At 67.6% G+C, this 57,671-nt stretch carries 44 protein-coding genes and 5 pseudogenes (1 of these 49 only partly in view); 18 read left to right on the plus strand and 31 right to left on the minus strand.

The annotated features are described in order from the left end of the window. Positions 1-400: pseudogene (locus OR16_RS15715) on the minus strand (YXWGXW repeat-containing protein) (it extends 4 nt beyond the left edge of the window). Between the two features lie 1,026 nt (positions 401-1,426). On the opposite strand from OR16_RS15715, the gene OR16_RS15720 reads away from it, so the two are divergent. Further along, positions 1,427-3,406: a DEAD/DEAH box helicase gene (locus tag OR16_RS15720; RefSeq protein WP_006158936.1), complete on the plus strand. Its 1,980-nt coding sequence runs from the start codon at positions 1,427-1,429 to the stop codon at positions 3,404-3,406. 135 nt (positions 3,407-3,541) lie between these two features. Here the strand turns inward: OR16_RS15720 and OR16_RS15725 are convergent. Together OR16_RS15725 and egtD are read right to left on the minus strand one after the other, a co-directional pair. Continuing rightward, positions 3,542-4,679, minus strand: a pseudogene (locus OR16_RS15725) (SUMF1/EgtB/PvdO family nonheme iron enzyme). 144 nt (positions 4,680-4,823) lie between these two features. Further along, positions 4,824-5,923, minus strand: a pseudogene (egtD, locus tag OR16_RS15730) (L-histidine N(alpha)-methyltransferase). A 561-nt stretch (positions 5,924-6,484) separates the two neighbouring features. Between egtD and OR16_RS15735 the strand changes: the two are divergent. The 3 genes from OR16_RS15735 (at position 6,485) to OR16_RS15745 (ending at position 8,650) form a co-directional block, all read left to right on the plus strand. Beyond that, positions 6,485-7,183, plus strand: coding sequence for a TerC family protein (locus tag OR16_RS15735; protein WP_006158940.1), 699 nt, complete (start codon positions 6,485-6,487; stop codon positions 7,181-7,183). A gap of 175 nt (positions 7,184-7,358) precedes the next feature. Then, positions 7,359-8,153 carry a thymidylate synthase gene (locus tag OR16_RS15740; RefSeq protein WP_006158941.1) on the plus strand — a complete coding sequence of 265 codons (795 nt, stop codon included), beginning with the start codon at positions 7,359-7,361 and terminating at the stop codon, positions 8,151-8,153. Next, positions 8,150-8,650, plus strand: a complete 501-nt coding sequence (locus OR16_RS15745; RefSeq protein ID WP_006158942.1) for a dihydrofolate reductase — start codon at positions 8,150-8,152, stop codon at positions 8,648-8,650. Before OR16_RS15740 ends, OR16_RS15745 begins: the two co-directional genes overlap by 4 nt. Before the next feature lie 86 nt (positions 8,651-8,736). On the opposite strand, the gene pmbA is transcribed toward OR16_RS15745, so the two are convergent. Continuing rightward, on the minus strand, positions 8,737-10,107 hold the full coding sequence (gene pmbA / locus OR16_RS15750; protein WP_006158943.1) for a metalloprotease PmbA: 1,371 nt from the start codon (positions 10,105-10,107) through the stop codon (positions 8,737-8,739). A gap of 57 nt (positions 10,108-10,164) precedes the next feature. On the opposite strand from pmbA, the gene yjgA reads away from it, so the two are divergent. Next, a complete protein-coding gene (gene yjgA, locus OR16_RS15755; protein ID WP_423739661.1) occupies positions 10,165-10,782 on the plus strand; it encodes a ribosome biogenesis factor YjgA in 618 nt (205 codons plus the stop codon). Positions 10,783-10,823: 41 nt separating this feature from the next. Then, the gene (mog, locus tag OR16_RS15760; protein WP_006158945.1) at positions 10,824-11,477 is read left to right on the plus strand and encodes a molybdopterin adenylyltransferase; all 654 of its coding nucleotides are present in this window, start codon (positions 10,824-10,826) and stop codon (positions 11,475-11,477) included. A 19-nt stretch (positions 11,478-11,496) separates the two neighbouring features. Here mog and OR16_RS15765 read toward each other — a convergent pair whose 3' ends face one another. After that, entirely contained in the window at positions 11,497-12,378 is an 882-nt protein-coding gene (locus OR16_RS15765) for an AEC family transporter (protein WP_006158946.1), read from the minus strand. Between the two features lie 67 nt (positions 12,379-12,445). Beyond that, complete coding sequence (gene orn, locus OR16_RS15770) at positions 12,446-13,096, minus strand: oligoribonuclease (protein WP_006158947.1); 651 nt, start codon at positions 13,094-13,096, stop codon at positions 12,446-12,448. 195 nt (positions 13,097-13,291) lie between these two features. On the opposite strand from orn, the gene OR16_RS15775 reads away from it, so the two are divergent. The 3 genes from OR16_RS15775 to OR16_RS15785 are packed head-to-tail and all read left to right on the plus strand — an operon-like array spanning position 13,292 to position 15,913. After that, complete coding sequence (locus tag OR16_RS15775; RefSeq protein WP_006158948.1) at positions 13,292-14,539, plus strand: M48 family metallopeptidase; 1,248 nt, start codon at positions 13,292-13,294, stop codon at positions 14,537-14,539. Then, positions 14,536-15,558 (plus strand): ribosome small subunit-dependent GTPase A, encoded by a 1,023-nt coding sequence (gene rsgA, locus OR16_RS15780; RefSeq protein WP_006158949.1) that lies wholly within the window; start codon positions 14,536-14,538, stop codon positions 15,556-15,558. Before OR16_RS15775 ends, rsgA begins: the two co-directional genes overlap by 4 nt. 46 nt (positions 15,559-15,604) lie before the next feature. Continuing rightward, positions 15,605-15,913 carry a putative signal transducing protein gene (locus OR16_RS15785; RefSeq protein ID WP_043419930.1) on the plus strand — a complete coding sequence of 103 codons (309 nt, stop codon included), beginning with the start codon at positions 15,605-15,607 and terminating at the stop codon, positions 15,911-15,913. A gap of 50 nt (positions 15,914-15,963) precedes the next feature. On the opposite strand, the gene OR16_RS15790 is transcribed toward OR16_RS15785, so the two are convergent. After that, on the minus strand, positions 15,964-16,956 hold the full coding sequence (locus tag OR16_RS15790; protein ID WP_006158951.1) for a CobD/CbiB family protein: 993 nt from the start codon (positions 16,954-16,956) through the stop codon (positions 15,964-15,966). 159 nt (positions 16,957-17,115) lie between these two features. After that, positions 17,116-17,814 carry a pirin family protein gene (locus OR16_RS15795; protein WP_006158952.1) on the minus strand — a complete coding sequence of 233 codons (699 nt, stop codon included), beginning with the start codon at positions 17,812-17,814 and terminating at the stop codon, positions 17,116-17,118. Between the two features lie 76 nt (positions 17,815-17,890). Between OR16_RS15795 and OR16_RS15800 the strand changes: the two are divergent. Beyond that, a pseudogene (locus OR16_RS15800) lies at positions 17,891-18,929 on the plus strand (LysR family transcriptional regulator). Positions 18,930-18,960: 31 nt separating this feature from the next. After that, positions 18,961-19,893, plus strand: a complete 933-nt coding sequence (gluQRS, locus tag OR16_RS15805) for a tRNA glutamyl-Q(34) synthetase GluQRS (RefSeq protein WP_006158953.1) — start codon at positions 18,961-18,963, stop codon at positions 19,891-19,893. A gap of 118 nt (positions 19,894-20,011) precedes the next feature. Here gluQRS and OR16_RS15810 read toward each other — a convergent pair whose 3' ends face one another. Then, positions 20,012-21,502 (minus strand): DEAD/DEAH box helicase, encoded by a 1,491-nt coding sequence (locus OR16_RS15810; RefSeq protein WP_006158954.1) that lies wholly within the window; start codon positions 21,500-21,502, stop codon positions 20,012-20,014. Between the two features lie 440 nt (positions 21,503-21,942). On the opposite strand from OR16_RS15810, the gene OR16_RS15815 reads away from it, so the two are divergent. From OR16_RS15815 to OR16_RS15830, 4 genes are all read left to right on the plus strand, one after another. Next, on the plus strand, positions 21,943-22,437 hold the full coding sequence (locus tag OR16_RS15815) for a hypothetical protein (RefSeq protein ID WP_006158955.1): 495 nt from the start codon (positions 21,943-21,945) through the stop codon (positions 22,435-22,437). Positions 22,438-22,507: 70 nt separating this feature from the next. Further along, positions 22,508-23,197, plus strand: coding sequence for a PspA/IM30 family protein (locus tag OR16_RS15820; protein WP_006158956.1), 690 nt, complete (start codon positions 22,508-22,510; stop codon positions 23,195-23,197). Positions 23,198-23,260: 63 nt separating this feature from the next. Continuing rightward, positions 23,261-23,920 carry a YqiJ family protein gene (locus OR16_RS15825; protein ID WP_006158957.1) on the plus strand — a complete coding sequence of 220 codons (660 nt, stop codon included), beginning with the start codon at positions 23,261-23,263 and terminating at the stop codon, positions 23,918-23,920. Between the two features lie 66 nt (positions 23,921-23,986). Then, complete coding sequence (locus OR16_RS15830; protein WP_006158958.1) at positions 23,987-25,756, plus strand: flotillin family protein; 1,770 nt, start codon at positions 23,987-23,989, stop codon at positions 25,754-25,756. Positions 25,757-25,900: 144 nt separating this feature from the next. On the opposite strand, the gene OR16_RS15835 is transcribed toward OR16_RS15830, so the two are convergent. Continuing rightward, entirely contained in the window at positions 25,901-26,899 is a 999-nt protein-coding gene (locus OR16_RS15835) for a Bug family tripartite tricarboxylate transporter substrate binding protein (protein ID WP_006158959.1), read from the minus strand. A 185-nt stretch (positions 26,900-27,084) separates the two neighbouring features. After that, positions 27,085-28,722 carry an acyl CoA:acetate/3-ketoacid CoA transferase gene (locus OR16_RS15840; RefSeq protein ID WP_006158960.1) on the minus strand — a complete coding sequence of 546 codons (1,638 nt, stop codon included), beginning with the start codon at positions 28,720-28,722 and terminating at the stop codon, positions 27,085-27,087. 233 nt (positions 28,723-28,955) lie between these two features. Here OR16_RS15840 and OR16_RS15845 point away from each other — a divergent pair, with 233 nt between their 5' ends. Further along, on the plus strand, positions 28,956-29,690 hold the full coding sequence (locus tag OR16_RS15845; protein WP_272942853.1) for an IclR family transcriptional regulator domain-containing protein: 735 nt from the start codon (positions 28,956-28,958) through the stop codon (positions 29,688-29,690). A 96-nt stretch (positions 29,691-29,786) separates the two neighbouring features. After that, entirely contained in the window at positions 29,787-30,329 is a 543-nt protein-coding gene (locus tag OR16_RS15850) for a GNAT family N-acetyltransferase (RefSeq protein ID WP_006158962.1), read from the plus strand. A gap of 20 nt (positions 30,330-30,349) precedes the next feature. Here the strand turns inward: OR16_RS15850 and OR16_RS15855 are convergent, their stop codons facing one another. The 20 genes and pseudogenes from OR16_RS15855 to OR16_RS45830 form a co-directional block, all read right to left on the minus strand. Continuing rightward, positions 30,350-30,796 (minus strand): hypothetical protein, encoded by a 447-nt coding sequence (locus tag OR16_RS15855; RefSeq protein ID WP_141639878.1) that lies wholly within the window; start codon positions 30,794-30,796, stop codon positions 30,350-30,352. Between the two features lie 67 nt (positions 30,797-30,863). Then, a complete protein-coding gene (locus tag OR16_RS47730) occupies positions 30,864-34,742 on the minus strand; it encodes a filamentous haemagglutinin family protein (protein WP_043419937.1) in 3,879 nt (1,292 codons plus the stop codon). A 2,082-nt stretch (positions 34,743-36,824) separates the two neighbouring features. Continuing rightward, entirely contained in the window at positions 36,825-38,744 is a 1,920-nt protein-coding gene (locus tag OR16_RS39755) for a hypothetical protein (protein ID WP_006158965.1), read from the minus strand. After that, a complete protein-coding gene (locus OR16_RS39760; protein WP_006158966.1) occupies positions 38,717-44,209 on the minus strand; it encodes a filamentous hemagglutinin N-terminal domain-containing protein in 5,493 nt (1,830 codons plus the stop codon). Before OR16_RS39760 ends, OR16_RS39755 begins: the two co-directional genes overlap by 28 nt. Positions 44,210-44,402: 193 nt before the next feature. After that, the gene (locus OR16_RS15870) at positions 44,403-45,026 is read right to left on the minus strand and encodes a FecR family protein (protein ID WP_006158967.1); all 624 of its coding nucleotides are present in this window, start codon (positions 45,024-45,026) and stop codon (positions 44,403-44,405) included. Next, positions 44,963-45,331 (minus strand): FecR/PupR family sigma factor regulator, encoded by a 369-nt coding sequence (locus tag OR16_RS41305; protein WP_006158968.1) that lies wholly within the window; start codon positions 45,329-45,331, stop codon positions 44,963-44,965. The genes OR16_RS15870 and OR16_RS41305 overlap by 64 nt, the downstream gene beginning before the upstream one ends. Positions 45,332-45,423: 92 nt before the next feature. Beyond that, on the minus strand, positions 45,424-45,939 hold the full coding sequence (locus tag OR16_RS15880; protein WP_006158969.1) for an RNA polymerase sigma factor: 516 nt from the start codon (positions 45,937-45,939) through the stop codon (positions 45,424-45,426). Next, positions 45,936-46,655, minus strand: coding sequence for an STN domain-containing protein (locus tag OR16_RS15885; protein WP_006158970.1), 720 nt, complete (start codon positions 46,653-46,655; stop codon positions 45,936-45,938). The genes OR16_RS15880 and OR16_RS15885 overlap by 4 nt, the downstream gene beginning before the upstream one ends. Before the next feature lie 133 nt (positions 46,656-46,788). Beyond that, entirely contained in the window at positions 46,789-48,084 is a 1,296-nt protein-coding gene (locus OR16_RS15890; protein ID WP_006158971.1) for a trypsin-like peptidase domain-containing protein, read from the minus strand. 105 nt (positions 48,085-48,189) lie between these two features. After that, positions 48,190-48,666, minus strand: a complete 477-nt coding sequence (locus OR16_RS15895) for a hypothetical protein (protein WP_050982991.1) — start codon at positions 48,664-48,666, stop codon at positions 48,190-48,192. Positions 48,667-48,671: 5 nt separating this feature from the next. After that, a complete protein-coding gene (locus OR16_RS15900) occupies positions 48,672-49,181 on the minus strand; it encodes a YbjN domain-containing protein (RefSeq protein ID WP_100227895.1) in 510 nt (169 codons plus the stop codon). Positions 49,182-49,294: 113 nt separating this feature from the next. Continuing rightward, positions 49,295-50,245, minus strand: a complete 951-nt coding sequence (locus tag OR16_RS15905; protein WP_237717078.1) for a peptidylprolyl isomerase — start codon at positions 50,243-50,245, stop codon at positions 49,295-49,297. A 182-nt stretch (positions 50,246-50,427) separates the two neighbouring features. Next, positions 50,428-51,171 carry a hypothetical protein gene (locus OR16_RS15910; protein ID WP_006158975.1) on the minus strand — a complete coding sequence of 248 codons (744 nt, stop codon included), beginning with the start codon at positions 51,169-51,171 and terminating at the stop codon, positions 50,428-50,430. A 10-nt stretch (positions 51,172-51,181) separates the two neighbouring features. Further along, complete coding sequence (locus tag OR16_RS47290) at positions 51,182-51,598, minus strand: putative porin (RefSeq protein WP_272942852.1); 417 nt, start codon at positions 51,596-51,598, stop codon at positions 51,182-51,184. Positions 51,599-51,711: 113 nt separating this feature from the next. Beyond that, positions 51,712-52,932 (minus strand): annotated as a pseudogene (locus OR16_RS15915) (putative porin); the annotation flags it as partial. A 21-nt stretch (positions 52,933-52,953) separates the two neighbouring features. After that, complete coding sequence (locus OR16_RS15920) at positions 52,954-53,664, minus strand: energy transducer TonB family protein (RefSeq protein WP_063709590.1); 711 nt, start codon at positions 53,662-53,664, stop codon at positions 52,954-52,956. 10 nt (positions 53,665-53,674) lie between these two features. After that, positions 53,675-54,085, minus strand: a complete 411-nt coding sequence (locus tag OR16_RS15925; RefSeq protein WP_006158977.1) for an ExbD/TolR family protein — start codon at positions 54,083-54,085, stop codon at positions 53,675-53,677. 15 nt (positions 54,086-54,100) lie between these two features. Beyond that, positions 54,101-55,894, minus strand: a complete 1,794-nt coding sequence (locus OR16_RS15930) for a DUF2341 domain-containing protein (protein WP_006158978.1) — start codon at positions 55,892-55,894, stop codon at positions 54,101-54,103. 56 nt (positions 55,895-55,950) lie between these two features. Then, positions 55,951-56,562 (minus strand): ShlB/FhaC/HecB family hemolysin secretion/activation protein, encoded by a 612-nt coding sequence (locus tag OR16_RS45825; protein WP_237717082.1) that lies wholly within the window; start codon positions 56,560-56,562, stop codon positions 55,951-55,953. Then, positions 56,462-57,124 carry a POTRA domain-containing protein gene (locus OR16_RS45830; RefSeq protein ID WP_237717079.1) on the minus strand — a complete coding sequence of 221 codons (663 nt, stop codon included), beginning with the start codon at positions 57,122-57,124 and terminating at the stop codon, positions 56,462-56,464. The genes OR16_RS45825 and OR16_RS45830 overlap by 101 nt, the downstream gene beginning before the upstream one ends. 182 nt (positions 57,125-57,306) lie before the next feature. Between OR16_RS45830 and OR16_RS15940 the strand changes: the two genes are divergently transcribed. Next, complete coding sequence (locus OR16_RS15940; RefSeq protein WP_043419940.1) at positions 57,307-57,639, plus strand: hypothetical protein; 333 nt, start codon at positions 57,307-57,309, stop codon at positions 57,637-57,639. The last annotated feature ends 32 nt before the right edge of the window (positions 57,640-57,671 follow it).

The following is a 57,671-nucleotide window of genomic DNA, read 5'->3' on the forward strand; positions in this document are numbered from 1 at the left end:
CACTCGCCTTTCTTGGCGTGCCCCGGGGGGCAGTGATAGCCCTTGTCCTTCTTGCCATACCCGCCATACCCGCCGTCGCCGCGTCCATCCCAGCGCTCGGGTACCAGCACCCATCCGCCGCTGGCCTGCACCCAGCGCGGCGCCTCGTACGCGTAGCCAGCACGCTCGCGCTCCCATCTGCCTTTTTCCATTTGTGCTTGTGACCGCGATCGTCCCAATCCCAGTATCCGGGGGCCCAAACGTAGCCGGGACGCGCAACCGGGACGGCTTCATAGACGGGGACCGGCGGCGGAACGCCGATCGCCACATTGATTGACACCTGGGCCAGCGCCGCCGGCGCCACGCCAAACCCGCCCGCCAAGCCCGTTACTGCCGCTGCGCACAACAGAATCTTTCGCATATCGCTATCTCGTTTGCCTGTGTTGTTCAGGAGCGAGAATAGCCTGCCCCGGGCTTTCAGACTGTTAGTAAAGGTATCTATGGATGGCCTATGCCTGGGTGGCATAGGCCGCGCACAGGAAACGCAGCGGTGTAGCGAGGCGCACCGAGCGGAGCCTCGCGCCCCCACAAACGAGAAGCCCGCCAGGAAACTGGCGGGCTGGTTGCGGACGGTCCGGACCTTCCAGGTCAACGCCGGCGCTATCGCGGCAACAGCCGTTGCAAGCAGCATTTCCCATGATTCCGCCCATGACGCGGACGTCCCTCCGGACCACCCGGAGAGCCGAAGGAAAGCTGGCAGTGACGCCGACTGCCGCGATATCAGCGGCTAGCAGCACTTAAAGCAAAGCGCCAAGGAAGGTCAGCGGGTGTTCCAGGTCCGCTACCTTGCCGGGCAACCGTGTGCCCGACGGCTTCAGTATAGGCAGGCAACCTACGGATGCAACTTTGAATGCGGCAAGGGAAAATCCAACAAAAGTGCGCGATGACACGCAAAATCTCGCATTTCGGCCTCATTCCGGCCTCAAAAAGGAATTCCTATCGCAGTGCAACAAACTTACTTTTGTTTCTGCTATAATTCGCGCCGTGAGTTCGCACTGTGAGTTGTGCAACACGTCAGCCGGGTTCTTCCGGCAGACGATACCGCCCCCGCTCTCAAGCTCTGCTCCCCGGTCCCGCCGACTGGCCTGCTTCATGTTGCTGTGTTGTTGCTGCATCAAGGCCAAGTGGTGATACCCGACAGAACGCATTTCTCACCGACGTCGCCTCGTCTCCGATCCTGTTGAACAGCTCTATAGAGCTGTTTGCCTGCCAGGGACTGTCGCCCGGCCTTGTGCCCGGTGCCACCCTGCCTGCCGCCGTACTGCCAGCTGTGTCTGTCGTAACGGCCTCACCGATTGGCGCCGAAGCCTTTTTAAGACTTTGCACTGCGCCCGCCCCTGTTCGCTAGTTCGGCATGGGGTGCCATGCATTTAAAGAAAATTACGACATGACCCAGCACGACATTCGTGCGGAGCAAGATTTTGCCTCCGCCGCCGACGCATCGATCGAAGCCGCAGCCATCGCCACCCCCGCAATCCAGGAACCGAGCCCGCTCGACAAGCTCGACGCCATCCTCAGCCCGGAAGCCGCCGTGGCACCTGCCGCTGTTGCCATCGATGCCGAAAACGGCTTCGCCAAGCTCGGCCTCGAAGAAGCCATTCTTCGCGCCCTGGTTGAACTGAACTACACCACCCCGACCCCGGTGCAGGCACAAGCGATCCCCGCCTTCCTGGCTGGCCGCGACCTGCTGGTTTCGAGCCAGACCGGCTCGGGCAAGACTGGCGCCTTCATCCTGCCGGCGATCCAGCGCATCAGCGAGAAGGCTTCGCCGAATCGCCCGCGTTCGGACGATCCGGTCAAGCGCATGAAGGGCAAGCGCCCCCGTCCGTCGCCGGCGCAACCCGCGCTGCTGGTGCTGACCCCGACCCGCGAACTGGCCCTGCAAGTTACCGAAGCCACCGCCAAGTACGGCCGCCACCTGCGCCGCATTGTCTGCGCCAGCATCCTGGGCGGCATGCCTTACCCGAAGCAGCTGGCAGCGCTGTCCAAGATGCCTGACATCCTGGTCGCCACGCCGGGCCGCCTGCTCGACCACGTCGAGGCCGGCCGTATCGACCTGTCCCAACTGGACATGCTGGTATTCGACGAAGCCGACCGTATGCTCGACATGGGCTTCGCCGACGACATCGACGCCATCGTTGCCGCAACCCCGGCCAGCCGCCAGACGCTGATGTTCTCGGCCACGCTGGACGGCCGCATCGCCCAGCTGGCTTCGCGTCAGCTGCGCGATCCGCAACGCATCGAGATCGCCGCGACCCGCGCCGACCAAAGCAATATCGAACAGCGCCTGCACTTCACCGACGACATGTCGCACAAGGAAAAGCTGCTTGACCACCTGCTGCGCGACGCCACGCTCAAGCAAGCCATCGTCTTCACCGCGACCAAGCGCGATGCCGATTCGCTGGCTGAACGCCTGTCGGACACCGGCTTCGCAGCCGGCGCGCTGCACGGCGACATGACCCAGGGCGCGCGTAACCGCACCCTGACCTCGCTGCGCCGCGGCAACCTGCGCATCCTGGTGGCAACCGACGTGGCAGCACGCGGCATCGACGTGCCGGACATCACCCACGTGGTCAACTTCGACCTGCCCAAGCAAGCCGAAGACTACGTGCACCGTATCGGCCGTACCGGCCGTGCTGGCCGCTCGGGTGTCGCCATCAACCTGGTGAACCACGGCGACATGTTCCAGTGGAAGCGCATCGAGCGCTTCACCAACAACCGTGTCGACGCATCGGTGATCGAAGGCCTGGAGCCGCGTCGCTCGCCGAAGCCGCGTTCGGGCTTCGCCGGCAAGCCGGGTGGCGACCGCGGTGGCTACCGTGGCAACAGCAATGGCGGCGGCTATCGCGGCGGTGAAAACCGCAGCTTTGGCGACCGCAAGTTCGGCGGCGGCGAAAGCCGTGGCTTCGGCAGCCGTGATGGCGCCGCACGCCCCGCAGGCGACCGCCCGTTCGGCGACCGTGACGGCAACCGTGGCTTCGGCGACCGCAGCAGCCTGGGCAACCCCAATGGCAACAGCACCGGCTATCGTGGCCAGGGCGGCCAGGGCGCGGCCGGCGGCCAGCGCAGCTTCAACAATGAAGGCGGCGGTTACCGTGGCGGCGACAATCGCGGCTTTGGCAATCGTGACGGCGCGGCTCCCCGCAGCTTCGGCGATGGCAACCGTGGCGCCGGCTTCGGCGGCGGTGCTGCCGGCAATGGCGGCAACGGCGGCTACCGCGGCGGCGAAGCCCGCAGCTTCGGCAACCGCGATGGCAACCGTGATGGCGCGCCCCGCAGCTTCGGCGATGGCAACCGCGGCGGCTTCGGCGGCGGTCAGCGCAATGGCAACGGCAACACCGGCGGCCGCTCGCGTTTCGAGCGTTAATCTGCCCGGCGCAATGCGTTCACCGCTTCGGCGGTGAGCACTAGCAAGCAAAAGAGAAAGGCACCTTCGGGTGCCTTTCTCTTTTGCCTGACTGCCTCAACCATCCGCGTCGGCCACGGGCAACCAGCGCCCCCGCTACATAGAACAACTGCGAAAGCCGACGAACGCGAAATCGTCCTCGGGCAGCAGCGCCATGCGCGCACGCGCATGGCGCTGGCGCGCCGGGCTGGCGAAGGAGGCGCCCCGCACCACCTGGTGGCTGGCAAAGCAGTACACGTATTCCATATCGGCGGGGCTCGCCTCGAATCCCGCGTAGGGTTCGTACGGCGTCGTGGCTGACGTGACGCACGGCCTCGTCAGGGTTCAAGGTGCGCAGGCTGCCGAAACGCAAGGCCATCCAGGCCCGCGACTCGGGATGGCGGGCCCAGTAACGCGGCGCCGAACGATCCTGCATCATCAGCCACTGACGTCCCGCGGCCGACCACCATGATGCACGCTCATAGCCACCGTCCTCGACGAAATCGAGGAACTGCGCATTGCTGACGGGCGTGGCATCCATCTCGAAAGCCGGTACATAGGTGGGCTGCGGCGGCCGTTCATCGGGCAGCGCGAAGCCATCCGGCTCGCTCCAGCCCTGGAGGAAACGCCCGCCGGGAAACTGCAACGTGCCGCCATGCGGCACGGATACCGATGGCAGGGCAACCGCAGGCTCCACAGGGGCAACGCCCAGCGCCTGCAGCAGCGCGGCGACGGCCTCGCCCTGGCGGTCCTCGTGAAACAGCGCGCGGCGCCAGGCGTAGAGCGTGGCGTCGCCGTCATCGGGCTGCGCCGCCAGCCGGCGCAGGACGGCATCGAGCACATCGGCGGCGTAGCGCTTGACCACTGCCACGTCAGGCAGCGCCACCTCCCAGCGGGCATCGTGATCGATCCGATCGGGATCGAACCACGCATCCGCGCCCGTCAGCAGCGATGGCTCGCTGGCGACTTGCAGCCAGGCACCATCGCGTTCCAGCATACGCACGTCGCGCAGGCACCACCATTCGGCGTGCCAGGCCACATGCCCGAGAGTCCAGAGCGGCGGATCGGCAAAGTCCTGGTGGGGCACCTCCCAGCCGCGCCGGGTCTGGCCAAAGGCTGCCAGCCAGGCCAGGGTGCGATTGCGCGCTTCCACCAGCGCCTGTGCCAGGCCTTCGCGCGGCAGCCGCCGGGCGTCGGCCCAGACGGCCTTGCCACCGTTGAAATGAAGATCGGGAAGCATGGAGAAGCCGCTCATCGAAAACCCTGCCGGAGAATGGGATTCGCACCCGGTTGCGTGGCCCGGCGAACCGCGTGCGCCATGCGCCACACCCTTGGCCGGAGAGATGCAGGCATTATGACACCAGCCCCACCCGCCCCTCGCGCGGCGGGCCCGCAGGCTTCAGGCCCGGGCGTGGAACACCGCGAACCAGCCGCGCGGATCCGTCCACCAGACCGGATCGTCGAAGCCTGCAGCCTCGAGCAAGGCTGCGAAATCGTCCGGGCGGTACTTGTACGAGTCCTCGGTGTGAATCTGCTCGCCCGCGCGGAAGCCGCGGCTGCCTTGCGCCCAGTGCACGGTGACATCGCGCTCGGCCTGCAGATGCATCTGGATACGGGAACCCTCGCGGTCGAAGCTGGCCGCATGACGCCAGTCTTCAAGCTGGAAGTCACTGCCCACGATGCGGTTGAGGTTGCGCAGCACATTGCGGTTGAAGGCGGCGGTCACGCCCAGCGCGTCGTCATACGCTGCCACCAACGCCTGCTCGTCCTTGAGCAGGTCCACGCCGATCAGCACGCCATCTCCCCTGCCCGCCGCGGCCCGCAGCCGCTCCAGCAAAGCCTGCGCCTGGACTGGCGCGAAATTGCCGATGCTCGAGCCCGGATAGAAAAACAGCCGGCGGCCGCTCCTGACCTCGGGCGGCAGCTCGAGCGGCACGCACAGGTCGGCGCCCAGGCCAAGCATGGGAATCTGCGGGTGCTGCTGCTGCAGGCAGAACAGCGTGCCGCGCAGGAACTCCACCGAAATATCGAGCGCCACGTATTGCGCTGGCTGCAGGTTGCCGAAGAGCCGCGGGCTTTCTGGCAATTGCCCGCACCGAGGTCGATCAATACGCAACCACTGCCGGCGCGCGCGGCCATGGCGGGAGCAAATGCGGAGAAGACCGAAGCCTCGGTGCGCGTGGGGTAGTACTCGGGCAGGTCGGTGATGGCCTCGAACAGTCGCGAGCCGAGCACGTCGTAGAAGAATTTGGGGCTGATGCTGGCGGCGCCGGCCAGCAGGCCGCGGGTGATCTCGCCACGCAGCGCGCCGCTGTCCTCGTGGTACTGCTGGATGAAATCCAGCCGGGGCACCGGGTGCGGCAGTCCATGGCCGTTGGTAACAACGACCGTACTGGCCGGGCTGGCGCCGGGTGTCAGGGCGGAGGTGCCGTTGTGATTGAGTTGGGTGTGGTTGAGGCGTGCGTTCAGTGGGTTCAACGGGGTCGGGACTGCCGGCATGACGTTTCCTTGATGGTCGATGGGCACTGCATAAAACCCCCAGGGGCCCGCACGTCACGGCATGCGCGGGGCTCGCACGGGATCCGCCTCCGGTGACGTCTGGGGCGCATCAGCCGATGCAAGTCTTCTCAGGATAGCTGGCTAGCGCGGAGTGCGCTTGCCGCACCGCACAAAAACCTCGACGCGGTTGATCGTAAAAAGTGCGCCTTATTCAACAACATTCAACAGCATTCAACAACAGCTTGCCGCCGCAACGTCTCCACAAAAAATACGCGGCATCGTTTATAATCCGCCACAGCGTATCTGCTCCGGGCTAGCCCGGATTGGATCGCCCCTCAAAGGGGAGTAGCTCCGGGGCCATGCCCTTAGCACAATCGTCATTCCGGGACTGACCGTCTCCGGTTGTGCTGACCGCGCCAAGCATCAACGGCGGTCGAGCAAGACCTTTGCAACCTGGTTTCATGGTTTGCAAAGGCGCCCCCAAGCACCCACACATCATGTCTCCAGGCCAAACCGGCGCATACGCCCGGCTTTTAGCTATTCGTTGTCCGAGGAGATTTCATGGAATGGTTTACCGATTTGTTCACGATGCAGTTCCTGACGGCACTGCTATCCATCGTCGTCATTGACCTGGTACTGGCCGGCGACAATGCGATCGTGATTGCACTGGCGGCGCGCAACCTGCCGCCCCACCTGCAGAAAAAGGCCATCATCTGGGGGACCGTCGGCGCGGTCGTGGTCCGTTCGGCCATGACGGTCGGCGTGGTGTGGCTGCTGAAGATTCCCGGCCTGCTGCTGATCGGCGGCGCGGCCCTGGTGTGGATCGCCTACAAGCTGCTGTCCGATGACGGCAATGGCGACGAACATGGCGCGGGCGCGACCACCCTGGTGGGCGCGATGAAGACCATCATCATTGCCGACGCGGTGATGGGCGTGGACAACGTGCTGGCTGTGGCCGGCGCGGCACACGGCAGCTTCCTGCTGGTGGTGCTGGGCCTGCTCATCAGCATCCCCATCGTGGTGTGGGGCTCGAGCCTGGTGCTCAAGCTGATGTCGCGCTTCCCCTCGATCATCTTCGTGGGCGCCGGCGTGCTGGCCTTCACGGCAGTCAAGATGATCGTCAGCGAGCCGCTGGTGAAGGCGTTCTTCAACGCCAACGCGCTGGCTTACTACGGCCTGTTCGTGCTGGTCGTCGGCGGGGTGCTGGGTGGTGGCTACCTGGCGCAGAAGCGCCGGGCTCCGGCTACGGCCGCGCAGTAATGCGCGACGGCGCCAGCGCCGGGGGCTAGCTGGAACCTGAAAGCGGGTCGCCGAGAGGCGGCCCGTTTTGCTTTGCGATAAAATGCTTACCCTTTGGCAAGCCGCGCATTCCCGGGCAGATTGCCGCCATACGCGCACACCGCTGTCGCGTCACTTTTCCCCAACACCCGAGCCGATGAAACAGTACCTCGACTTCATGCGCCATGTGCAAGAGCATGGCACCGAAAAGGCCGACCGCACCGGCACCGGCACGCGCTCGGTGTTCGGCTACCAGATGCGCTTTGACCTGCGCGAAGGCTTCCCGGTGGTGACCACCAAGAAGCTGCACATGAAGTCGATCATTCACGAGCTCCTGTGGTTCCTGAAGGGCTCGACCAACATCCAGTACCTGAAGGACAACGGCGTCAGCATCTGGGATGAATGGGCCGACGCAAATGGCGAGCTCGGGCCGGTCTACGGCTCGCAATGGCGCGCGTGGCCGACGCCGGACGGCCGCCACATCGACCAGATCAGCGAGCTGATGGCGCAGATCCGCGCCAATCCGGATTCGCGCCGGCTGATCGTCTCGGCCTGGAACGTGGGCGAGATTGCGCAGATGAAGCTGCCGCCTTGCCATGCCTTCTTCCAGTTCTACGTAGCCGACGGCCGCCTGTCGTGCCAGTTGTACCAGCGCAGCGCCGATATCTTCCTGGGCGTGCCGTTCAATATCGCCAGCTACGCACTGCTGACGCACATGATTGCGCAGCAGACCGGGCTGGACGTGGGCGATTTCATCTGGACCGGCGGCGACTGCCACATCTACAGCAACCATGCCGAGCAGGTGGCAACCCAGCTCGCGCGCGCGCCGATGGCATTGCCGCAACTGAAGATCCTGCGCAAGCCGGATAGCATCTTCGACTACAAGTACGAGGACTTCGAACTGGTGGGCTACGAATCGCATCCGGCCATCAAGGCACCGGTGGCCGTATGACGCTGCTGACCCTGATCGTGGCGAAGGCCCGCAATGGCGTGATCGGCCGCGACAACGCCCTGCCCTGGCGCCTGCCCGAGGACCTGGCGCACTTCAAGCGCATCACCATGGGCGCGCCCATCGTGATGGGCCGCAAGACGTGGGAATCGATCGGCCGGCCGCTGCCGGGCCGGCGCAATATCGTGGTGAGCCGCAACCGCGACCTGCGCATCGAAGGCTGCGACGTGGCGAACTCGCTCGAAGACGCGCAGCGCCTATGCGTGGGCGTCGAGCAGATCTTCCTGATCGGCGGCGCGCAGCTGTATGCCGAGGCCCTGCCCAGCGCGGACCGGCTGGTAGTGACGGAAATCGATGCGGATGTGCAAGGCGATGCGGTGTTTCCGGCCATCGATCCGCAGCAGTGGATCGCGACGGAGCGCGAGCGGCATCATTCGGAGGCGAACGGTTTCGACTATGCGTTCGTCACGTACGAGCGCCCGCCCTCGGGCGAGGAATAACGGTCGTTTCAAACGCAGAGTTTCAAACGACTCTGGACTCTGGCGCTTTACGCGCGGCAGCCTGTCTTCAGGCCGCCGCTGTCGTCTTAGTTGCCGCCGGCGATGGTCATTTGCTCGATCAGGACCGAGCCGGTTTCCTTGGTGCCGCGCACCAGCGAATCGGCACCAATGGCCACGATCTGCTGGAACATTTCCTTCATGTTGCCCGCGATGGTGATCTCTTCCACCGGGTACTGGATCACACCGTTCTCGACCCAGTAGCCCGACGCGCCGCGCGAGTAATCGCCCGTCACGTAGTTCACGCCCTGCCCCATCAGTTCGGTCACCAGCAGGCCGGTGCCCAGTTTGCGCAGCATGCCGGCGAAGTCGTCGTCCGGCGTGGTCAGCTTGCTGGAGAGCGTCAGGTTGTGCGAGCCGCCGGCATTGCCGGTGGTCTTCATGCCCAGCTTGCGCGCCGAGTACGTGGAGAGGAAATAGCCTTCCACCACGCCACCGCGCACCACATCGCGCGCGTGAGTCTTCACCCCTTCTTCGTCGAAGGGCGCGCTGCCCATGGCGCCCGGCAGGTGGGGCTGCTCGTGGATATGGATGTGCGGCGCAAACACCGCCTTGCCAAGGGTGTCGTAGAGGAAGGTCGACTTGCGATACAGCGCGCCGCCGGACACGGCCTGCACGAAGGCGCCAAGCAGGCCGGCGGCCAGAGGTGCCTCAAACAGCACCGGGCAACGGCGCGTCGACAACTGGCGCGCATTCAGGCGGGCCAGCGAGCGCTCGGCGGCGTACCGGCCGATGTCCTCGGGCGCGGCCAGTGCGCCGGGTGCGCGCTTGGACGAATACCAGTCGTCGCGCTGCATGCCGCTGCCGGTGCCAGCGATCGGGGCGCACGAAATAAAGTGGCGGGAATACGGGTAGCCGCCGGTGAAACCGCGCGAAGTGGCCAGCACAAACTGCGAATGCTGGGCCGAGACGCTGGCGCCGTCGCTGTTGCGGATGCGCGGTGAGACGGCGAAGGCCGCGGCCTCGGAGCGGCGCGCGAGTTCGATGGCCTGCTCGGCATCGATATTCCAGGGGTGGAACAGGTGAAGGTCTTGCGGGTCGCGCTCGAGCAACGCCTCTTCGGCCAGGCCGGCGCAATCGTCTTCCGCGGTGAAGCGGGCGATGTTGTAGGCGGCCTCGGCCGTGGCGCGCAGCGCCGCCGGCGAGAAATCCGAGGTGCTGGCGTTGCCGCGCCGCTGGCCGATCATGACCGTGACGCCCACTACCTTGTCGCGGTTTTGCTCGATGGTTTCCACCTGGCCCTTGCGCACCGACACCGACAGGCCGCTGCCCTCGGAGATCTCGGTGGCCGCATCGGTGGCGCCCAGCTCGCGTGCCACCCGCAGCACATCGGCGGCCATCTCGCTCAGCTGGGCCTGGGTATAAGTGAAATGGGCGGTCTGGTCTGCGGATTGATCCATTGTGGGCGCGGTCATCAAAAGTCCAAACAAGAATCATAGCAAGATAAAATGCCAACCATGACGCGAAACACCCGCCCCTCCCCCCGGAACGCTTCCGGCTTCCCCGACCCGTTCACCCCTGAACCGGCCGACGACGACGACATGCTCAAGAGCAAGTCGCAGAAAAAGCGCGATATGCTCGCCCTGCAAGACCTGGGCGTGGAACTCGAAGCCCTGCCCAAGGACCGCCTGGCGCGCGTGCCCATGCCTGAAGCACTGGCCGACGCCATCCGCGACGCGCGGCGCATCACCAACCACGAAGGCAAGCGCCGCCAGATGCAGTACGTGGGCAAGGTCATGCGCAGGCTCGACGATGACGAAGTGGCCGCCATCCAGCGCGTGTTGGAAGGCTTCAAGGGCACCAGCAAGGCCGAGACGGCTAAGCTGCACCTGGTCGAACGCTGGCGCGAACTGCTGCTGGCGGACGACGCCGCACTGACGAAGTTCCTGGCCGAGCACCCGGCCAGCGACGTCCAGGCGCTGCGCAACATCATCCGCAACGCGCGCAAAGAGCACGAGATGAGCAAGCCGCCGCGCTACTTCCGCGAGCTGTTCCAGGCCATCAAGACCGCGCTGGAAGGCAAGCAGGCCGCAACCGCCGACGAGCAGGAACCCGAGCCGGAAGCCGGCGAATAACCAGCCGCCAACATACCGACCACCAAGGAACTGGGGACAAGATGACGCAAACCACAACGCCCGCGCTGGTCCATCCCGTTGCCCGCAGGCACCCGGACGAACTGCTGGTTGGCTTCGTCTCGATCTCCGACCGCGCCTCGGCCGGCACCTACCAGGACGAGGGCATCCCGGCGCTGCGCGACTGGTTCGGGCGCGCCCTGAGCTCGCCCTGGCAGGCCGTGGAGCGCCTCGTCCCCGACGAGCAGGCGCTGATCTCGCGCACGCTGATCGAACTGGTCGACGTGGCCGGCTGCGACCTGGTGCTGACCACCGGCGGCACCGGCCCGGCGCGCCGCGACGTCACGCCCGAGGCCACGCTGGCGGTGGGCACCAAGGAAATGCCTGGCTTTGGCGAGCAGATGCGCCAGGTCAGCCTGCACTTCGTGCCCACGGCCATCCTGTCGCGGCAGGTGGCGGTGATCCGCGAGACCGCCAGCCGCGCCGCCCTCATCATCAACCTGCCGGGCCAGCCGCGCGCCATCCGTGAAACCTTGGAAGGCCTGCGTGGCGAGGACGGCAAATCCATCGTGCAAGGCATCTTTGCCGCGGTGCCCTATTGCATCGACCTGATCGGCGGCCCTTACATCGACACTGACGAAACCGTAGCCAAGGTGTGGCGCCCGAAGCACGCGATCCGCGCCAAGCCCGCCGCGTGAGCCTCTGGGGGCAGCAACGCTATCGCAGCCCCAGATACAGCCCCACCGGCACGAACACCACGGCAGCCACGTTGCCCAGCAGCACGATTGACGCCACCTGGTCCGGCTCCTGCCGGAAATGATCGGCCACCAGGAAGTTGAGCACGGCCGGCGGCAACGACGCAAACACAAACAGCAGCCCGCGCTGGAGCTGGGTCAGCGGCACCAGTTGCGCCAGCAGCAAGGCGCAGGCGATACCGGTCAGCGGACAGGCCACGGCGCCAATCGCGCCCATGCCCCAGTTGCGCAAGCTCACGTCCTTCATGCGCACGCCAAGCGCAAACAGCATCAGGGGCACGGTGGCGTCGCCCAGCAGCTTGATCGACTGGAACACCGGCTCCGGCAGCGAGAACCACGGCCGCGCCAGCGACAAACCCACCCCCGCTACCGTGGCCAGCACCATCGGATTGCGCGCGATCTGCGTGATCGACGCGTGCCGGTTGACGATCTTCATGCCGATGGTGAAGTGCATCAGGTTGGACGCGGCAAACAGCGCCACCGCGGGCGCCAGCCCGACCGGCCCGAATGCGAACACCGATAGCGGCAAGCCCATGTTGCCGCAGTTGTTGAACATCATGGGCGGCACGAAGGTGCGCGGATCCGCCCCCAGCAGCCGTGCGCCAAGCCAGGCCAACAGCCCCGAGCCCAGCACCACGGCGACCGCGCAACCCAGCAGCACGAGCTGGTCGGCCAGCACGAATTCCTTGCTGACGAAGGCCGACACCACCAGCAGCGGCGCGATCACATCGAGCGTGGCGCGGTTGATCCCGGACATGTCGGGATGCGCGCGGCGCCCGTAGAGCCAGCCGACCAGGATGATCAGGATGACCGGCGTGATGATCGAGACGATGCGCGCGAGCATGGGTGGGCTGCAGTTAAGCCAAGGCGCCCCGCAGGGCGCCTTGGCAGTGACATGGGAGGAGAAAAAATCAGGCGGCCGGGGTATCCGGCGTTGCGCTCGTCTCGGCCGCGGGCGCTGCCGCCGGTGCCGGTGCCGACTGGCGGATGAAGTGGGTGCGGTAGTAGCGCAGCTCTTCCACGGACTCCAGGATATCGGCCAGCGCAGTGTGCAGCTGGCGCTTGATGAAGCCCTTGTGGATGGCCGGCTCCCAGCGCTTGCACAGCTCCTTGAGCGTGGAGACGTCGAGGTTGCGATAGTGGAAGAACGCCTCCAGCTTGGGCATGTAGCGCGCCATGAAGCGGCGGTCCTGGCAGATCGAGTTGCCACACATGGGCGACTTGCCGGCCGGCACCCAGCGCTTGAGGAAGGCCAGCAGTTCGACCTCGGCCTGGGCTTCGGTCAGGGTCGAGGCCTTGACCTTGTCGATCAGCCCCGAACGGCCGTGGGTGCCCTTGTTCCAGTTGTCCATGCCATCGAGTACGGCGTCTTCCTGGTGGATCACCAGCACCGGGCCCTCGGCCAGGATGTTGAGCTCGGAGTCGGTCACGACGATGGCGATCTCGATGATCCGGTCCGTGTCGGGCATCAGGCCGGTCATCTCCATGTCCAGCCAGATCAGGTTGTTTTCGCTCTTGACGGATTTGACGCCGCTGGGGACGTGGGTATTTTGGCTGGTCATCTGGACTGCAATCGAAAGAGAAGCAAAAGGAGGCGCAGCCGCGCCCCCGATCAGGAACACGGGGCTGCGGGCACGAACAACTTATAATTCTCGCATATCCGCCGCCGCAGCCGGGGCCGACGCGGCCCGAAACCCGCTTTGGCGGCCCGGCCGCCCCCGTGTACGCGACGGCTCCACACCACAAGGCTCTGCCCGATGTTTACGTTTCTGTTCCTAGCCGCCCTGATGCTGATGGTGCTGACCAAGCTCTGGCTGGCTGCCCGCCAGGTGCGCCATGTGGCGCAACACCGTCATGCGGTCCCGGCCCGCTTCGCCGACACCATTACGCTGTCCTCCCACCAGAAGGCGGCCGACTACACCATCGCCCGCACCCGGCTGTCAATGCTGGAAGTGCTGGCCGGCGCCGCGCTGCTGATCGTGCTGACCATGATGGGCGGGCTGCAGTGGATCAACCAGTTCTGGATCGACACCTTCGGTCCGGGCTACGCCTACAGCGTGGCGCTGATCGCCAGCGTGGCCGTGATCGGTGGCCTGGTCGACCTGCCCTTCTCGCTCTACGGGCAATTCGGCATCGAGCAGCGCTTCGGCTTCAACCGCATGAGCTGGAAGCTGTACCTGGCCGATATGCTTAAGATGACCGCCGTCGGCTGCGCGCTTGGGCTGCCCTTGCTGCTGGCTGTGCTGTGGCTCATGGCCCATATGGGCGAGTACTGGTGGGCCTGGGCGTGGCTGACGTGGATCGCCTTCACGATCTTCGTGCAGACGATCGCACCGTCGGTGATCATGCCGCTGTTCAACCGCTTCGAGCCGCTGGCCAATGCCTCGCTGGAAGCCCGCATCACGCGCCTGCTGCAAAAATGCGGCTTCCGCAGCCGCGGCCTGTTCGTCATGGACGGCAGCAAGCGCAGCGCGCACGGTAATGCCTACTTCACCGGTTTCGGCGCGGCCAAGCGCATCGTCTTTTTCGACACGCTGATGGAGCGCCTTGCCGACGACGAGATCGAAGCAGTGCTGGCGCACGAGCTTGGACACTTCAAGCGACGCCACATCCTGAAGGGCATGCTGGTCAGCTTCGCGCTGAGCCTGGTGTTTCTCGCCGCGCTGGGCTGGCTCGCCAGCCGCACGTGGTTCTACACCGGCCTGGGCGTGCTGCCCAACCTCGGCACCACCAACCACGCGCTCGCCCTCGTGCTGTTCTTCCTGACCTTGCCTGTGTTTACCTTCCTGCTCGGCCCCCTGGCCAGCCAGACCTCGCGCCGCCATGAGTTCGAGGCGGACGCCTTTGCCGCCGGCCAGACCGATGCGGGGCATCTGGTCTCGGCGCTCGTCAAGCTCTACAAGGACAATGCCTCTACTTTGACCCCCGACCCGATCTACAGCGCCTTCTACTACTCGCACCCACCAGCGGCACAGCGGATCGACCGCCTGCTGGCGCACGCATGAGCCGCGCCGCCAGCCGGGGAGGCCCGCAGCGCGCCGCAAGCCCTGCCAAAGCCAATGCCAATGGCGCCGCCGCCGAAGAAGCGCTGATCGTTGCCGCGCACGGCCGCCACTACGTGATCGAGCTGGACGACGGCAGCCGCCTGCACGGCTTCCCGCGCGGCAAGCGCAGCGAATGCGCGGTGGGCGACCGCGTCACCATCGAGCGCGCCGCGTCCGACCAGTGCGTGATCACCGGTTTCAAGCCGCGCAAGAACCTGCTGCACCGCTCGGACCAGTTCAAGTCCAAGCTGCTGGCCGCCAATATCGATCAGGTGGTGATCGTGCTGGCGACCGAGCCTGGCTTCTCGGAAGACCTGCTGGGCCGCGCGCTGGTGTCCGCCGAGGCACTGGGAATCCGCCCGCTGATCATCCTCAACAAGATCGACCTGACCGAGCGGCTGGAAGAAGCGCGCGGCCGGCTCGAGCTATATCGCGGGCTAGGCTACGAAACGCTGTTCCTGTCGGTGCACGGATCGCCGGACGATACGCTGGCGCAGCTGCGCCCGCAGCTGGCACACCGCGCCAGTATCCTGATCGGCCAGTCGGGCATGGGCAAGTCGTCGCTGCTGAACCTGCTGATCCCGGGCGTGGAAGCGCAGACGCGGGAAATCTCCGCCAAGCTGGATTCGGGCAAGCACACCACCACCTTCACCCGCCTCTACCACCTGCCCGCGAGCGTCGATGGCGACGAGGCTGACGTGGGGGACAACGTGGATCCGCAAGCACGCCAGCGCGGCTGCCTGATCGATTCGCCTGGCTTCCAGGAGTTCGGCCTGCACCACTTGAGCGAAGGCATGCTGGAGCGCGCGTTTCCCGAATTCCGCCCGCGCCTGACCGAGTGCCGGTTCTACAACTGCCACCACATCAACGAGCCGGGCTGCGGCGTGCTGGCCTCGATGAACGCCGGCGAGATCTCGGGACGGCGCCACCAGCTCTACACGCAACTGCTGCACGAATCGCGCCAGCAAAAGCCGTGGTAAGGTAATCGGGCACGCCGCATGCGGGCATGCGGCGTGCCCGAGCCCGATGAAACTACTGCTATCGACCCCTTCTCTCGTCCATGCGGCGCATTGCCAGAACGTGCTGGAGGCCGCCGGCATCCGCGCCGACCTGCGCAATACCTGGCTGGCTGGGGCGATGGGCGACATCCCGTTTCGCGAGAGCGCGCCCCAGGTCTGGCTGATCGACGACGAACGGGAAACCGAGGCCTGGGAGGTACTGCGCGCCGCCGCCAATCCGGCGCCGGGGCCGCGCTGGGTGTGCTTGTCCTGCGGGGAATGGCACGAGGCCCAGTTCGGCTCGTGCTGGCAATGCGGCGCGCCGCGGCAACCCTGAAGCAAAACGCCCGCGCAAAGCGGGCGTCGGCAGGACAAGCGGAGGGAGGCTCAGCCCACCCAGAGCGCCAGCGACAGCATCGCCAGCAGCAGCATCCACAACACCACGGCACGCCACACCAGGCCGATGGCCGATTGCAGCGTACGCACGTTTGGTTCCATGCCGAATTCCGGCGCGGCCGCCTCGGGCTCGCTATCGTCTTCCATGCCCGGCGCATAGTCCACTGCCGGGCCGGCCAGGCTGGTGCGCAACACCACGGTAGAGCTTTCCTCCGCCAGCGGCACGCCCAGGCGCACGCCTAGCGCGCCGCCGCCGCTGGCAAGCAGGATGCCGTTGACGGCATCGTTCCACTTGCGCGCATGGTTGCGCCACGCATACACCGCGTCCTCGAAATTGCCGACGATGGCAAAGCCGACGGCGGTCAGCCGCGAGGGGATCCAGTCCAGCAGGTAGAAGGCCCGCGCGGCAAAGCGGCCCAGCGCCGGGCTGCGCTCCGTGGAGGCCATATTCCAATGGCGCGCAAGGTACTCGGCAGTGCGGTACAACACCACGCCGCCCGGGCCGATCGGTACCAGGAACCAGAAGAACACGCCAAACACATGCCGGTGCACCGCCACGATGGCGGCTTCCAGCGTATGCCGGACGATCTCGGTGACGGGCATTTCGATGGTCTCAAGACCGGTCCACTCGTGCAGCAGCGCGCGGGCGCGCGGCAGGTCGTCGCGGTTGAGCGCTTCGTGGATATCGGTGAAGAAATGGCTGAACTGCCGGAAACCCAGGGTCAGGTAGAGTAGCAGGACATTCCACGCCAGCGTGAGCGCCACGCTGATGGAGGCCAGCAGGTAGTGCACCACCATGGCGGTCAGCGTCAGCGGCAGCACCACCGTGAACCAGGCCAGCGCAGTGTCGCGCGGGCGCCCGGTGTCAAAGGCATGCTCGGCGCGCTCGGCAAGAACGCGCACGATGTCGTAGATCGGATTGTTGCGGCCCAGGGCGCGGAACTGCTCGGCGATCAGCGCGAGGAGAACGGATACAAATGTCATCTCTGGTCTGGGTGTCGATGGCCAGGGCGCATCAGGCGGCGCGTGTGCCGGGCTGAGCGCTTATCTATAGCGAGACGATAGCATACGGCAAACCCGCCCAGACAAAGCACCGCAGCCCGCCGGCAAAGCGGGCGGGCTGCGGGCTGCCGGAGCAACGCCTCAGGGCAGGTCAAACACCAGCACTTCGGCACCATCGCCGTTGGTCAGGGTCACGGCCTCGGCGCCTTCCAGCTGTGCGGCGTCGCCCGCTTCCAGCGCCTTGCCATTGACGGTGATACGGCCACGCGCCACGTGTACATAGGCCTTGCGCTTGGGCGCCAGTGCCAGCGTGGCGGACTCGTCGCCGTCAAACAAACCGGCAAACAGGCGCATGTCCTGATGGATCACCACCGAGCCGTCGGCGCCGTCCCGGCTGCCCACCAGGCGCAGCCGGCCGCGCTTGTCGGCCACCGGGAAGTGCTTTTCCTCGTAGCCAGGTTCGAGGTCGGCCTTCTCCGGCAGGATCCAGATCTGCAGGAAGTGCGTGGTGTCATGCGCGGCGTGGTTGTACTCCGAGTGGCGCACGCCGGTGCCCGCGCTCATGCGCTGCACGTCGCCGGGGCGGATCACGCTGCCGTTGCCGATGCTGTCCTTGTGGGCCAGCTCGCCTTCCAGCACATAGCTGATGATCTCCATGTCGCGGTGGCCATGGGTGCCAAACCCCATGCCCGGGGCGACACGGTCTTCATTGATGACGCGCAGCGGCCCGAACTGCACATGCTTGGGATCGTAATAGTCCGCGAAGGAAAACGTATGGTACGACTTGAGCCAGCCATGATCGGCATAACCACGTTCACCCGCCTTTCTGATTTCAATCATTTTGACGGCCCTCCTTCAGGCCACATCGGCATCAGAACCCGGTTTAAACCTAGTCCTGGCCTCGCGCTACGTTTCGATACTAGGCAGTTTAGGGTGGCAGGCGTATATTTGGCGGACCGATCTTAGAAGCATTCATTCAGAAATTCTGAACATGGCACTCTCTCTCGAATCCCTGGAAGTTCTGGACGCCATCGAGCGCAAGGGCAGCTTCGCCGCAGCTGCGCACGAGATGGGCAAAGTGCCCTCGGCACTCACTTATGTGGTGCGCAAGCTGGAGGAAGACCTGGACGTGCTGCTGTTCGACCGCCGCCGCCACCGCGCCGAGCTCACACCCGCGGGAAGGGCCTTGCTGGACGAGGGCCGCCACCTGCTGCACGCCGCCGACGACCTGGCCCGGCGCGTCAAGCGGCTGGCCACCGGCTGGGAGGCCACGCTGACCATCGTGGTCGACGACCTGATCAACTTCCGCGCCCTGCTGCCGGTCATCCAGGACTTCTACGCCGAGAACGATGCCACCCGCGTGCGCTTTGCCAAGGAACGCCGAGAACGATGCCACCCGCGTGCGCTTTGCCAAGGAAGTACTGGGCGGCGCCTGGGATGCGCTGGTCAGCAGCCGCGCTGACCTGGTGATCGGTGGCGCCTACGATGCGCCAAGCACCCAGGGCTTCCAGGTGCGCCCGCTGGGCACCATGCCCTTTGTCTTCGCGGTGGCCGCGCATCATCCGCTGGCGACCGAGCCCGGCCCCCTGACCACGCTGCAGATCGCCAAGCACCGCATCGTGGCCGTGGGCGATACCTCGCGCAACCTGCCGGCCCGCACCCATGGCGTGCTTGCCGGGCAGGACGTGCTGGTGGTGCCCACCATGCGCGACAAGCTCGAAGCCCAGATCCGCGGCCTGGGCTGCGGCTGGCTGCCGGCACCGATGGCACAGCCTTTTATCGAAAGCGGCGTGCTGCAAGCGCGCGAAACCCTGGAGGTGCGCGCACCGGGCAACTTCAAGGTAGCCTGGCGCACCAACACCCGCGGCAAGGCGCTGCAATGGTGGGCCAACAAGCTGGAAGACCCGCGCCTGGCGCAAGCCCTGCTCCAGCAGCAACCGGGCCAGCTTGACTAACCTCGCGACCGACACCTGTCCTGCTCTAGCCATGCCTATCCGCCCGAGCCTGCCGCCCGGCTACCGGGGCCGCTTCGCACCCTCCCCCACCGGCCCGCTGCATCTGGGCTCGCTGGTCACCGCGCTAGCCAGCTGGCTCGATGCGCGCGCCCACCTGGGCAGCTGGCTGGTGCGCATCGAGGACATCGACTATCCGCGCTGTGTGCGCGGCGCTGACCTGCAGATCCTGCATGCCCTTGCGCGCCTCGGCCTGCACCCGGACGAGCCGCCGCAATGGCAGAGCCGGCGCGAGGCGCTGTACGCCGAGGCGCTACGCCAGCTCGAGGCCGACCACCGGACTTATCCCTGCGGATGCTCGCGCAAGGAGATTGCCGACTCGCTGCTGCATGCGCGCGAGCGCCACCAGACGCTCGGCTATCCCGGCACCTGCCGCGACGGCCTGCACGGCAAGCTGCCCCGCGCGTGGCGGGTGCGGGTGCCGGACGGCGACGCCGCGCTGATCTGCTTTGACGACCGCTGGCAAGGACGCCGATGCCAGGATCTCGCGACTGAACTGGGCGACTTCGTGCTGCGCCGCGCCGATGGCTTGTGGGCCTATCAACTGGCGGTGGTGGTCGACGATGACCACCAGGGCATCACGCATATCGTGCGCGGCGCCGACCTGCTCGATTCCACGCCACGGCAGATCCACCTGCAGCATCTGCTGGGGCTGCCCACGCCGTCGTACCTGCACGTGCCGGTGGTGACCAACGCGCTGGGCGAAAAGCTCAGCAAGCAAAGCGGCGCGCAGGCCATCGACAATCTTGACCCGCTGGCGGCGCTGCGCGCGGCCGGCATGCACCTGGGACTGGCAAGCGCGGCGCAATCGGTGGAGAGCTGGCTGAGCGACGCCACGGCCGGCTGGGCGGCCTTGCTGGAACGCCTGCCTGTAGACGCGCAGCAGGATCTAGGCGCGGCTGGCTAAGGCGATACGTCCATGCGCTCAAGCGCAGCAGCAACAAAAAAAGGCGTCGGAGTGACGCCTTTCGTGTTTGCTGTGGCTGGACGATTCCCTACATTCGCTACGCGTCGCGCCAGTCCGTTCAGGACTTGCGCGGCACGCCGCCAAGCAGCGCCGCCAGCTGCCGCTTGGGCGCCGGACGGCCGCGGCCAAAGGCGGCGGCATTGGTGTCCATCACGTCGGGCTGCGCGGCAAGCGCCGCTGCGCTCGGCTCGTAAGGACGCGAGAAGAAGGAATCGTCGGACGGCCGGAACGCATTGCGCGAGCTGGCCGGATCGTTTCGGCGCGCACGCGGCTCCTCGCTGTCGCCATTGGCGCGCGGGCGGCGCACTTCGGTGCGGGCACGGCGGCGGTCGCTCTCTTCAGCGCGGGCGCCGGCGCCGGTGGGGTCGAAGCCGTCCAGCGGCGTACGCGGCAGGCTGCGCTTGAGCAGCTTCTCGATATCGACCAGCAGGCGCTCATCGGCCGGCACGTAGATCGACAGGGCATCGCCGCTGGCGCCGGCACGGCCGGTACGGCCGATGCGGTGAATGTAGTCTTCGGCGCTGAACGGCAGGTCGAAGTTGATCACGCAGGGCATGTCGGGAATGTCGAGGCCGCGCGCCGCCACGTCGGTGGCGACCAGCGCATCGATATTGCCTTGCTTGAAGCCATCCAGGGTCTGCATGCGCTCGGTCTGGGTCTTGTCACCGTGGATGGCGGCGGCGTTGATGCCCTCGCGCTCCAGGTGGCGCGCCAGGCGCGAGCAGCCGATCTTGCTGTTGACGAAGACGATGCATTGGCGCGACAGGCCTTCGGCGGCGCGCTTCTTCAGCAGGTGCACCACGGCGGCCTGCTTGTGGCCGTCTTCGACCTGGAACACGGTCTGGCGCACGTTCTCGTTGGCCGAGTTGCTGCGCGCCACTTCGATGGTGACCGGCTGGTGCAGGTAGCTGGCGGCCAGCCGCTTGATCTCGCTCGAGAAGGTGGCCGAGAACAGCAGCGTCTGGCGCTGCGCCGGCAGCAGGTTGATGATGCGCTGCAGGTCGGGCAGGAAACCCATGTCGAGCATGCGGTCGGCCTCGTCCAGCACCAGCATCTGCACTTGCGACAGGTTCACCGATTTTTGCTGCACGTGATCGAGCAGCCGGCCCGGGGTTGCCACCAGGATTTCCACGCCGCGGCGCAGGGCCTCGGTCTGCGGGTTCATGTCGACACCGCCGAACACCACCGTGCTGCGCAGGTCCGTGAAGCGCGCGTAGCGGGCCACGTTGTCGTAGACCTGGTCGGCCAGTTCGCGGGTGGGGGTGAGCATCAGGGCGCGCACCGGATGGCGGGCGGGCGAAGCGCTGGCGCTGGCCAGCGGCAGCAGGCGCTGGATGATCGGCAGCGCAAAGCCGGCGGTCTTGCCGGTGCCGGTCTGGGCCGCGCCCATCACGTCCTTGCCCTGCAGCACCACGGGAATCGCCTGCTCCTGGATGGGAGTGGGCTTGGTGTAGCCCTGCTCGGACAGCGCGCGCTGGATGCGAGCATCTAGCCCGAAGCTATCGAAGGTGATCTCGGGGGTGGTCTGGTCAGTGGTCGTAGTCGTCATGGTTTCCGTGTCTTGCAGGAGGCGAACCCGGCGCCAACGGACACGCGTCTTGAACCGAGCGGGGGCGATCTGCGCATGGATTTAAGGGCCGGCTGCCTGGGGCGCGCTGTGCTGCCGCATGCCACCGCAAACCGTCGTCTGTCCGTGCCTCTGCGGGCAATTCCGCCGCGAGATCAATAGCTCATGTAAATCAAAGACTTAGATTGTAGCATTAGCGGCCCATTTAAGGGTAGTGCGGGTGTGGCGGCTACGCCAGTTTCCACGCCGTGGATTTCAACTTCATGTCACCGGCCGTGTTGTCGTTAAGTCCCGGCACCTGGCCGCCGCCCTTCTCCGGCAAGCGCACCGGACCGCACACGTCATTTTTTGTTTTCAAACGTATACAAACGATGACGCGCGGCCTATGCTTGATTCCAGTGAGTCACTCCAGGCCAATCCCGATGCAAACCGTCTCCGTCCGAATCCCCGAAGAAGATCTCGCCTGGCTGGCCAGCATCCAGCTGCCCGGCGCCAGCAGCCCCAGTGACAAGATCCGCGCCCTGCTGGCCGACGCGCGCCGGCGCGCCAACGGCTCGTCCGACTACATCGGCTGCGTCTCGCTGCTACGCGAGCAAGTGCGCCCCCTGCTCGATGCCACGCAGGCTCTGGAGCACGATCACCAGCAGCATTCGGCCATCGTCCCGCTGCTGGCCATGCAGTTGCCCGAGCTGATGGCCAGCCTGATCGCCGGCGTGCCGTCAGGGGACCAGGCGCCGGCGCAAGCGCGCGACCTGGAGGCGCGCCTCACCGCCCGCGCCATGCGCATGCTGCTGGGCCTGTTGCGCCTGGGGGTCACCCAGCGCACGCCGGCCTACGACCCGGCCGTACTGGACGCCTACATCCCCGAAGTGTTAGAACTGGCAAAACTGATCCAGAGCGCTCGGCAAGCCACCTGAAACCCTGATTTTTTGTGTTGCGCCATCGCCGCCCAAGCGGCGCCTTATCGATGCACCGAGGAAACACACCATGACGACAGAAGGCCTGGGTAACCGTGTGAAACGACTGCTGACCGCCAATGTGCACGCGCTGGTCAGCTCGCTGGAGGCGCGCACGCCGCAAGCCGTGCTGGAGCAGTACCTGCGCGAGTTCGACGAGGTGATCGCGCAGGCGCGGGTCGGGCTCGGCCAGCACGAGGCGGCCAAGCACCAGGCCGCCAAGGCCATCGCGCGGCTCAACAACGAGATCGAGCGGCTCGACGAGCAGGTCACGGTGGCGCTGAACCAAGGCGACGACGCCGCGGCACGCGCGGGGACCGAGCGCCAGATCGACCTCGAGGACCAGCTCGGCACGCTCAACGGCAGCCTGCAGGAAGCCGTGGAGAAATCCGAGGCGACCGAAACCGACCTGCTTGGCCTGCGCGCCAAGCGCGCGGAGATGGAGCAGGCGCTGGCCGGCATGGTGGCCGCGCGCTCTGCCACCGAGCGCGGTGGCAGCGTTGGCGCCGCACCAGGAGCCAGCGCCGGCGTGCGTGCCGAACAACTCGAGCAAGGCTTCAACCGCGCCATGACCAGCGCCACGGGCGTGGCAGGGCTCGGCGCCGGCAACTCCAGCGCCGATGCCTCCTTGCTCAAGCGGCTGGAGACACTGCACAAGGAACAGCGCGTCAACGAACGCCTCGAGCGCCTGAAGGCCGGACGCGGCGCGGCGCGCTCCTGAGCGCCGCACGCCAAACACCGGCTCCGCCGCCCCCGACCGATTCAGCACGATAAGAAAGCCGAAATGAATCAGCTGTTATTGCCGGGCAATGCCCCGTTCGTGGTGGCGATTGGCCTGATGGTAGTCATCGGCGTGCTGGAGGCGCTGGCCCTGCTGCTTGGCTTCGGCCTGTCACAGCAGGCCGACAGCTTCCTGGTCACGCACTTCGCGCTGGACCACACCGACGCCAGCGCGGCCGATGCCGGCGCCATCGGCCAGTTCCTTGGCTGGCTGCATGTGGGGCGCGTGCCGCTGCTGATGCTGGTGGTGCTGTTCCTGACGGGCTTCGCCATTGCCGGCCTGCTCCTGCAGTGGGTGATGGCTGCCGTGGCCGGCCACCTGCTGCCCGTGCCAGTCGCGGTGGCGCTTGCCACGCTGGGCGCCCTGCCCTTCGTGCGGACCACTGGCGGCCTGGTGGGACGCTATTTTCCGCAGGACGAATCCTCCGCCATCTCCGAGCTCGACTTCGTCGGACGCGTTGCCCAGGTCACGGTTGGCGAGGCCTCCGCGGGCAATCCGGCGGAAGCGCGCCTGGTGGATGAATACGGCCAGGCCCACTACCTGCGTGTCGAGCCGGACGAGCCGGGCCAGCGTTTTCCGCGCGGCGAGACCGTACTGATCGTCGCGCGTACCTCCGGCACCTTGTATCGCGCCATCGTCAACCCGCGGCCTGACCTGCTGTAGGCCACACGCGGGCGCAAGGCGTCCGCGGTCTTTTTTTCCAAGTTCTAAGGGAGTGTCAGAACCAATATGGATTCCATCATTTTCTGGGGTGTCGTCGGCCTGGCCGGCGTAATCGGCCTGTGCATCATCGGCCTGATCTTCTCGCGCCTGTACACGCGCGCATCGGCCGAGCGCGCCTTCGTGCGTACGGGGCTAGGCGGGCAAAAGGTGATCATGAGCGGCGGCGCCATCGTGCTGCCGGTGTTCCATGAAATCATCCCGATCAACATGAACACACTCAAGCTCGAGGTCAGCCGCGCCTCACGCGACAGCCTGATCACCAAAGACCGCATGCGGGTGGATGTGGTGGTGGCCTTCTTCGTGCGCGTCAAGCCCACCGTGGAAGGCGTCTCCACCGCCGCGCAGACACTGGGCCAGCGCACGCTGGCACCGGAGAGCCTGCGCGCGCTGGTGGACGACAAGTTCGTCGATGCGCTGCGCTCCACTGCCGCGCAGATGAGCATGCAGGACCTGCAGGATGCGCGCGAGCAGTTCGTGCAGGGCGTGCAGAACACCGTCGCCGAGGACCTGACCAAGAACGGGCTGGAACTGGAGAGCGTGTCGCTCACCAACTTCAACCAGACCTCGAAGGAGTTCTTCGACCCCAACAACGCCTTCGATGCCGAGGGCCTGACCAAGCTCACGCAGGAAACCGAGCGGCGCCGCAAGGAACGCAACGAGGTCGAGCAGGACACCGAAGTCTCGGTGCGCGAGAAGAACCGCGATGCGCTGGCCAAGAAGCTGGAGATCGAGCAGCAGGAATCGTTCATGAAGCTCGAACAGGAACAGCAGGTGAAAACCCGCACCGCCGAGCAGAACGCGCGCATCGCCTCCTACGAAGCGGAGCGCCGCCAGGAAGCCGAACAGAGCCGCATCACCGCCGAGCGCCAGGTGCAGGAGTCCGAAATCCAGCGCGAGCAGGCCGTGCGCACGCGCAAGGTGGAGGCCGAGCGCGACGTGCGGGTCAAGGAAATCGAGCAGCAGCGCGTCACCCAGATGGCGGCCATCGAGCAGGCCAAGGTGACGGAAATCGCCGAGCAGGAAAAGGCCATCGTGATCGCCGCCAAATCCGAAGCGCAATCGCAGGCGCAGGGCCGCGCCAACGAGGCGCTGGCTGAAGCCGTCAAGGCCGAGCAGATGGTGGAGACCACGCGGCGCACCGCCGAAGCCGACCGGGCCAAGCAAGTGGCCCTGATCGAAGCCGCGCAGGAAGCCGAGACCCAGGCCGTGCACGTCACCACGCAAGCGCGCGCCGAGCGCGAGGCGGCGCAGATGCAGGCCACCGCCATCGTCGAACTGGCGGAGGCCGCGCGCAAGAAGGGGCTGGCCGAGGCCGAGGCACAGCGCGCGCTCAACGACGCCATCAACGCGCTGTCATCGGACCAGACCAGCCTGAAGTTCAAGCTGGCGCTGCTGCAGGCGCTGCCGGGCGTGATCCAGCAGAGCGTGGAGCCGATGAAGGCAATCGACGGCATCAAGATCATCCAGGTCGACGGCCTCAACCGCGGCGGCGCGGCGGCAACCGGCGACGCAGGCAACGGTGGCGGCAATGGCAATGGCAACGGCAATCTCGCCGAGCAGGCGATGTCCGCTGCGCTGTCCTACCGCGCGCATGCGCCGCTGATCGATTCATTGCTCAAGGAAGTGGGCTTGGCCGGCGGCTCGCTGCAGGGCCTGGTACCCGGCCTCGCGGCGGCGCAGTCGCACACCGACGATGCGCAGGTCTTGGCGCTGAAGCACGCCAGCCATGCCGGCAACGCGCCGAAGATCGAGCCGGGAAGCAACGCCAGCAACTGACGGCTGGCTGACGGCTGGCTGACGGGCTGGCTGAACGGCAGACAGGCTAGGCAACGGGCCGCATGCACTGACCGCATGCGGCCCGTTTTGCGTTGCTGCCTGATCCAGCCTCGCGCCAGCAACCGTCGATTGGGCCAACCGGACTCAGTCGCCCCTGATGCCGTTGTCCTGGATCACCTTGCCCCACTTCTTGTAGTCGTTGCGCATGCGCGACGCCAGCTGCTCGGGCGGCTGGTACGCAGCGACGGTGCCCGCACCGAGCATCTTTTCCTGCACCACCGGATCCGCCAGCGCCGCCTTCAGTTCGGCCGACAGCTTGGCGATCACGTCCTTGGGTGTGCCGGCGGGTGCCAGCAGGCCGCCCCAGGCGGTGGCCTCGAAACCGGGGAAGCCCTGCTCCGCCACCGTCTTCACATCCGGCGTGAAGCTCACGCGCTTGGCCGAGCCCACCGCGATCGGCCGCAGCTTGCCGGCCTTGATATGCGGCAATGCCGCAATCATGTCCGAGAACATCATCGGCACCTGGCCGGCCAGCAGATCGGAAATTGCCGGCGCGCTGCCCTTGTACGGCACGTGCTGCACGTCGAAGTGCCCGAGGCTCTTGAGTAGTTCGGTGGACAGGTGGCCGAAGCTGCCGTTGCCCGCGCTGGTGTAGTTGAGCGCGCCGGGCCTGGCCTTGGCGCGGGCAATGTACTGCTGCAGGTCGGTCACGTCCGCCATGGCCTGCGGATTGACCACCATCACGATAGGCAGGTCGTAGGCGGAACCGATCGGCGCGAAATCCTTGAAGATGTCGTAGCCCTTGCGGCTGATCAGGTGCGGCGCCAGCAGCGTGGGCGTGGCCAGCACCATCAGCGTGTAGCCATCCGGCTCGCTCTTGGCGACGGCTTGCGCGCCGATCGTGCCCGAAGCGCCCGGGCGGTTGTCGACCACCACCGTCTGCTTGAGCGATTCGCCCATCTTCTGGCCGATGATGCGCGCGGCGGTATCGGTCGGCCCGCCCGGCGGGAACGGCACCACGAGACGGATCGGCTTGGAGGGATAGGCTTGCGCGAATGCCTGCGGCGCGCACAGCGGCAGGGCTGCGCCCAGGATGGCCGCGCCCAGGCGGCGCGAAAAAATACGGCGGCTTGTCTTCTGCATGATGAACTTGAAACGTAATCCAGCAATGACGCGTGCCGGCCCACAGCCCGCGCGCGTCGGCGATCCAGCAAAACTAACGGGAAAGACAGGACAATGCTTCGATGACCTCCTCCATGACCGCTCGTGGGCGGCCGTTTGTTATCGGGCTGCCTGGCAGCGGGCCGAAGCCCGGATGCCTCGCAGCTTCAGAGCTCCAGCGGCCCGGCGCGGAACAGGCGCGCGTCCATGGTGCGCAGGTCGGGCGCCACGGTGATCTGCGTGGCGCACTGGTCCAGCACATCGCGCTGCAGGTCGATGCCGGGCGCGATTTCGATCAGGGTCAGGCACTCGGCGCCGATGGCGTCGGGCCGCATCTCGAAGACGGCGCGCTCGGTGATGTAGAGCACGGGGATGCCCAGCGAGGCTACATAGGGGCCGTTGAAGCTGAGGTGCGAGACCTGCGGCACGATCTTCTTCACGCGGCCTTCGCGCGCGATGCGCAGCGTGCCGTTCTCGGCGCGCACCTCTAGGCCGCCGGCGGTGAGCGTGCCGACGAAGACCACAGCCTTGGCGCTCTGCGTGATGTTGATAAAGCCGCCGACGCCGGCGATCGACGCTTCGGCGCCTTCGCCGAACTTGCTGACATTGACATTGCCGTGCCCGTCCAGTTCGGCCAGCCCGAGGATGGCGAGATCGATGCCGCCGCCCTCGTAGAAATCGAATTGCGCCGGCTGGTCGATGATCGCTTCCGGATACGCCGACGCGCCAAAGCTGAGGCCATCCGCGGGCGTGCCGCCGATGGGGCCGGCTTCCACAGTGAGCGTGAAGCCGCCGACGCCGGCCTCCACCGCCAGCATGCCGACCGCGGCTGGCATGCCAACCCCGAGGTTCACCACGCGCGGCTGCCTGCGCGCCAGCTCCAGCACCGCGCGCCGTTGCACGATGGTGCGCGCATCAAGCACGGGGGGCACGGCCGGCACCGGGGGCACAGCGGCGTTGGCCATGCTGGCAGCTTCCCCTTGCCAAGGCGTCACGTAGGCCGGATTGAACTGCTCCGCGAACGTCATCTGGTGATGCGCCGGGTTCTCGCTCACCACCACATAGTCGACCAGGATGCCGGGCACGTGGATAGCCTGCAGGTTGTCGTGGTGGTCCACCAGGGACTCCACCTGCGCGATCACGATGCCGCCCGAGTTGTGCGCCGCCTGCGCCATCGCCAGCAGTTCGTGGTGGAACGCCTCGCGGTGCGTGCTCAGGTTGCCGCGCGTATCGGCCGCGGTGCAGCGGATCAGCGCGCAGTGGATCGGGAAGCTCGGATAGAACAGGTATTCGTCGCCGCGAAAATCGACCGCCTCGACCCAGTTCGCGCGGCCCTCGGCAATCGCCGCTTGCGCGCTGCGATTGATGGCGCCGCCGTGGTAGCGGCTATCCCGCGCCGTGCGCGGATCAACGAACGTATGCAGGCCGATCTTGGTCAGCACGCCAGGCTTGCCGCCAGCGATGGCGCGGTACAGGTGCGTCAGCACGCCCTGCGGCAGGTTGTAGCCCTCGCACGCTTCGGCCATGGCGAGCGAGGCCAGGCGCGTGGCGGAACGCCAGTGACCGCCCACGATGCACCCGGTCATGCCCGCATTGCCGAAGTGGTTCACCCCGCGCGCGCCGCGGTCGCCCTGCCCCGCCGAATACACCAGCGTCAGGTCGCGCGGCATGCCCGTGTCCAGGAATCGGCGCTCGAGCGCGTCCGTCACCGCCTCGGCATGGCCCGCGCCGACAAAGCCGGCACTGGCCACGGTCCACCGGGATTGCACGAGCGCAGCAGCCTGCTGCGCGCTGATGACCTTCATGGCTGTCTCCATCGTGTTCTTCTTGGCGCTGCGCCTGAGCGCGCCCGCGTTCTGCGAACATTTGTTCGCAAAAGGCCTATCATACGTAGTCATGCCGGCATCGCGCAAGTGCGCTCAGCGCACTAAAATCACCCTATTTCCGTCTACCCACGCCATGGACAGCCCCGAAACGCCCCCGGCGCCCCGAAACGCCCCCGGCCAACCCGCAGAAAAAGGAAGAGCTGCTCGATTCGCTGACCAATGGCCTGGCGCTGCTGCGCCTGTTTGCCTCCGGCGCGGGGAGCCTCACCATGCAGGACGTGGCGGAGCAGCTCGGCGTGACCCGCGCCGCGGCGCGGCGGCTGCTGCTGACCCTGCAGCACAACGGCTATGTCGCCCAGGATGGCCGGGACTTTTCCATCACGCCGCGCGTGATGGACCTGGGCTACGCCTACTTTGCGTCGATGAACCTGCCGCAACTGGCCGGGCCGTACCTCAAGGCGCTCTCCGAGCAGGCGGGCGAAACCTGTTCGCTCGGCGTGCTCGACGGCGAATCGGTGGCGCTGGTGGCGCGCGAGGAGCCGCCGCAGATCCTGCGCGTGGACATGGGCGTAGGGCGGCGCATGCCGGCCTACGCCCACTCGCTCGGCCGCGTGCTGCTGGCCGGGCTGGACGACAACGCGCTCGAGGCTTACCTTGCCACCGCGCGGCTGCGCAAGCTCACCCCGTTTACGGTCAGCTCGCGCACGGCGCTGACGCGCACGCTCAGGCAGGTGCGCAGCGACGGCTACTGCACGCTGATCAGCGAACTGGTGGACGGCTTCGCCGGCATCTCGGTGCCGGTGCGCGCCGAGTCCGGCAAGGTGGTGGCGGGACTTGGGTTCAGCATGGTGCTGGGCAGCCGGGATGCGGCGCATCTTGGGCAGCACTACCTGCCGGCGCTCAGGCACGCCGCGGGAGAGATCGAGGCGCTGCTGCGCCGGCGTTGATCGCGCCGGTGTCCAACCGATGCACAACCTGGGCGCGGAGCCTAGAATGGGAAACGGGTCAAGGCCGGCACGCACCGCATTGGAAAGCATCACCGCATGACTATCAGACCGCTCGACTGGGCGCGTGACGGCGCCAGCATCCTCAGGCTCGACACTACCTACGAGACCGATCGCATCTATGCGGTCAAAAGCGGCCCGCTGGGCATCTGGCTCGTGGAACAGGTGCTGGGGCAATCCGTGCTCAACCACTACGACGCCTCCGGCTTCGAGCACGATTGCGCCAAGGCAGACCACGCCCTGGTCTTCGAGAGCACGAGCGGCGACATCGGCGGCTTTGCCGCCGCCAGGCTGGAACCCTGGAACCGGTCCGCGCTGCTCAGCGCCATCTTCGTCGCGCCCGCGTTTCGCGGCACCGGCATCGGCCGCGTGCTGCTGGGGGAAATCAACCGCCTGCTGCAAGGCACGCCAGCCCGCTGCCTGCGCGCAGAAACCCAGAACACCAACTACCCGGCCATTGGCTTTTACCGCGCGCTGGGATTCTCGCTGTGCGGGATGGACTGGGACCTCTACGATCCCGACGCCGCCGGCACGGAGACCGCGCTGATCTTCACGCGGCCGGTGATACGCAAGTCAGGCTAGCCGCCAGCCTGCGCACGAGGCTAGCCAGCCCCCTCCTGCGCATGGCAAAAGCCGATCCACGCATGCAGCACGCCGGCATGCACGAAAGAGCCAACGCCGAACACCACCGCAATCGCCGCACTCCACGGCGCCGTCTCCACCACGGGCGCGGCCGCATCGACCGTCCCCGCCATCGGCATGACCATGTCCGGCAACACGCCCGTGCACCAGCCCAGCGTCAGGAACATGGCGCACCCCGCCGACATCCCGGCGCACGAGTACCGCAGCGCCAGCGCCGCGCGTCCGGTGAACGCGGCGCGCCGGTGCAGGTGGTTGATGCGCAGGATCGCCACGGCATTGGCTGCCGCCACGATCCCCATCAGCGCCGGCCAGAAGAACGGATGATCGCTGCGCGCGTCCTGCATCAGCAGCACGCCGATGGTGAGGAAGGTAGGCGCGGCCAGTGTCGCCACGCTCCATGACAACACTTGCCACGCCCACCACGGGCTGCGCCATTGCAGCCGGCGCCCGCGCGGGCGCGCCCCCGCCACGTGCTCAGCGCCGGAGATTGCGGCGCTCCGTGGCGCTCAGCTGGCTGAGCTGCGCTTCGCTCAATTCCATCTGGCCCAGCACCTGCACCACCCCGTTGGGGTCGTAGCTGGCCGGCGCTGCCTTGGCTCCTTCCTTCGCCTTGGGCGCTGCCTCGTCCGCATCGGTACCAAAGCCGAGCACCCGCACCGTGAAGATCGACGGCAAGCCCTGGCGCGCCGCCGTGCGCTCGCGCTGCAGCGCATCCTGCGCCGCGCTCACCGCCTGCGAAGCCACCGCGCTGGCATTGGTCAGCGCGCCGACGTTCACCGCGGCGAGCACGGGGATGCCGGTGGCCTTGCCCTGCACCTGGATGTTCTCGGCGTTGACCACCCGCAGCGCGGCCAGGTTGACGTTGCCGGACACGCGGATGCCGGCTTCGCCCGCGTCGATGGTGCCCAGCGGCGCGATCAGGTCGATGTCGCCCGGCGGCACCTCCGGGATCGGGTTGAGCGTGGCAATGCCCGCGCCGGTGTTTGGCGTGGTGGGCGACAGGGTGACCAGGCCGATGTTGTCGTACACGCGCCGCTGCGGCGTGTAGACCACGGTGGACTTGGAACCGCGGCCCGCGTTGATGTCGCCTTGCGCCGACCAGGCCAGGATGTTGCCCCCGAAGGTGGTGAAAATGCGGCTTTGCCCCAGCAGGATGCTGTCCCTGGCGTAGATCTGGACCTCACCCGCCCCCTGCGTCAGCACGCCCGAGCCTTCGCCCGGGACGAAGCCGCCATCCACGCCGACCAGCGTGCGGCCACCCGGCGTCATGATGTCGATGTCGCCGCCGAAGTCCGTGTGAATGCCGGCATCCAGCAGGTCGTACACACCCATGTTGTACGGGTTGCCGGCCGCCTTGTACGCGTCGCGCCGCAGGTAGGTGACGCCCTTGAGCGGGCGCTTGGTGGCGCGCGCGTCGGAGACCGGGGCGTAGTAGTTGGCGCTGCTGAACATGGTCAGGTCGCCCTGGTAGGCAAGCGCGTTGCCCTGCGCGTCATGCGTGGGGAAGAGCGTGGCGATGGCCTCGCGGCCGCGCAGGTAGCTGCCTTCGCGCGGGCCGCCCGCCTGGTTGTACTCACGCCCCGCGGCCTTGAGCTCGGCGTAGTACACGTTGCGCAGGTAAGCCCGCTGCTGCTCGGGCGGCAACGCGGCGAAGAACTGCCGAGCGTCCATGCTGGCCGCGTCGAAGTGCAGGCCCAGGCCGTTTTTCCCGCCAAAGCGCCCGCTCAGCCAGTTGACCAGATGCAGCTGGCCGGCCAGCCCGTACTCGCGCCGCAGGTCGCGGTTGGTGGCGGCCGCGCCCGCGGCCAAGGCTTGCTGGCGCGCGCTGTCGAGTTCCGCCTGCTTGCCTTGCAGCCAGGCCGGCGCGCCGGCCTCGTCGCCCGCGTAGCCGAACTGGGCGCGCAGCCAGTCGGACAGCTTCAGCTCGCCGCCATAGACGGCCACCACCTTGCCCGGCTGGTCGGCAAGTGCGCGGCCCGCTTCCGCCTGGTTGGCGGGATCGAGGTAGCGCCGGGCGAAGGCGTTGAAGTCCAGCCCGTTGCGGCCCACGCCGGCCGCAACGGCGATACTGGCACCGCTGCCGCGGTCGCCCGGGGTCACGTTGACCACCGGCCCGATGCTCTTGAGCTCGGCCCGGTCGGCCATGTACAGGTCGCGCCCGGCGGTGACTTCCAGCAAGCCCGGACCGGCCACGTAGAAGTTGCCAAAGCGGATGTCGCGGCCGGCGGAAACTACGGACACATCGTCCGCGTTGTTGTGCACGATCAGGTTGCCACGCGCGCTGGCGTTCAGCACCGGGACGGGTTTCTCGGCAAAGGTGCCGTCGCCGCGGCGCGGAGGAATGTACCAGCCGTGGCCATCGACGGGCACGTCTTCGGCCTCGCCCAGCGCTGTGCCCGCGTTGACGAGGTCGCGCCCCGCGCGGATCGCCACCGGTCCGCCGCCTTCATACCAGTTACCGAATGTGAGGGCCGAACCGACGCCATTGGCACGGGAAATGATCGACCCCGTGCGCAGGCCGACGATATCGCCATCGACCGCATAGAAGCGCGCCGGCTGGCTGCCGGGGACCGCGTAGCCCGAGGCCGTGGGCGGCGTGAAGCTGAACAACGGGTAGGCCTGGTACGTACCTGCGCCGCCGTTGTTCGCCAGGAACACGCTGGCAGCCAGCCCGTCCGGGCTGATATTGCTCAGTTTCAGCGTGCCATAGACGATCTTCACCGTGCTGCCGCTGAAGGCGGCGTTGAACGGATTCGGGAGGGCCGTGGGATCGGCGCCCGACTGCGTGATCCCATAGCCGCCGGCGTAGATCGAATCGGCGGCCAGCAGCTCCAGCTGGCCCGCCCCCGTGCGGGCATATTGCGGCCCCACCGGTGACGGGGCCAGCATCAGCGTGGTGTTGGACTGGACCGGCCGGTTCGTTCCATCTATGGCGCCGGTGCTGGAATTGCCATAGTAAAAACTGCCACTGGCCGCCACCGCGCGCAGCACCGACGGCATCATGAAACGCCCGTCGGTCGCCGAGTGGTTGCTGGCGAAGCTATCGTCTGCCGCCGCCGTGGATGGCGTCAGGTTGCCGCCCGCGCTGAACAGGTCGATGGCGGTGCCCGGTGTCCACAGCGAGAACCAAGTCCAGCCGTCGCCGGTGTAGCTGGCGCCATTGGCCCGGAACGGCGTGCCGTTGTTGACCAGCGCCACGCGCCCGGCGTCACCCACGCCGCCGAGCACCAGGTCGCCGCGCGTGTCGATGCGCACACCGGCATCGCCGGGCACCAGCACCGGCCCGCCGCCGGCGATGGAAGACGTGGCCTTGTACACGTCGTAGGCACGCGACTCGGCGGGATCCGCGCGGTCAAAACGCAGCTCGATGCCGCCCACCGAACCGGCCTCCATGCGCAACGCCCCGCGCAGGTTGACGAAGGTGCTGTTGAGATCGCTATGCACCCCCGAGTAGCGGGTCGCCGGCGTAACGTCACCTGTCTGCGAGGAGAAGGCGCGCACTTCCGCCACCGGATTGAGCCCGCCGCCGATACGGATGTCGAGGTCGCCGCCGCCGGTCAGGGCGAGCTGCTTGCCATCGGCCGAAACGCGGCCCGTGCTGGCCACCGCCAGGTTCAGGCCCTGGCTGCGGGACACAAAGCTGCCGGATGCCGTCATGCGCGACGACAGCATGCCGGCGTCGCCGCCGGCCTCCAGCACCAGGTTGCCGCCACCGAGCGTGCCAATGCCGGTGAACCCGACCAGGAACGGCGCGTTCGAGAACAGGTCGTAGCCATCCGTCGGGCCGGCCACATAGCTGCCGAAGTTGACCCACCAGGCGGTGGGCACGCCTTCGCTGCCTGTCACGGCGCTGCCGGTGCCCTGGCGCCACAGCCAGTTGCCAACGGCGGTGGAGCCGACGTGGGCGCGTATGCTGCCGATCGCGTCGGTCCGGTACTGGCCGCCTCTGACGCCGATCAGGTCACCCTTCACGTCGCCCTGGGCACGTACCAGCACGTTGCCGCCGTGCTCCGGGTACCAGGCGCGGTACAGGCTCTGGCTGCCGCCATCGATATACGGCGTGAACGTCGTGCCATCCGGGCCCAGCAGCGTGCCGTCGAAGGCGTTGGCGCGCGGCAGGTTGTACGCCGCGCCCACGCCAGCGGACTGCGTACCGGCGGTGTACACGCCGAACGGCGAGGTCATGGTGAAGTCGCCGCCCGAGATCAGGTCCAGGTCGCCGGTGCCGGTGCGCAGCACGCTGAAGAGCTGCTGCCGGGCCGGCTGCAGCTGCGCCTTGTACACCGGGGGCGTGCCGTCCTTGACCTTGATGACCAGCACGCCAAGCCCCAGATCGTTGAGGTTCTTGACCATCCCCGCCCACACGTATTCGCCAGGCAGGCACGTATTCGCCAGGCAGGCCGGTGCCCGGCAACACGACGTTCACCGAGACCAGGCCGTAGTGGGTGTCGGCAAGCAGCATGGATCCCTGCTTGCTGCGCGCCTGCAAGGCGCGCGTGTCCGCGGCCTGCGTGTCCGCGCCGCTCACCAGCCGCACCGACCACGATTGCGAGCCCTCGGGCAGCATCGGCGCCAGCGCCCAGTTGCGGCCCTGGTTGCCGCTGGCGTCTCCTGGGCGCAGCGACACCATAACCGCGTCGTCCGGCAGCTTGACCACCGTTTCGCTCGGGATCACCGCGCCCTTGCGCAAGGCGAGTGCGTTCGCCAGGTAGACGCCTGGCGCGTTATCCACGCTCGTGCCGGTCTGCGGCAGCGGCACGCCGGCCGGCCAGGTCATGGCCGCCACGCTGGCCCCGCCGGCAAGCCGGTTGCCGGCATCGAGCTGCATGCCGCTGGCCAGCGTCAGCGGCTGCGACAGCACCGTGCCCGCCGCCTGCACGACATTGCCCTGCGCATCGCGCACCGCGCCGCCCAGTACCGTACCGGCTGGCAGCACCAGGTCCGCCGCCAGCGTGGCACGCGCGGGCAGCACCGTGCCGGGCCGCAGGCTCACCGCCTTGATCGGCAGGTCGTAGTTGAGCGTGCGGCCGGACTGGAAGAAGGTGTCCTCCGCCAGCGTGACCAACTGGCCCTGCGGGATGACGACATCGCCGCCCCAGGGCACCCTGCCCTTGACCAGCACCCAGCCTTGATCGTCCGGGGTGACCGGCAGCGCCGAGGCGTCGAAGCCATCGGTCAGGCTGCCGTAGACATTCAGGTTGCCGCCCGCGCGCAGCACCAGCGCGCCGGCTTCGCCGGAGCCATAGATGCCGGTCTGCTGCGTGTGCGGGTTGACGCTGGCATAGCGGTAGCGCGACAGGTCGATGTCGCCATCGATGTGCAGGTCGCCATCCGGCGTGGCGCTGATGATCTCCACGCCGGGGCGCAGGTGGAAAGCGTCCGCATAGCCGCGCAGGCCGGCAAGCTTGCGGTTCATCAGGTCGCCGTTGGCCAGCGCATTGCCCATGAACACCAGGCTGTCTGCGTGCTTGGCGTCCAGGTAGGCCTGGTTGATGACCTGGTAGGGACGGCCGTCGGCCATCGGGTCGGTGCCCCAGGCCGCGTCCTTGTAAGACCAGAAGCCGTTGACCGCGATCGAGCGCGCGCCGTCGATGCGCAGCGCGCCGCTGGCGTCGATATCGATATCGTTGCCGGCGGCGCCGCCCAGGCGCGGGGCGTTGAGCTCGACCGTGCCGAGCGACTGCGCGGCAGCGCCGGTGCCGGCGCGCAGGTCCATGCGCGCGCCGCTCTCCAGCGTGAGCCGGCCCGTGCCGGCATTGATCTCGATGGTGGCGCGGTTGGGCGCTTCGATGAGCTGGCCGTAGCTGTCCACGCGCAGCACCGTGCCGTGCGCGTCGAGCAGCGCGCCGCCGCCAATGGTGACCCCGTCGCGCGCGGCCAGGCGGATGCTGCCGGCCTGCTCGCCGCTGGCGTCGATGGTGCCGGTCACGGTGAGCTTGCCACCGTCCACCGACACGCTGACCTCGCGCGCCTTGAGCTCGTCGCCGATGGCCAGGTCGCCCTGCTTGAGCTGGAAGCTGCGGATGCCGGAGAGCTTGCCGTTGTTGAGGCGCTGGTTCAGTCCCGTGAAATCGGCGACGTGCTGCGCGCGGATATCCGCGCCGCCGGCCGCGTACGGCACCAGGGTGCCGCCGGCATCGTAGTGGCCGCTGCTGCTGCCCAGCACGCTGCCGCGCAGGTCGATGGTGCCCGCGTCCGCGCCCAGCGCGAGCACGGTGAGCTTGCCCGCGCGGTTCTCCTTGGCGGAGACGTCGATCAGCGCGCCTGCCGACTGGCGCACATCGCCGGCGCGGCTTTCCAGCACCACGTCGCCGCCCCAGCTGTACTTGCTGACATCATAGAAATCGAGCTTGCGGCCGGCCAGGTCGAGCCGCGCGCCATCGCGCAACACCACGTCGCGCTCGGCGGACACGGTGAGCTTGCCGCTGGGCAGGATCACCGTGCTGTCCAGCGCCACGCTGTTGCCGCTGAGCGCGATCCCTTGGTGGCATCGTCCCAGGCGCCTTGCGACTGGTAGACCGCGAGCGACCCCTTCTGGTTGGCGGTGATGCGCTCGCTGGCGTTGAGGTCAACCTGGCCGAAGCCCAGCACCATCCGGTCCATGGTGTGGATGGTGTCGGGACGGCTGTTGGGGCCATAGCCGAACTCGATCTGCTTGGCGTCGACCTGCAGGCGGCCGCTACCCGTGCCGGCGCCGCCGGTTGCCACCAGCCCGGGCGCATTGGTCGAGCCGTTCCACACCAGGATGTCGGTGTGGATGCGGGCCAGCGCATCGGCATTGCCGTAGCCCTGGATAGCCGGGGTGCCCAGCACCAGGCGCGCGAGCGAGGACTTGCCGGTGGCCGGGTCGATGGTGGACAGCTCCACCGAATCATAGAAGCGCAGCGCGTCGCGCGCGGTCAGCGCCAGGTTCTCCAGGGCCGGCGCGCCGACGCTGGTGTCGCCCTGCAGGAGCCGGTCCAGCACCGCCTGGTTCAGCGTCAGGCCCGGCGGCAGCGCATTGCGCGCGGCCAGGTCCGCCAGCGTGGCCTGGTTGCCCGCATTGATGCCGCCGACCGACAACACCAGGTTGCGCGTGCCGTAGCGGGCCGCATCGCGCAGGTTGAAGCTCTGGTCGGTCGAGGCAGCGATGGTGCCTTCGGAATAGAGCTGCGTGATGCCGTGGCAGACCGCGCCCGCGCTGCAGGTGCCGATGTCGATGCGGCCAGCGCCCCGGGTAGGATCCGCGCTGTAGCCCGGCGCCAGCATGTCCAGCCAGCCGTTGGAGACCGCCACCACGCTGCTGGTGCCCGGCTCGTAGGCATAGCCGTTGGTGGAATCCCAGGCGGCCTTGCCCTGCCCCAGCGTATTGATGCCGCCGCCCTGCTCCACGAGGATGCCGCCCGATTTGCTATTGGTCACCAGGTACACTTCGGCGGCCTTGAGCACTGCGCCTTCGCGCAGGAAGATGCTCCCCGCCCCGCTATCGAACGTGGCGATGTTGGCGCGTTGCCTGCTGCCGTAGTAGTCGACATAGCGGACTGACGGCAGCCCGCCGATGCCGATGCGCGAGGCGCCGATGGCATTGATATCCGCCGCGTAGAGCGAGATACCGCTGAAGCCCGGCGTGGGCGCCGCGCCGCTGGCCAGGATTTCGTAGTTGGTCTCACCCACCATCAACGCACTGCCGCCAAAGCCGCCTGCGGCGGGCGCATACAAGGTACGCCCCGCAAAGCGCAGGGCAGGCTCATCACCCGGGGCGCGCAGCGCAGTCGGCGCGAAGGAGAAGCGCAGCGTCTTGGCGTCCTGCTCCAGCTGGGCGCGCGGCACGCCCTCGCGCGCGGCCTGGGCCAGCGCGAAATCCGCGTAGCCCATCTCGTTGTACTGCGAATAGCTGCGCAATACGTCGGCAGGCGTCAGGAAGACCTGGGTAGGCACGGCGTTGCGGATGCCTGTGTTGGCCACGCCCAGCTGCGCCGAGGCTGCATATGAGCCGTTGCGCATGGCAATGGCACCGCCGCCCGCCCACGTGCCATTGCCAAGCCCGTTGAGCTCGACACGGAACGCGCCGGGCAACAAGGCGAAGGTGGAGGGCAGCAACGTGTAGTTGCCGGCGGGCAGGCCCGGTACGCCGGCGCCGATGGTGATCTGGCGGCCGATGACCGGATCGCTGGCCCCTTTCTCGGCCACCACCGGCGCATAGCCGGGCTGCACGCCCGGCACGATCGCATAGACCGGGTTGGTCGACAGCCCCGGCAAAGTGAAGCCGCCGCGCGCGCCGACCTGCACCAGCGGATTCATGCGCGCGTCCACCGAGCCACCGCGCCCGGCAAGGAAGGCCGCGCCGGTCAGCGTGCCGCCACCGCGCAGGTCCACTTGGCCGGGCCGTTGCCCACGCCGTTGAATACCACGTCCTTGCCGTCGTGCAGATAGCTGAGTCCGTCGAGCGAGCCGCCGTAGGGCATGACCAGGCCGTTGGCGCTGATCGAGCTCACGCTGCCCGGCAGCAGGTTCAGGTGCTCCGTCACGGCGCCATAGCCCGCCGATCCCAGCTCGAGGGTGCCCAGCGGGGCCCGCACCACGCCACCCTGGTTGATGGTCGGGGCACCGAAACTCAGGCGGCCAAAAACGGAATAGGGCATGGCGGGCAGCGCATCGCCCATGCGCTCGATATTGAGGTGGCGCGCCGGGTCGAATTCGCGCTGGATGATGCCGTATTTGTCGAGAAAACTGCGCTGTCCGACCGTCACCGAACCGCTGTCGCCCATGCCTGGATAAATCTGCGCGGCCGCCAGCGTGAGGTTGCCGGGTACGTTCAGCGAGGCGGCGCCGTACATGCGCAAGTCGCCGCGGCTGCGCAGTGTCATTTCGTCGAAGGCAGCGCGTTCCACCGCTAGCGATGTGTCGGCGTTGCGCTTGATGAGACCGCGCACGCCGATCTGCATGGCACCCACAAGGTCCAGCAGATCCGCCTCGACTTGCAGCCGGGCGCCCTGCGACACCAGCGCCACGCCCGCGGGGGTCACAACCGGGTTGGGCATGTAGTAGAAGTCGGGCGTAACGCGGGTCGTGCCGGCCAGGCGGACATAGGGCGCCGCCAGGTTGACCTGGGTGCCGGCAGCGGCATTCGCCGCTAGCGCGACCGCACTGGTCGTCAGGCGCAAGCTCTGCCCCACCGCCAGGTTGACGTTGCCATCGAAGCTGATCACGCCGTTAGCCAGCAGCGCGACGTTGTCGAACCCGCCGGCCCCGATGCGGTCCACGCCGATGCGCCCGGTGCCATACAACAGGGCGGCGTCGCGGTCACCGGGCCGCAATCCCGCCGCCAGCGCGGTGCTGCCCTGCGTCTGCGCCACCACCAGCTCGCGCGCGGCCCGCACCGCGTCCTCAACGCTGGGGCTCTTCTGGGTATAGTTGTCCACCGGGCCGTAGGCCGGCGTCTCCAGGTTCAGCGCCAGCGTACCGCCGGCGGCGCCCGGGCCACCGGCGGCCGCGCGCAGGCTGCCATCCAGGAACAGGCCGCGCAACGAGCTCAGCGCGATGACACCGCCGTCGCTCGCCACCTGCGTGGCGCCTAGCCCAGGCAGATCCAGCCGGGCGGAAGCGCCGGATGCATCGATGCGCGCGCCCGGCCGCACCACGACGAAGGCGTCCGCGGCGTCAACTACGGTGGCGTCCAGGTTGTGGCGCGCGCCGATCTCGATCGTGCCGCCCTGGCCCACGTTGCCGTACACGTGCCCGCGCGCGTCGACGGCGGTGATTGCACGGCCGGCAGCGTCCAGCACGGCGTCGTTGCCGATCCAGATCGACATGGCGTCGGCAATGCCGTTGGGCCGGCCCGCCTCGTTGCCGGTGCCAAGCTTGCCGGGCAGCAATGCGATATTGCCGCCCCAGGCGTTCAGCGTGCCGTCGACGGTGATCTGGCCATTGCCTTGCAGGGTCAGCGCTCGGCCCGGATCCACGGTAACGATGGCGCCCTGCCCGACGACCAGCGGCGCCTGGGTGTAGACGGAGCCGGCCGACAACGCCAGGTCGGCGCCGCCGCGCTGGGTCAGCGTGGCCTTGAGCGGGTCTTCCTGCCACAACGGCGGCAGCCAGCGTTCCAGCATTTGCGCCGACTCGGCGCCGCTCGGCACCGCGCGGCCCGCCGCGGCGTCGAAGCGCAACACAGGCATCGCTACCGCCAGGTTGGCATCGCGCGCCACCTGCACGCCCTGCTGGCCAGCCACGGCGTAGCGCGAGAAACCACTCTGGAACACGGCGTTGCCGATCACCAGCAGCGGCTTGACCGCCACCGCGCCCGGCAGCTTCGTGCCGGCCAGCAGCCTGGCGCCTTCCGCCAGCACCACTTCCTTGGGCAACGGCGTGCCGGCCAGCAAGGTGCTATTGAACTCGGGCACGGGGATGCCATTGGGAAAGACATCTGCCGGCACCACGTAGCCCGGTGCCAGGTCGCCCGATGTGCCTACCAGCACCGTACCGGCCGGGGCGATGTTGCCGTTGGAATAAAAGCGGCCCTTGTCGTCGATGACCGCGAAGTTCCAGGTCGTACCGCGCGGCACCAGCCACGGCGCTTGCAACGTGACCTTGCGCGTCGTGCTGAACACCGGGTTGCCTTGCATCGCCTGGCCCGGCGCAACGGTGTCCGCCGTGTACGTGAAATCGCTGGCCAGCACCGTGCCCGCCGGCAGCGTGACCGACTGCGCCAGCGTCAGGTTGACCGAGACCGACTGGCCCGCCGGCAACAAGCCGCTGTCGGCCAGCAAGCCGCCACCGATGGCGATGCCCACGCCGGTGTCGATGGTGAGCGTGCCGCCACCCTTGACGCCATAGGCGCGCAGTTCGCCGTCCATGCGCAAGGCGCCGGAACCCTTGCCAGCCATGTCGTTCTGGTTGGATAGCAGCGTGATATTGCCGCCCCGCCCGCCTTGGATCTTGTTACCGGCAAGCAGCGCCGCGCCCGACGACACGTCCAGCACGCTGCCCGTGCCAAGGGTGACATCGCCGGTGCTGCTGATGGTGACCACGCCGCCATTGAGGTAGGGCAGCCCGCCGATCCGGGTGGCGTCCAGCTCGAGGTTGGACCACTGCCCCCGCCCATCCAGCGTGACCCCCTGCCCCACCGAAACGCCGGGCGTATAGCCCTTGGCCGGTATCGCCGCCACCGGCACGTCCAGCCAGCTGCCACCGGCGCTGCTGGTGTACTGATTGATCATGTTGCCCAGTGCGATGCGGCCACCGCGCGCCGCGAGGTCCGCCCGCACGTCCACCTGCGTGGCATGCAGTGCGAGGTCGCCGCCCGCGGCCACTTGCACGGCCGCGCCAACGTCGATGCCGTCCCTGGCGTAGAGCTTCAAGGCGCCCAGGCCAAGCCCATTGATCCAGCCGGCATCCAGGCGCAACTTGCCCTTGCGCTCGTCGGGCAGCGCGTCCGTCAGGGCCAGGCCATCGGCGATGCCTTGCACGGTGCCGATCTCCACCTGCTTCACCAGTGCCTGCGGACTGTCGCGCAGCATGCCGGTCTTGCTATCGTAGATCGGCGTGAGCTGCCCGACGATCAGCTGGCCGGGGCGCGCCACGGCGATCTGCGATTGCTTGTAGCCGTCCAGGCCGGCGTCGCGTGCCTCGCGCTGGCGATCGCCCTGGAATACCGTGGTGTCGATATTGCCTTCGAGCACCGCCGACTGCGTGGCCACGACCAGCCGGCCGGCATCGCGCCCCACCGTGTAGCCGTTCTCGAGCCGCGAGCCGGGCGCGATCAGCGGGCTGTAGTAGTACTCGGTGGTGTTCTTGCCCCAGCGTGCATGGGTGTCCTCGAAGCCGCGATACAGCCCGGTGTAGAGGTTGTCCGCCGGCGCGGTGGCCAGGTTGTACAAACGGCCGTCCGCCCCCTTCAGCCAGGTCTGCCTGATGCTGCCGCTCTGCACGTTCAGCGAGCCGCCGGAAAGATTGATGCCGGAGCCTGCCTGCGTGACCAGCTCGCCGCCGCTGAAGGCGACGGTGCCGCCCTGCGCGGCCCACTCGCCGATGCTGTGGCCTCCCGTGCTGAGATAGCCGCTGACCTCCAGCAGGCCGCCCCCCGTGTACATGCGCTCGGTGGCGTAGCCGTTGGTGCCCGCGGCAACGCGCACCAGGGTGCGGCGGTCGATCCAGATATTGGCGTTGTTGAGCAGCTTGCTGTCGCGGTTAAGCGGCGCGTCGCGCTGCTCGTTGCCCTGCACGTTGATCATGACGTTGTTGGATTCCATCGCCACGCTGACGCCCACCGCGCCGGCCACGTCGATGACGGCGCGATCCGCCACACGCGTACGGCGCGCGGCATCCACCATCACCTGGCCGCCGGTGGCGAGCGTCGTCGAGCCGGACTGGAAGTCCACGTCGCCGCTGGCATCGATCTTCACCAGCGACAGGTCGCGGCGGCTATAGCCGCTGCCGTCGCTGATCCTGGCGGAATCCTTGACCAGTGCGTCGCGCTGCGCGTCCAGCGCGGTAGCGTTGCTGTCGTCGAGCAGGATGGCGCTGACGCTGCCGGGCGCCAGGATCACCCGGCTGGCGGCATCGCCCACGGCTTTCAGGTGCAGCGTGCCGCGCGTGGTGACGGAGGTGCTGGACAGCGCCACGCCGGCTTGCTCCACGCTTTGGCCAACCAGCGTGATGTCGCCGGTCGCTGCCTGGAGCAAGCCACTGTTGCTCACGCGGCCTGCCAGGCTGCCGGCACTGCGCTGCACAAGGACCTCGTTGCCACGCGTGCTGGAATCCTGGTTGGCATCGGTGCCAACGCCTTTGCGGATGATGAAGCTGTCGCCGGCGGCCAGCGTGACCTGCCCGCCAGGTGTGGAGATGGAACCGTGGTTGTGCGCCTCGCGCCCGGCCAGCAATACATAGCCGCCACCTTCGGTCACCGACTGCGGCTTGCGCGTTTCGATGCGCGCGCCGGCCTGGACGATCACGTCGCCCGTGGCAATGCCGTTCGATGACGTGCTCGGGGTGGTGACCAGGTCATTGGCAAAGGTCGGCACATAGCCGACGCCCAGCGCATCGCTGTAGAGCCCCTTGCGGAATTGCGAATCCGTCATGCCCGCAGCCGCCGCCACCAGGTTGCGTGTGTCGACCTGGCTGCTGCCCGAAAACACGATGCCGTTGCGGTTGACGATCATCACCGTGCCATCGGCCTTGATCTGCCCCTGGATCTGGCTGGGCCGCGCTTGCGGATCGTTGACGCGGTTGAGCACCGCCCAGCTTGGCTGCTGGTCGAACTGCACCGTGGTGTTCCTGCCGACGTTGAAGGTCTCCCAGTTCAGGATGGCCTTGTCCGCGGTCTGCTGGATGGTGACTTGCGTCCTGCCGTCGACGGCCTTCTGGCCGGTTTCCTTGTTCAGTAGCCTGGCGTTGACCCAGCCGGCAGTGAGGCTGTTGGTGTCCACCTTCAGGCCACCCTCCGCCAGGCCATCGGGCACCGACGCATCGTTCATCGCTGCCTGGCGCGCGGCGGCCTGCGCTGCCTGCATGGCGGCGATGCCGCGCGCGGCCACGTTCAGGTTATCGATGGAGCGCTGCAGTTGTTCGCTGGCGCGTTGCTGCTGAGCCAGCGGATTGGTGAGCGATGCGGCAGGCTGGCCGTTGGGCAGGCGGCCCGTTGCCGCCGCCGTGTCCTGCATCATGTTCTTTTGCGCCATCCAGGCGCGGCTGAAGGCCTGCTGCGCGTGGGCGCTTTGCATGGTGCCGCCTGCGGCCATGAGCAAGGCGATGGCGTGGGCCAGCGGGCGGATCGTGAGGGCCGTCCGGCAAAATCGCGTTGTCTGTCGCGAGGGCATCTTCTTGTAGTGAACGCGCATGTTCATTCTGGCTTCCATTCCCGTCTAGCTCATTCGGCGAGTCCCGCTCGCTTGGCATGGCTTGGCGAACCGGCACTGCGATCATGTCCATCGATGGCTAGCGCCGTCGATGCTCCTGGCATCTAGACCGTTGGGCGCGGGGGAATCGGCAAGCTTTTATTTGAAGATTTCGTGACAGGGCGCGGGCGTGGCCAACGCCCTAGCTGAGCAGCACGATGCCGCCCGGCAACGCGCGCACTTCCAGGCCTAGCGAGCGCTGCATCTGCGCGATGGCTTTATCGAGCGCGCGGATCTGGAAGCGGCCCGTCACGCGCCTGGCGGCTACTTGTTTGTCCAGCAGCACCACACGGCCGGGCCGATAGCGATTGATCTCGTCCACCACATCACGCAAGGGCGTTTCGGAGAAACGCAGATAGCCGTCGCGCCAGACTGGCATCCAGGTTGGATCGACGCTCACGATGTGGCCAAGTGCCTCGCTATCGTAGGTGAGTTGTTGCCTGGCATTCAACGTAGCGGTGCCCGTGGCGTGCGCCACCTGCACCGCGCCTTCGACGCAGGTCACGCACACGCCTGCGGGCGTCATCCGCACTTCAAAGCGCGCGCTTTGCGCAAATGCGCGCCCCGGGCCTGCCACAACCGCAAACGGCCGCGGCGCATGCAAGGTGTCCACGGCTGCCTCGCCGGCGATCAGGTCGATGCCCTGCATGCGGCCGGCGCCGGCGCGCACGGCAATGCTGGTGCGCGTATTGAGTTCCACGGTCACATCATCAGCCAGCGCCAGCCGGCGCTGCTCGCCAGTGGCAGTGCGGTAGTCCGCGCGCATTGCCCAGGCTCATGGCACCACCGAGAAATGGCGCGCCGCTGCCAGTTCGGTGTGCGCCGCGTCTCGGCAATGCGCAGGCTGGCCGGGTTGCGCGCCACCGCCAGCTGGCTGGCCTCGCCCAGTTGCTGCCAGCGCTGCCGTGCCACGGCGAACGCAGCCTTGTGCGCGGGATCCGCCATGCACCAGCGCCTGAGCGCCGCGCCGTCAGCCGGCGTCATCTCGCCCGACGCCACGCGGCGCACCCAGGCAAGCGCCTGCCGCTCGATCGCGTCAAGCGTGCGTTCCCGTTGTAGCGGAGGATTCATCGTTCGTATCATGGCATCAAGCGAGCCGCCACCGTGGTTTGCCTGTGGACATAGACAAGACGGTTGGGAAGCAACAGATCGGCATGCTTTTTTTATCCATGCTTGGGGCTATGGGCCACGCAATACTCATGCGCCCGCTTGAGCTCCAGCCCGATCAGGCGTGGCGACACGCCGAAGCGCACCGCGGCCTCCTGGTTCGACAGTTCATCGACCCGCACCGCGAGGAAGATCGCCCGCCGCCGCGGCGGCATGCTTTCGATGAGGCGCGCCACGGCCTCGACCTCGTCGCGCGCCGCGACCGTTTGCGCGGGGCCGGGCGCCGGGTCGACAATCTCGGCCATGAGCGTCTCCATCTCTTCGGCGCTCATGTAGCGGCGGTCGCGCTGCAGCCGGTCCAGCGCCAGGTTGGTGGCCATGCGCATCAGGTAGGCGGCGGGGCTCTTGACCGGCTCGCCTTGCTCGTTGCGCTCCTCCAGGTGCACCCAGGTGTCGTGCAGCGCATCGCTGGCGAGCTCGGCCGAGCCCAGGCGCCATGTCAGCCGGCGCTTGAGGTCGTCGTAGCGTTGCGCGAGCAGCTCGCGCAGGCCGGCACGGCTGGAGTCGCTCATCTATCGGCTCGCCTGCCTGCCGAGGGGGGACGGCACGAGCCGGCGCGGGCCGCGGCGGCGTCGCAGCGCACCGGCTTGACCAGCAGCACGAATGCCTTGGCCGGATCCCCGGGCGGCTGGCCCACATCGACGCGCTCCACGGTCTCGATGATGGCCGCGTCGCGTGCCTTGTCGCCGGTGGTGTCCAGCAGGCGCACGTGCTGCACGTGGCCGGCCGCGTTGAGCTGCACATAAAGCGCGAGGCGATATTCGCCGAGCGCGAGCGCGGTTCGTGCGCATAGCGCCTGATAGACCTGCGACTGCACCGCGCCCTCATATTGCCGCGCGGCGCTGGCCGAGGGCTGCGCAACTGCCGTGTCCGCGTAGCGCGGCGCGGGCACCAGCACGAAGGCATCGGCCGCGGCTGCCTGCACGTTCAGCCCCGTGCCCTCCAGCATCTTGCGCAGGGCGTTCTCCGGGCTGAAGGTTCCGTGGACGGCGGTCGAGGTCCGCCCCGCTGCCAGCTCGGAGGAAAAGAAGACGGACAAGCTGGTCTGCGCGTCGTATTGCGCCAGCGCTTGCTTGAGCGGCTGGGCCGGCAGGTCGAACGCCATCTCCACCGCGGCGCCGCTGGCCGGCTGCTGGGCGCGAATCTGCTGGCAGGCGAGGCACAGAGCCAGGACCGCCATATAGGCAACCAGTGCGCGTGCCCCGGGGGATGCGACCAAGCTTGCCATCACGATCCAATGCCCTGTGCGTTGAAGAGTCCTTGCCGGATCGGGCGCGCGGCCCGAGTGCATACCGGTGCACATCGTAGGGATCCAGTGTGACGCCGCCATGACTTCGCGGGGGCGATTGCCGTGGCATGGCTCACTCCTCCTGCCCGGGACCCGGCGGCTGCCGCGTCTCGATCGCGATAAACAGCCGTGCGTTGCCGCGCTGGACCAGCAGCGCCACCGCGCCGTTGGCCGCGCTGACCTCGTCGGCCAACGCCTCGATGCTGTCGACCGGCTGGCCATTGAGCGCGAGGATCACGTCGCCGGCGTGCATGCCGGCACGCGACGCGGCGGCGTTCACGCGCTGCACCAGCAGGCCGCCGTCGATACGCAGCACCTGCCGCTCCTGCGCCCACAGCGGCCTGACCATCATGCCCAGCGGCGCGTGCCCGGACGCAGCCGCCGGCGCCACCCGAGGCGCGTCGAAGCGCTCGGGCCGCACCTCCAGCTCGAGCGCGGCGCGATCCCGCCAGATGCGCAGCGGGACGGCGACGCCGGGCGCCAGGTCTGCGATGCAGATCAGCGCATCGGCGGACTGCACTACATCGCGCGCGCCCACCTGCAGGATCACGTCGCCCGGCTTCAAGCCGGCCCGGCTGGCGGCCCCGCCAGGCTGCACATAGCTCACCAGCGCTCCCGCGGGCCAGGGCAGGCGGAACGAATCGGCCAGGGCCTGCGAGACTTCCTGCACCGTCACGCCGATGCGCGCGCGCGTGACCGCGCCCTGGCTCAGCAACTGGTCCTTGATGCGCATGGCCACATCGATGGGGATGGCGAACGACAAGCCCTGATAGCCGCCACTGCGGCTGTAGATGCGGGAATTGATGCCGATCACCTCGCCCTTCAGGTTGAACAGCGGACCGCCGGAGTTACCGGGATTGACCGGCACGTCGGTCTGCAGGAAGGGCATGTACTCTGCGCCAGGCAGCACCCTGCCCTTGGCGCTGACGATGCCGGCCGAGACCGAATTGGCAAAGCCATAAGGCGAGCCGATGGCCAGGGCCCAGCTGCCGACCTCCACGCTGGCGGCGTCACCGATTCTCACCGTCGGCAAGCCGGTGGCGTCGATCTTGAGCAGGGCCACGTCGGCAACGGCGTCCAGCCCGATCAGCCGGGCCTTGAACTCGCGCCGGTCGGTCAGCTTCACGCTGACCTGCGACCCGTGCGCGACCACGTGCGCATTGGTGAGGATGTAGCCGTCGCCGCTGAGGATGAAGCCCGAGCCCAGGCTGGTCTCGTCGACATTGTCCTGGCCCGGCACACGCCCGCGCAGCGGATCTGGCGATGCCTCGCGGGCCACCCCGATGTTGACCACGGCCGGGCCATTCTCGCGGACCAGCCGGGAAAATCGGGCGCGGCACGCCACGGCGCCGGCTGCAGCGGCGCGCATCCGGCCGTGCCTGCCGCCAGCGCGAGGAGCAGCGCCGTCGCAGCAAAGGCCAGCGAGCGCCGCACGAGACCGCTGCAGCGGCCTAGGTTGAAAGCCATCGCCACATCAGCTCGCCGGCGCGCCATCCAGGCCCAGCTCCAGCACCATGGGCTGGCGCATATCCGGTGGCGGCGGCTCGGGCAAGGCCTTCATCATCAGCACCGCGCGCAAGTCCGCGTCGGCCTGCGGATTGCCGAGCGAGTCGAACTCCATGCGCTCCACTCGGCCGTTGGGGGCAAGCCACACCCGCATCACCAACCACGCGACCGGCTGCGCGCGGGCCTGCATCCAATCCTGCAAACGCAGCGCGCCCGCGTCGGCCGGATCGCCCAGCCGCGCCTGGAACTCCGTGCTGGCCAGTTGCGCGTAGCGCATCCAGTGTTGCGGGAACGGCTGCGCCGGGGCGGCGGCGGAAGACGCCGCCCCCAGGCCCAGGCCTGCCAGCCCCAGCGCACGGAGCAAACGCCACCACAACTGCCGCGGCGCGGCACGCTTGCGCCCGGCGGGGCCGACCTGCTGGCTTGGATCACTCGGGGAACGCATCGAAGTCACGCGGCAACGCCGGCCTCTTCCTGTGCCGGCGCATCCAGTACCTCCGGCTGCGTCGGCTGGAAGTTGCGCAGATGCAGGAAGAACTGGCCCATCATCTGCGTCCACAGTTGCAGCGCCACGGTGAGATAGTCGGGGCCCACACCGCCGGAGATCACCACGTCCATCTCAAGCACCAGGAATTCGCCGTGCTGCGCGACGCGCGCGAAGCGCTTGGCGCGATGCCAGTCGCCCAGCACACCTTCGGGCAACGAGCCGCCTTGCACCCGCAGCGGGCAGCTCAGCGTGAAATCCAGGTACGAGTCGGGCATCACCGAGTTGCCCCAGAGCACCTGGAAGCCAACGCCGTGACTGGCGCTGTGCAGGCGCGGCACGCCGTCCTGCTCGACGGCCGTCACGGCGCAGCCGGCGGCCTTGATGGCATCGCTGACCTGCTCCGAAGTGACTGCCATCAGCAGTGCGGGCTGGCTGTCCGCCGAGGTGTCGATCTGGGTTGCTGTGGTATTCATGGCTATCCTGGTATTTGAGAAATTGGGATTGGAGTTGGGATTGAAAATGAGCTTGCGGCTTGCGTGATCGGGCACCGTGATCCGCGCCCGCATCCATTTCATTTCATTTCAGTTCAGTTCACTTTCTGCAACACCGCATCCAGCGCGGCGGTGTCGATGCTGGCCGCACCTGGCGCAACCAGCTTCGCCATATGGGCCTGCACGAGCTGCTGCTGGCGTTGCTGGCGCATGGCCGCCACCAGCTGCGGCTTGATCTCGTCGAGCGTCGCGGTGCGCCCAGCCTGCGTGTCGAGCAACTTCATCACGTGAAATCCCGCGGCCGATTGCACCACGTCGCTCACCTGGCCAACCTTGAGCCTGGCAACGGTCTCGCGCACTTCCGGCAGCATCTGCGCCAGCGGCAGCGTGCCGACCTCCCCGCCGCGCTCGGCGCTGCGGGGATCCTGCGAGCGGCTCTTGGCGAGCGCCGCGAAATCGCCCTGGCGTGCCTGCGTGGCCAGCTTGCTGGCCTCGTCGCGTACCTTGGCCGTGGCCGCGGCATCGCCGCCCTGGGCGGCCAGGAAAATCTGCGCGACACGGTAGGTGGCGGGCACCTGGAAGTTCGCCTTGCCTTCTTCATAGGCCACCGTCACCTCCTGCTCGGACGGATAGCCGGCCGGCACTTGCGTGACCGACTCCAGGTAGGTGGAGGAGACGATCCGCGCGGAGATCTCGCGCACGGCGGCATCGACGCGCGCCTTCACCTCGGGCCGTTCCGCCCAACCCTTGCCCTGTGCCTCGCGCAGCAGCGCCTCACTGGCCAGGCGCTGGCGCAACCAGTTCTCGATGCCGGCACGGTTGCTCCTGGCCGCGGCGCGGTCCGCTTCCGGCAAGCCCTGCAGCAGCCGCTCCACGTCTTCCTGGCCAACGGTGACCGAGCCGACGCGCGCCACCACTGGACCGCTTGCCGTGGCGGGCTCCGCTGCCAGCACCGGCGCAGCGCTCAGCCACGAGGCCAGCAGGACGCCAATGGCGGTGCGCACGGGCGGTAGCATGGACTGGATATGCGATTTCATTCGAGTCATCTGTGTCTTACCTTTGTTCTCCGGGAGCGCGGGTGAATGCCGGCGTGGGCCGGCGGCATCGCCTTGCCCGCGCGCTGGCCTGCGCGCTTCATTACATCGCAGCAACATGACGAAACAATCACGCCCCAGCAACAGCAGGCTCGGCGCCACCGCCATGCACGGTCCGTTGCTGGTTTTGCGGGTCATGGCCGCGGTGCCTCCGCCGTGCCCGTGGCGCTCGCGGCGCTCGTGGCAGTGTTGACGTCGGCAGCCGCCGCCTGCGCCGCTGCGCCGGTGGCGAAACGCCCTTCGTACAGCTTGTCGCCATACGCCTGCGCGATCTGCTCGAACTTCACCCGGCTCTGCGCCGCGAAGGGCTGGCGCGCGATCATCACCGTACCGAGATCCACCGTCTCATAGGCACGCAAGATCTCCTGGCCCACTGCGTAGAGCTGCGCGTTCTTGGCTTCGCACTGCGCCACCGTGGCGTGCTGCGTCTTGGCCTCGAGGGCCAGGCGCTGGCGCTCCGCCTCGGCTGTGCGCGCGAGCTTGAGCAGTTCGTCGTAGGCGTTGCGGTACTGCGCGATCTGGGTGCCAGCCTTCTCGGCGACAGCCTGCGCTTGCTGCTGTGCCTGCTGGTTCTTGTCGCTCAGCCTTTCTCGCTCCTGGCGCTCGGCCGCGAGTTGCGCGCGGGCACGCTCCAGTTCCTTCTTCGCGTCGGCGTCCGCGCCGGCTGGCGCGGCGCCCGCATGGGGCGTGCCGGCCTTGAGCGCCGCCAGTTCGTTCTGCGCCTGTTGCAACTGCGTGGTGGTGATGCGCAACTGGGCGCGCAAGCGCTCTTCCATGGTCTGGGCCGGCTGGGCGTGCGCCGCGGCGCCGGCCATCAGGAGAGCGGCGGCGAGCGCCAGCGGAGGCCAGGCGCCGCGCGGGCATGATGTGGATGACACGGTATCCCTCCTAGAAGCGCGTGTTGATCTCGACCTGCAAGATATCGATCGCCAGCGGCGGGCCATAGACCTCCTTGGTCGACGTCCAGCGGCCGGTCACCCACGTGTTCTTGTCGAGCGCGTACGAGCCGCCTACGTAGTAGCCGCGTGCGTTGGTGCCGCCCAGGTGGAAGGTCGAATCGTTGTAGCCGTCCGGCATGGCGTCCGGCTCGATGCGCTTGTAGCCAAGCAGCATGTTCCAGTCGCCCTTGGCAAGCGTGACGGGCTTGCCAAGCGTGGCCTGGAACAGGTAGGCGTTGCCGCCGCTCTTGAAGTCCGCGCGGCCGGTGCCGCCGCTGCCGCCAAAGTTATTGACGATGCCGCCGTTTGCACGCGAGAACATGCCGCCCTCGTCGTAGGCCAGGTTGCGGACGTAGTTCGCATCCATGCGCAGGCCGAGGCTGCCCGCCACCTTAACGGCGTGCCGGCCGGATCCAGCGGATTGAGCGCGATGTTACGCAACAGCATCAGCGTGTTGCCCTTCTGCATGAAGGCCGGACGCGCCCAATCGGTGCTGCAGCTGTCGGCGCCGGCGTACAACGCGCAAGGCTGCGACACCTGGCCGCTGACGTTGCGGAAATCGTAGTACGCCAGCGCGCCGCGCAGGCGGTTGTCGTTGTTGAGCTTCCAGCTCGCGCCGATCTGCGCACCCAGCAGCCATTTCTTCTCGCTGCTTGCCTTGTTCTGGCTGCGGCTGGGGAAGCTGTCGGAGGAATACTCGAGCGGCACCAGGCCAAGCGTGCCGAACAGCGCGACGTCCCGGTTGGGCAACGCCTTGTCGAACTGCGCGGCCAGGCCGTCGAAGTTCAGGTCATTGGAGAACAGCAGGTCCGACGACACGAACGGGTTGCCGAAGCGGCCGGCCGTGAGGTTGAGCCATTCCGCCGGCTTGTACGACAGCCAGCCCTGGTCGAGCCACACGCTCTTCTTGGCCAGGCCGCCGCCCAGTGTCTGGTTGGTGGACACCGGACTGTCGTCGTTGCCGGTGGCAATGCGGATGCCCGCATGCGTGCTGTCGGAAATATCGGCCAGCACGCCGAACCTGGCACGGGCGCGCAGCAGGCTCACGCGGTTCTGCCGCGTGTTGACCAGCGGCGGCAGCGCGAGGTTGGTGTTCGGGTTGACGTCGAAGCCGCTGCCCTGGTTGATGGCCGCCCAATCGATAGCGATATCGCTGTTGTTGCTGGAGTAGAAGCGCGATTCGTCGCGCACGCGCACGTCGCCTTCGATGCGGATGCGCTTGGTCCACTCCGGCGTTTCGTTCGGTGCCGCCCAGCCTTCGGCCTGGGCCTGGGCCATGACCTGGCCCTTGACCTCGTCGCGGATCTGGTCGCGCACGGTGTCGGAAATATAGGGCACGCGCACGTCACCCGGCTCCACGCGCATGCCGCCAGCTGCGGCGGCCGATGCCGGCGGCGGCGCCGACGCCACGCGCTGCGCCTGCTGCTGCGCCATGGCTTCGGTCTGGGCCTGGGCAAGCAAGGCTTCGCCCGCATCCTTCTTCAGGGCACCGCTTTGCATCAGGCCGCGGATCAGCTTGACCATGGTGCCGTCGGCGGGCGCCGCGCTTTGCGCGTAGCCCGCGCCGCTTGCGCCGAGCAGCGCGATCGCCATGGCGGCTGCCAGCGCGTGGGTCTTGCGGGCCGGCTCCGCATGGCGCCGGGAGATTGCTGGATGGTTCATCGGTTCGTTCACGAGAATGAGGTGGAATAGGTAGGGCATGCGGTCAGACGTGCGGCGGCATCATGGCCGGCGCCCCTTGATCGACATGCGCATCGGAAAGCGCAGGGATGCCGGTGGCCGTTCGTCGGCCCGGAAATCACGCACCATGGCCAGCACGGCTTCATCGGTCTGCGCGTTGCCGGTGCTGCGCACCAGTTGCGCGCGCGTCGCACGGCCGTCGGCGTCCAGCCACAGCTCGATGCGAATGTCTTCGAACGCCAGCTGCCGGGTGCGCTGGTCGCGCGCAAAGGCCTGCTGCAAGGCACCCGAGACGTAGCTCGAATAGGACCGGCTGCCCAGTCCACCACCGCCGCCGGTCATGCCGCCGCCGCGCCCGGCCTGGATGCCGAACGCATCCGTGCCGGCTTGCGCCGCGCCGTCGATCGTGACCGGGTCGCCGAGATCCTTCGACGGGCTGGGCGGCGCGTCGTCCTTCGGCGCTTCCTGCGGGTCCGCCGGCTTGGGCTCGGGCTCGACCACTTCCGGCTTGACCTTCTCCGGCACCGGCTCGGGCGGCTTCGCGGGCTCGGGAGGTGGCGGCGGCGGCGGTGGCAGCACCAGCATCGGCGTGGCCGCCACCTCGCGCTTGGTGCTGGCGGTGTCGGACAGCAGGCGCCAGACCAGCACGGCCAGCCCGATGATGACCAGCGCGCCGATGATCAGCCCGCCCCAGCGGCGCCACAATGCGATGGCGCGCTGCCGGGGAGGAAGAGTTGGATCACGATGTTTCACCCGACTCTCCTCACGCCGGCTTGCCGGTGACGAGGCCGATCTGGTTCAGGTCGATGCGCCTGAGCAGGTCCAGCACCTCCACCACCTTTGCGTACTGCACGGCGGCGTCGCCCCGCACGATCACGGGGAAATCCGGCGTGAGCGCCTTCTCCGTGCGCAGGCGCTCCTCCAGCTCCGGCAGCGTGACCGGATAGGCGTCGAGGAACACCTGGCCCGCGTTGTCGATCGTGATGGCCTTGGTCTTGGGCTTCTCCAGCGCGACCGATGAACTCGCCTTGGGCAGGTCCACCTTGATGCCCGGGATGCTGGCATTGCTGGTCAGGATGAAAATCACCAGCACCACCAGCAGCACGTCGACGAAGGGCGTGATGTTGATGCCGCCCGTGCGCTTCTTGGTGCCGAACTTGGCTGCGTATGCCATGGCCGTGCGCTCCCCTTAAGCCCGGTGCAGGGCAGCGGGGACGCGACGTCCCTCGCCCTGCTCTTCGGCCAGGCGCGTGGCGAACTCGTCCACGAACACTGCCATGTCGGCGCCGATCGAATCCGAGCGCGAGGCAAGCCAGTTGTAGCCGAACAGCGCGGGAATCGCGACACCCAGGCCGGCAGCGGTACACAGCAAGGCCGCGGCCATGCCCGGTGCTACCGAGTTGATGTCCACCGCGCCGGCCATGGCCGCCACGACGAACACCAGCATGATCCCGATCACGGTGCCGAACAGGCCCACGTACGGTGCGCCTTCGATGGTGGTCGACAGCCAGTTCATGCGCTTGGCCATGCGCTCGCTCTCGCGCACCATGACGCCATCCATGGCCGCGCGGATCGCACTGATGGTCGCGTCGGAGACCGCGTTGAGGTCGTAGCCCTTCTGATGGCGGCGGTGCAGTTCCTCGACCGCCATTTCATACAGGCGCCACAGCGACGAGTCCGCCTTGACGGCCTCGGGTACGCGGTTGCTCTTGGCCAGCTGGTCCAGCGGCGCGCCGGCCGCTTCGCGGAAATGCACCATGAAAGCGGCGTTGGCGCGCGAGGTGGCACCGTAGCTGCGGCCCTTGCTGATCATGATGGCCCACGACAGCGCCATCATGATGCCGAGCAGGCCCACCACGATCCAGGCGTCCAGCGGCATGGCGGCGAGGATGAAGCCGAAGTGGCTCTTGCCGGCCTGCTGCTCGTCCGCGCCGAACACGGCCAGGCGCGATTCAGCGCCTTGCGATACGGCGTCGGCAAGGATCAGCGCATCGGGGCGCGCAACCTTGGACAGGCGCACTTCATCGATGGCGCCGGAAAGCGGGCTCAGCGCGGTAGCTGCGGCCGGTGCGTTGGCGGAGGCCGTGGCATCGGCGCCGAGGGTGGCCGGCGTGTTCATCGCCGGCAAGCCGGTTGCGAGCGAGGCGGCGGGACGTCCGCCGACATACAGCGCCACGCTCTTGCCATCGGACTTGACGGCCAGGTGCGACCACTGCCCCGCCTGCACGGGCTGGCCGGGATTGCTGCGCTGGCCATTGACCTGCACGAACGGCACACCCTGGTCGATGCCGATGACGAGCTCGCCCGCGCCATCGCGGCGCGCATAGACGACCTGCTGCGGGCCAAGCTTCTCGGGGCGTACCCAGGCGGAGAATCCGAACGGCGCGCCGGCGGCCTGTGCCAGCGACGGCGACGACGGCAGCACCAGCGGGGCGGTGCCGAGCTGCGCGCCCTTGCCGATCACCGTGCCGTCGATGCTCACCACGGCGGTCTGGCTGTGGTTGCCGTAAGCCGTGGTATCGCGTGCCGGCACGCTGCCTTCGGCAAAGTGGTAGACCAGCATGTAGTCCGGGTCGAAGGTCCGCTGGCCATTGCCCGATGCGGGCGCCTTGGTGTTGCCGTAGTACATCCACAGTTGCTGCGGGCCCGCCGCCGAGACCGATGGAACGTCGATCCAGATCAGCGCGATGCCCAGGAGCGGATCGAACTGTTCGATCTGGTGGTTGAGCACCGTCTTGTCGTCGGCGGCAACAAAGCGCAGGTCGGCGCCGGTCTCGCTCACGCCTTCAAAGCTGAAGTTGCCGGTATGCAGGCGCAGCAGCACCGGGGTGCGGCCCGCATCGCCGCCGATTGCGCCGGCCTTGGGGCCGGCGTCGATCGTGATCGGCTTGCGATAGGCCCAGTCGGGCTGCCACCAGGCATGGGCCAGGTCCGGCAAGAGGGTGCTCAGCAGCGTGAGCACGAGCAATAGGATGCGTCGCATGACAATGGTTCTCGGTTAGCTCGTAAGGAGTCGATGTAGTGGGTTGGAAGCGGCGATCAATAGCTGGCGGTGACGCTGAAGTTCACCCGCGGGTCGCCGCGCTCCGTGCGTGGCCCGGCCTTGAGCGGATAGCCCAGGTCCAGGCGCCCGGTGACCTTCTGGCCGAGGCGGAACGTGGTGCCCACGCCCACCGAGGCAAGCGAGAAATTGCTTTGCTGCTCGGGCAACGGATCGCGCAGGCGCACCTGGCCGGCGTCGGCAAACAGGTAGGCACGCCAGTTTTCAACCACGGAAGTAAAGAAGGCGAGCGGTGGCGTACGCAGTTCGACGGACCCGACCACGCCGTAGTCGCCGGTGGTCTCGGCCGACAGGTAGCCGCGCACCGAGTTCATGCCGCCGGCCGCGATCTGCTCGTTCGACACCAGCGGCGAATCCGTGATCTGGGCAGCCAGGCGCCAGCCCAGCTGCGCGTTCCCGGCGAACGTGTAGGAGCCGTTGGTATCGCCCTTGAGCACCATGAAGCTTGGCGACGCCTTGTAGCGCTTGTAGTCGAATTGCTGCGCCGTGCTACCGTAGCCGAGGAAGCTGCGCGTGCCTGCGACCAGCGACAGGTTCAGGCCATAGGTGCCGCGCTCCGTCTGCCCGAAGCCCGAATAGCCCAGCGTGATCGGCGCGTACTTGAGCGGCACCGTGTCGCCGGCGCTGCCCAGGCGCGTCACCTCTTCGTTGTCCTTGAAGTCCACGCCGGCGCTGAAGCGGCACCGCGCCTTCCGCCAGCGCGGGCACCTGCTCGCGCACCTCCACGGGCGAGTTGTACTGCGCGCCGACCACGCGCACGCGGCCCACCTTGGTCTCGCTCACCTGCAGGAAGACCACGCCGCCAACAGCCTGCTGCTCGGGCAGGTCCACGTACACCGATTGAAAGCCCTTGGCCTGGTAGGCCGCCAGCAGCGCGTCGCGCGCGCCCTCGATATCCTTCATCGTGCGCTTCGGCCCAAGGAAAGGCGTGACCGCGCGCTCGATCGCGCGCGCATCCAGCACCGTGTTCCCACGCACGATGTACTCGTTGATGTCGACGCGGCGTTCCGCATCGGCCTGCACACCAGGCGTTGCTGCCTCGGTGGCAGCGGGCGCCTGCGCCATTGCGGTTCCCTGCGCCCCTAGTCCCAGTACCGCCAGACACAGCGCCCTCCAGCGCGCGGACGCATCGTTCTTGTTCTTTTCATGCATGTGTTTGCTCAATCCCTTGCGAAACAATTGCCGTCGTTCCCTTGCGCCGGCGCCCCAAGCGATATCGCAAAAGGCATTGCGTGCCGCGCTATGCGAAAGGCGGCGCTACACTTCAGGCATAGCACCAATGCCGCCAATACCGCCAATACCGCTGTTGGCGATCAACGAAGACGGAGCACAGAATGCGCAAATGGCTAATAGTTGTCGCGATTGCCGTGGGCAGCCTTGGCACAGCCGGTCCGCTGCACGCGGCGGAGCCCCCCCCACCGATGGGGGATGCCGCGGCGAGTTGTGTCGAGGTGGAAGTCAATGGCGCACGGGCCCCGTCGTTTCCCTGCCTGACGCAGAAACTGAGCCCCAAGCCTGCCCCCGGACAGGCCCCCTCCGAGCGCAAGCTGGCATCCGAGAGCATCGTGGAGCGGCCCTCCAATGCGTTGGGGCTGTTCAACTATTCGGCGACCAGCCACCGCATGGGCAATACCTTCGGCACATCGGTCACGCCGCAGCGGCCATAGCCGCGTTAGCGGCAAACCCGCTAGCCCACTGG

Origin of the sequence: Cupriavidus basilensis OR16 (genome assembly GCF_000243095.1) — a bacterium.
Classification (GTDB): Bacteria; Pseudomonadota; Gammaproteobacteria; order Burkholderiales; family Burkholderiaceae; genus Cupriavidus; species Cupriavidus basilensis_D.

Excerpts from the sequence above, each read along its gene's own strand:
- OR16_RS15720 (WP_006158936.1), top strand. The coding sequence starts at position 1,427 with ATGACCCAGCACGACATTCGTGCGGAGCAAGATTTTGCCTCCGCCGCC.
- OR16_RS15735 (WP_006158940.1), top strand. The coding sequence starts at position 6,485 with ATGGAATGGTTTACCGATTTGTTCACGATGCAGTTCCTGACGGCACTG.
- OR16_RS15740 (WP_006158941.1), top strand. The coding sequence starts at position 7,359 with ATGAAACAGTACCTCGACTTCATGCGCCATGTGCAAGAGCATGGCACC.
- OR16_RS15745 (WP_006158942.1), top strand. The coding sequence starts at position 8,150 with ATGACGCTGCTGACCCTGATCGTGGCGAAGGCCCGCAATGGCGTGATC.
- pmbA (WP_006158943.1), bottom strand. The coding sequence starts at position 10,107 with ATGGATCAATCCGCAGACCAGACCGCCCATTTCACTTATACCCAGGCC.
- yjgA (WP_423739661.1), top strand. The coding sequence starts at position 10,165 with ATGACGCGAAACACCCGCCCCTCCCCCCGGAACGCTTCCGGCTTCCCC.
- mog (WP_006158945.1), top strand. The coding sequence starts at position 10,824 with ATGACGCAAACCACAACGCCCGCGCTGGTCCATCCCGTTGCCCGCAGG.
- OR16_RS15765 (WP_006158946.1), bottom strand. The coding sequence starts at position 12,378 with ATGCTCGCGCGCATCGTCTCGATCATCACGCCGGTCATCCTGATCATC.
- orn (WP_006158947.1), bottom strand. The coding sequence starts at position 13,096 with ATGACCAGCCAAAATACCCACGTCCCCAGCGGCGTCAAATCCGTCAAG.
- OR16_RS15775 (WP_006158948.1), top strand. The coding sequence starts at position 13,292 with ATGTTTACGTTTCTGTTCCTAGCCGCCCTGATGCTGATGGTGCTGACC.
- rsgA (WP_006158949.1), top strand. The coding sequence starts at position 14,536 with ATGAGCCGCGCCGCCAGCCGGGGAGGCCCGCAGCGCGCCGCAAGCCCT.
- OR16_RS15785 (WP_043419930.1), top strand. The coding sequence starts at position 15,605 with ATGAAACTACTGCTATCGACCCCTTCTCTCGTCCATGCGGCGCATTGC.
- OR16_RS15790 (WP_006158951.1), bottom strand. The coding sequence starts at position 16,956 with ATGACATTTGTATCCGTTCTCCTCGCGCTGATCGCCGAGCAGTTCCGC.
- OR16_RS15795 (WP_006158952.1), bottom strand. The coding sequence starts at position 17,814 with ATGATTGAAATCAGAAAGGCGGGTGAACGTGGTTATGCCGATCATGGC.
- gluQRS (WP_006158953.1), top strand. The coding sequence starts at position 18,961 with ATGCCTATCCGCCCGAGCCTGCCGCCCGGCTACCGGGGCCGCTTCGCA.
- OR16_RS15810 (WP_006158954.1), bottom strand. The coding sequence starts at position 21,502 with ATGACGACTACGACCACTGACCAGACCACCCCCGAGATCACCTTCGAT.
- OR16_RS15815 (WP_006158955.1), top strand. The coding sequence starts at position 21,943 with ATGCAAACCGTCTCCGTCCGAATCCCCGAAGAAGATCTCGCCTGGCTG.
- OR16_RS15820 (WP_006158956.1), top strand. The coding sequence starts at position 22,508 with ATGACGACAGAAGGCCTGGGTAACCGTGTGAAACGACTGCTGACCGCC.
- OR16_RS15825 (WP_006158957.1), top strand. The coding sequence starts at position 23,261 with ATGAATCAGCTGTTATTGCCGGGCAATGCCCCGTTCGTGGTGGCGATT.
- OR16_RS15830 (WP_006158958.1), top strand. The coding sequence starts at position 23,987 with ATGGATTCCATCATTTTCTGGGGTGTCGTCGGCCTGGCCGGCGTAATC.
- OR16_RS15835 (WP_006158959.1), bottom strand. The coding sequence starts at position 26,899 with ATGCAGAAGACAAGCCGCCGTATTTTTTCGCGCCGCCTGGGCGCGGCC.
- OR16_RS15840 (WP_006158960.1), bottom strand. The coding sequence starts at position 28,722 with ATGAAGGTCATCAGCGCGCAGCAGGCTGCTGCGCTCGTGCAATCCCGG.
- OR16_RS15850 (WP_006158962.1), top strand. The coding sequence starts at position 29,787 with ATGACTATCAGACCGCTCGACTGGGCGCGTGACGGCGCCAGCATCCTC.
- OR16_RS47730 (WP_043419937.1), bottom strand. The coding sequence starts at position 34,742 with ATGGTCAAGAACCTCAACGATCTGGGGCTTGGCGTGCTGGTCATCAAG.
- OR16_RS39760 (WP_006158966.1), bottom strand. The coding sequence starts at position 44,209 with ATGAACATGCGCGTTCACTACAAGAAGATGCCCTCGCGACAGACAACG.
- OR16_RS15870 (WP_006158967.1), bottom strand. The coding sequence starts at position 45,026 with ATGCGCGCGGACTACCGCACTGCCACTGGCGAGCAGCGCCGGCTGGCG.
- OR16_RS41305 (WP_006158968.1), bottom strand. The coding sequence starts at position 45,331 with ATGAATCCTCCGCTACAACGGGAACGCACGCTTGACGCGATCGAGCGG.
- OR16_RS15880 (WP_006158969.1), bottom strand. The coding sequence starts at position 45,939 with ATGAGCGACTCCAGCCGTGCCGGCCTGCGCGAGCTGCTCGCGCAACGC.
- OR16_RS15885 (WP_006158970.1), bottom strand. The coding sequence starts at position 46,655 with ATGGCAAGCTTGGTCGCATCCCCCGGGGCACGCGCACTGGTTGCCTAT.
- OR16_RS15890 (WP_006158971.1), bottom strand. The coding sequence starts at position 48,084 with ATGCGCGCCGCTGCAGCCGGCGCCGTGGCGTGCCGCGCCCGATTTTCC.
- OR16_RS15895 (WP_050982991.1), bottom strand. The coding sequence starts at position 48,666 with ATGCGTTCCCCGAGTGATCCAAGCCAGCAGGTCGGCCCCGCCGGGCGC.
- OR16_RS15900 (WP_100227895.1), bottom strand. The coding sequence starts at position 49,181 with ATGAATACCACAGCAACCCAGATCGACACCTCGGCGGACAGCCAGCCC.
- OR16_RS15905 (WP_237717078.1), bottom strand. The coding sequence starts at position 50,245 with ATGACTCGAATGAAATCGCATATCCAGTCCATGCTACCGCCCGTGCGC.
- OR16_RS47290 (WP_272942852.1), bottom strand. The coding sequence starts at position 51,598 with ATGGATGCGAACTACGTCCGCAACCTGGCCTACGACGAGGGCGGCATG.
- OR16_RS15925 (WP_006158977.1), bottom strand. The coding sequence starts at position 54,085 with ATGGCATACGCAGCCAAGTTCGGCACCAAGAAGCGCACGGGCGGCATC.
- OR16_RS15930 (WP_006158978.1), bottom strand. The coding sequence starts at position 55,894 with ATGCGACGCATCCTATTGCTCGTGCTCACGCTGCTGAGCACCCTCTTG.
- OR16_RS45830 (WP_237717079.1), bottom strand. The coding sequence starts at position 57,124 with ATGCATGAAAAGAACAAGAACGATGCGTCCGCGCGCTGGAGGGCGCTG.
- OR16_RS15940 (WP_043419940.1), top strand. The coding sequence starts at position 57,307 with ATGCGCAAATGGCTAATAGTTGTCGCGATTGCCGTGGGCAGCCTTGGC.